52 protein-coding genes, 1 tRNA gene and 1 pseudogene (2 of these 54 cut by a window edge) are annotated in these 57218 nt (G+C 63.2%); 20 read left to right on the top strand and 34 right to left on the bottom strand.

Features of this window, described 5'->3' with window-relative positions:
* From AX729_RS21795 to AX729_RS21785, 3 genes and pseudogenes are all read right to left on the bottom strand, one after another.
* Positions 1–1108, bottom strand: the 5' portion of a protein-coding gene (locus tag AX729_RS21795; protein ID WP_061026420.1) for a GMC family oxidoreductase. 590 nt of this gene lie to the left of the window's left edge; the window shows 1108 of its 1698 coding nt (coding positions 1–1108); it begins with the start codon at positions 1106–1108; the stop codon falls past the left edge of the window.
* A 109-nt stretch (positions 1109–1217) separates the two neighbouring features.
* A pseudogene (locus tag AX729_RS21790) lies at positions 1218–2749 on the bottom strand (acyl-CoA carboxylase subunit beta).
* On the bottom strand, positions 2679–3653 hold the full coding sequence (locus AX729_RS21785) for an IclR family transcriptional regulator (RefSeq protein ID WP_061026419.1): 975 nt from the start codon (positions 3651–3653) through the stop codon (positions 2679–2681). The pseudogene AX729_RS21790 and the gene AX729_RS21785 overlap by 71 nt, the downstream one beginning before the upstream one ends.
* A 94-nt stretch (positions 3654–3747) precedes the next feature.
* On the opposite strand from AX729_RS21785, the gene AX729_RS21780 reads away from it, so the two are divergent.
* The 4 genes from AX729_RS21780 (at position 3748) to glsA (ending at position 9456) form a co-directional block, all read left to right on the top strand.
* Positions 3748–3969 (top strand): acyl-CoA carboxylase biotin carboxyl carrier protein subunit, encoded by a 222-nt coding sequence (locus tag AX729_RS21780; protein WP_061026418.1) that lies wholly within the window; start codon positions 3748–3750, stop codon positions 3967–3969.
* 144 nt (positions 3970–4113) lie between these two features.
* Positions 4114–5280 carry a TAXI family TRAP transporter solute-binding subunit gene (locus AX729_RS21775; RefSeq protein WP_061026506.1) on the top strand — a complete coding sequence of 389 codons (1167 nt, stop codon included), beginning with the start codon at positions 4114–4116 and terminating at the stop codon, positions 5278–5280.
* Positions 5281–5511: 231 nt separating this feature from the next.
* Positions 5512–7587 (top strand): TRAP transporter permease, encoded by a 2076-nt coding sequence (locus AX729_RS21770; RefSeq protein ID WP_156457135.1) that lies wholly within the window; start codon positions 5512–5514, stop codon positions 7585–7587.
* Between the two features lie 21 nt (positions 7588–7608).
* Positions 7609–9456 (top strand): glutaminase A, encoded by a 1848-nt coding sequence (gene glsA, locus AX729_RS21765; RefSeq protein WP_061026417.1) that lies wholly within the window; start codon positions 7609–7611, stop codon positions 9454–9456.
* Between the two features lie 10 nt (positions 9457–9466).
* Here the strand turns inward: glsA and AX729_RS21760 are convergent, their stop codons facing one another.
* The 14 genes from AX729_RS21760 to AX729_RS21695 all read right to left on the bottom strand — a co-directional run bounded on the left by AX729_RS21760 (position 9467) and on the right by AX729_RS21695 (position 22327).
* On the bottom strand, positions 9467–9769 hold the full coding sequence (locus AX729_RS21760) for a nucleoside triphosphate pyrophosphohydrolase family protein (protein ID WP_061026416.1): 303 nt from the start codon (positions 9767–9769) through the stop codon (positions 9467–9469).
* 26 nt (positions 9770–9795) lie between these two features.
* Positions 9796–10323, bottom strand: coding sequence for a carboxymuconolactone decarboxylase family protein (locus tag AX729_RS21755; protein ID WP_061026415.1), 528 nt, complete (start codon positions 10321–10323; stop codon positions 9796–9798).
* Between the two features lie 465 nt (positions 10324–10788).
* Positions 10789–11148, bottom strand: a complete 360-nt coding sequence (locus tag AX729_RS21750) for a Zn-ribbon domain-containing OB-fold protein (RefSeq protein ID WP_061026414.1) — start codon at positions 11146–11148, stop codon at positions 10789–10791.
* On the bottom strand, positions 11145–12281 hold the full coding sequence (locus tag AX729_RS21745; protein WP_061026413.1) for a thiolase family protein: 1137 nt from the start codon (positions 12279–12281) through the stop codon (positions 11145–11147). Before AX729_RS21745 ends, AX729_RS21750 begins: the two co-directional genes overlap by 4 nt.
* Positions 12278–13489 carry a CaiB/BaiF CoA transferase family protein gene (locus tag AX729_RS21740; RefSeq protein WP_061026412.1) on the bottom strand — a complete coding sequence of 404 codons (1212 nt, stop codon included), beginning with the start codon at positions 13487–13489 and terminating at the stop codon, positions 12278–12280. Before AX729_RS21740 ends, AX729_RS21745 begins: the two co-directional genes overlap by 4 nt.
* Positions 13490–13613: 124 nt before the next feature.
* Positions 13614–13820, bottom strand: a complete 207-nt coding sequence (locus tag AX729_RS21735) for a hypothetical protein (protein WP_061026411.1) — start codon at positions 13818–13820, stop codon at positions 13614–13616.
* 179 nt (positions 13821–13999) lie between these two features.
* Positions 14000–15169: an acetyl-CoA acetyltransferase gene (locus AX729_RS21730; protein ID WP_061026410.1), complete on the bottom strand. Its 1170-nt coding sequence runs from the start codon at positions 15167–15169 to the stop codon at positions 14000–14002.
* 60 nt (positions 15170–15229) lie between these two features.
* Complete coding sequence (gene eda, locus AX729_RS21725) at positions 15230–15880, bottom strand: bifunctional 4-hydroxy-2-oxoglutarate aldolase/2-dehydro-3-deoxy-phosphogluconate aldolase (RefSeq protein WP_061026409.1); 651 nt, start codon at positions 15878–15880, stop codon at positions 15230–15232.
* Positions 15881–15890: 10 nt separating this feature from the next.
* Positions 15891–16865, bottom strand: coding sequence for a sugar kinase (locus AX729_RS21720; protein ID WP_061026504.1), 975 nt, complete (start codon positions 16863–16865; stop codon positions 15891–15893).
* Positions 16866–16888: 23 nt separating this feature from the next.
* Complete coding sequence (gene denD / locus AX729_RS21715; protein ID WP_061026408.1) at positions 16889–17875, bottom strand: D-erythronate dehydrogenase; 987 nt, start codon at positions 17873–17875, stop codon at positions 16889–16891.
* A 63-nt stretch (positions 17876–17938) separates the two neighbouring features.
* Complete coding sequence (locus tag AX729_RS21710; RefSeq protein ID WP_061026407.1) at positions 17939–18862, bottom strand: carbohydrate ABC transporter permease; 924 nt, start codon at positions 18860–18862, stop codon at positions 17939–17941.
* The gene (locus AX729_RS21705; protein ID WP_082770499.1) at positions 18855–19772 is read right to left on the bottom strand and encodes a carbohydrate ABC transporter permease; all 918 of its coding nucleotides are present in this window, start codon (positions 19770–19772) and stop codon (positions 18855–18857) included. Before AX729_RS21705 ends, AX729_RS21710 begins: the two co-directional genes overlap by 8 nt.
* A 100-nt stretch (positions 19773–19872) precedes the next feature.
* Positions 19873–21192, bottom strand: coding sequence for an ABC transporter substrate-binding protein (locus tag AX729_RS21700; protein ID WP_061026405.1), 1320 nt, complete (start codon positions 21190–21192; stop codon positions 19873–19875).
* Positions 21193–21259: 67 nt separating this feature from the next.
* Entirely contained in the window at positions 21260–22327 is a 1068-nt protein-coding gene (locus tag AX729_RS21695; RefSeq protein WP_061026404.1) for an ABC transporter ATP-binding protein, read from the bottom strand.
* Positions 22328–22528: 201 nt separating this feature from the next.
* Here AX729_RS21695 and gntR point away from each other — a divergent pair, with 201 nt between their 5' ends.
* The 7 genes from gntR to AX729_RS21660 all read left to right on the top strand — a co-directional run bounded on the left by gntR (position 22529) and on the right by AX729_RS21660 (position 28878).
* On the top strand, positions 22529–23629 hold the full coding sequence (gene gntR / locus AX729_RS21690) for an HTH-type transcriptional regulator GntR (RefSeq protein ID WP_061026403.1): 1101 nt from the start codon (positions 22529–22531) through the stop codon (positions 23627–23629).
* Between the two features lie 122 nt (positions 23630–23751).
* Positions 23752–25581 carry an IlvD/Edd family dehydratase gene (locus AX729_RS21685; RefSeq protein WP_061026402.1) on the top strand — a complete coding sequence of 610 codons (1830 nt, stop codon included), beginning with the start codon at positions 23752–23754 and terminating at the stop codon, positions 25579–25581.
* A gap of 123 nt (positions 25582–25704) precedes the next feature.
* A complete protein-coding gene (locus AX729_RS21680) occupies positions 25705–26436 on the top strand; it encodes an SDR family oxidoreductase (RefSeq protein WP_061026401.1) in 732 nt (243 codons plus the stop codon).
* A gap of 18 nt (positions 26437–26454) precedes the next feature.
* Positions 26455–27201: an SDR family NAD(P)-dependent oxidoreductase gene (locus AX729_RS21675; protein WP_061026400.1), complete on the top strand. Its 747-nt coding sequence runs from the start codon at positions 26455–26457 to the stop codon at positions 27199–27201.
* Positions 27202–27208: 7 nt separating this feature from the next.
* On the top strand, positions 27209–27601 hold the full coding sequence (locus tag AX729_RS21670; RefSeq protein ID WP_061026399.1) for a GFA family protein: 393 nt from the start codon (positions 27209–27211) through the stop codon (positions 27599–27601).
* A 111-nt stretch (positions 27602–27712) separates the two neighbouring features.
* Positions 27713–28393, top strand: coding sequence for a site-2 protease family protein (locus AX729_RS21665; protein WP_061026398.1), 681 nt, complete (start codon positions 27713–27715; stop codon positions 28391–28393).
* A 62-nt stretch (positions 28394–28455) separates the two neighbouring features.
* Positions 28456–28878 (top strand): hypothetical protein, encoded by a 423-nt coding sequence (locus AX729_RS21660; RefSeq protein ID WP_061026397.1) that lies wholly within the window; start codon positions 28456–28458, stop codon positions 28876–28878.
* Here the strand turns inward: AX729_RS21660 and AX729_RS21655 are convergent.
* The 6 genes from AX729_RS21655 to AX729_RS21630 all read right to left on the bottom strand — a co-directional run bounded on the left by AX729_RS21655 (position 28866) and on the right by AX729_RS21630 (position 34628).
* Positions 28866–29678: an energy transducer TonB family protein gene (locus AX729_RS21655; RefSeq protein ID WP_061026396.1), complete on the bottom strand. Its 813-nt coding sequence runs from the start codon at positions 29676–29678 to the stop codon at positions 28866–28868. The two genes, AX729_RS21660 and AX729_RS21655, sit on opposite strands and share 13 nt — an antisense overlap.
* 10 nt (positions 29679–29688) lie before the next feature.
* Complete coding sequence (gene exbD, locus AX729_RS21650; RefSeq protein WP_061026395.1) at positions 29689–30147, bottom strand: TonB system transport protein ExbD; 459 nt, start codon at positions 30145–30147, stop codon at positions 29689–29691.
* Positions 30148–30150: 3 nt separating this feature from the next.
* Positions 30151–31107, bottom strand: a complete 957-nt coding sequence (gene exbB / locus AX729_RS21645) for a tonB-system energizer ExbB (RefSeq protein WP_061026394.1) — start codon at positions 31105–31107, stop codon at positions 30151–30153.
* Positions 31104–31793, bottom strand: a complete 690-nt coding sequence (locus tag AX729_RS21640) for a Fe2+-dependent dioxygenase (protein ID WP_061026393.1) — start codon at positions 31791–31793, stop codon at positions 31104–31106. Before AX729_RS21640 ends, exbB begins: the two co-directional genes overlap by 4 nt.
* Positions 31794–31795: 2 nt before the next feature.
* Positions 31796–34183 carry a TonB-dependent receptor gene (locus tag AX729_RS21635; protein ID WP_061026392.1) on the bottom strand — a complete coding sequence of 796 codons (2388 nt, stop codon included), beginning with the start codon at positions 34181–34183 and terminating at the stop codon, positions 31796–31798.
* A 205-nt stretch (positions 34184–34388) separates the two neighbouring features.
* Positions 34389–34628 (bottom strand): hypothetical protein, encoded by a 240-nt coding sequence (locus AX729_RS21630; RefSeq protein ID WP_061026391.1) that lies wholly within the window; start codon positions 34626–34628, stop codon positions 34389–34391.
* Positions 34629–34992: 364 nt separating this feature from the next.
* Here AX729_RS21630 and AX729_RS21625 point away from each other — a divergent pair, with 364 nt between their 5' ends.
* From AX729_RS21625 to AX729_RS21615, 3 genes are all read left to right on the top strand, one after another.
* Positions 34993–36159: an efflux RND transporter periplasmic adaptor subunit gene (locus AX729_RS21625; RefSeq protein ID WP_061026390.1), complete on the top strand. Its 1167-nt coding sequence runs from the start codon at positions 34993–34995 to the stop codon at positions 36157–36159.
* Complete coding sequence (locus AX729_RS21620; RefSeq protein ID WP_061026389.1) at positions 36156–39302, top strand: multidrug efflux RND transporter permease subunit; 3147 nt, start codon at positions 36156–36158, stop codon at positions 39300–39302. The genes AX729_RS21625 and AX729_RS21620 overlap by 4 nt, the downstream gene beginning before the upstream one ends.
* Positions 39303–39365: 63 nt before the next feature.
* Positions 39366–39938, top strand: coding sequence for an invasion associated locus B family protein (locus AX729_RS21615; RefSeq protein ID WP_061026388.1), 573 nt, complete (start codon positions 39366–39368; stop codon positions 39936–39938).
* Between the two features lie 13 nt (positions 39939–39951).
* Here AX729_RS21615 and AX729_RS21610 read toward each other — a convergent pair whose 3' ends face one another.
* Positions 39952–42240 (bottom strand): arylsulfatase, encoded by a 2289-nt coding sequence (locus AX729_RS21610; protein WP_061026387.1) that lies wholly within the window; start codon positions 42238–42240, stop codon positions 39952–39954.
* A gap of 107 nt (positions 42241–42347) precedes the next feature.
* Here AX729_RS21610 and AX729_RS21605 point away from each other — a divergent pair, with 107 nt between their 5' ends.
* On the top strand, positions 42348–43019 hold the full coding sequence (locus AX729_RS21605; protein WP_061026503.1) for a TetR/AcrR family transcriptional regulator: 672 nt from the start codon (positions 42348–42350) through the stop codon (positions 43017–43019).
* Between the two features lie 15 nt (positions 43020–43034).
* Here AX729_RS21605 and AX729_RS21600 read toward each other — a convergent pair whose 3' ends face one another.
* Together AX729_RS21600 and AX729_RS21595 are read right to left on the bottom strand one after the other, a co-directional pair.
* On the bottom strand, positions 43035–43397 hold the full coding sequence (locus tag AX729_RS21600; RefSeq protein WP_061026386.1) for a DUF1428 domain-containing protein: 363 nt from the start codon (positions 43395–43397) through the stop codon (positions 43035–43037).
* Between the two features lie 164 nt (positions 43398–43561).
* Positions 43562–43635 (bottom strand) — tRNA-Gln (locus tag AX729_RS21595).
* Positions 43636–43823: 188 nt separating this feature from the next.
* Between AX729_RS21595 and AX729_RS21590 the strand changes: the two genes are divergently transcribed.
* Entirely contained in the window at positions 43824–44423 is a 600-nt protein-coding gene (locus AX729_RS21590) for a restriction endonuclease (RefSeq protein WP_061026385.1), read from the top strand.
* A 76-nt stretch (positions 44424–44499) separates the two neighbouring features.
* Here the strand turns inward: AX729_RS21590 and AX729_RS21585 are convergent, their stop codons facing one another.
* Positions 44500–44922: a hypothetical protein gene (locus AX729_RS21585; RefSeq protein ID WP_061026384.1), complete on the bottom strand. Its 423-nt coding sequence runs from the start codon at positions 44920–44922 to the stop codon at positions 44500–44502.
* A gap of 448 nt (positions 44923–45370) precedes the next feature.
* On the opposite strand from AX729_RS21585, the gene AX729_RS39830 reads away from it, so the two are divergent.
* The gene (locus tag AX729_RS39830) at positions 45371–45559 is read left to right on the top strand and encodes a hypothetical protein (protein WP_156457130.1); all 189 of its coding nucleotides are present in this window, start codon (positions 45371–45373) and stop codon (positions 45557–45559) included.
* Positions 45560–45751: 192 nt separating this feature from the next.
* Here the strand turns inward: AX729_RS39830 and AX729_RS21575 are convergent, their stop codons facing one another.
* A complete protein-coding gene (locus AX729_RS21575) occupies positions 45752–47332 on the bottom strand; it encodes a recombinase family protein (RefSeq protein ID WP_061026382.1) in 1581 nt (526 codons plus the stop codon).
* Between the two features lie 64 nt (positions 47333–47396).
* Complete coding sequence (locus AX729_RS21570) at positions 47397–47609, bottom strand: hypothetical protein (protein WP_061026502.1); 213 nt, start codon at positions 47607–47609, stop codon at positions 47397–47399.
* 687 nt (positions 47610–48296) lie between these two features.
* On the opposite strand from AX729_RS21570, the gene AX729_RS21565 reads away from it, so the two are divergent.
* The 3 genes from AX729_RS21565 to AX729_RS21550 all read left to right on the top strand — a co-directional run bounded on the left by AX729_RS21565 (position 48297) and on the right by AX729_RS21550 (position 52981).
* On the top strand, positions 48297–48722 hold the full coding sequence (locus AX729_RS21565; RefSeq protein ID WP_156457129.1) for a hypothetical protein: 426 nt from the start codon (positions 48297–48299) through the stop codon (positions 48720–48722).
* 261 nt (positions 48723–48983) lie between these two features.
* Positions 48984–49445, top strand: a complete 462-nt coding sequence (locus AX729_RS21560; protein WP_061026381.1) for a hypothetical protein — start codon at positions 48984–48986, stop codon at positions 49443–49445.
* A 176-nt stretch (positions 49446–49621) separates the two neighbouring features.
* A complete protein-coding gene (locus tag AX729_RS21550; RefSeq protein WP_156457128.1) occupies positions 49622–52981 on the top strand; it encodes a tetratricopeptide repeat protein in 3360 nt (1119 codons plus the stop codon).
* A gap of 186 nt (positions 52982–53167) precedes the next feature.
* On the opposite strand, the gene AX729_RS39825 is transcribed toward AX729_RS21550, so the two are convergent.
* The 5 genes from AX729_RS39825 to AX729_RS21525 form a co-directional block, all read right to left on the bottom strand.
* Positions 53168–54157 carry a hypothetical protein gene (locus tag AX729_RS39825; RefSeq protein ID WP_156457127.1) on the bottom strand — a complete coding sequence of 330 codons (990 nt, stop codon included), beginning with the start codon at positions 54155–54157 and terminating at the stop codon, positions 53168–53170.
* A gap of 104 nt (positions 54158–54261) precedes the next feature.
* Positions 54262–54462, bottom strand: coding sequence for a hypothetical protein (locus AX729_RS39820; protein WP_156457126.1), 201 nt, complete (start codon positions 54460–54462; stop codon positions 54262–54264).
* Between the two features lie 268 nt (positions 54463–54730).
* The gene (locus AX729_RS21535; RefSeq protein WP_156457125.1) at positions 54731–55342 is read right to left on the bottom strand and encodes a hypothetical protein; all 612 of its coding nucleotides are present in this window, start codon (positions 55340–55342) and stop codon (positions 54731–54733) included.
* Between the two features lie 12 nt (positions 55343–55354).
* Positions 55355–55876, bottom strand: a complete 522-nt coding sequence (locus AX729_RS21530) for a hypothetical protein (protein WP_061026375.1) — start codon at positions 55874–55876, stop codon at positions 55355–55357.
* Positions 55876–57218, bottom strand: partial view of an LPD38 domain-containing protein gene (locus tag AX729_RS21525; protein ID WP_061026374.1) — the end only. Its footprint extends 5740 nt past the window's final position; only the last 1343 of its 7083 coding nucleotides appear in the window; its start codon lies beyond the right edge, outside the window; it ends in the stop codon at positions 55876–55878. The genes AX729_RS21530 and AX729_RS21525 overlap by 1 nt, the downstream gene beginning before the upstream one ends.

Genomic DNA, 57218 nt, shown 5'->3' with positions numbered 1-57218 from the left:
TGACGAAGGTGAGCAACGAGCCGATCTGCTCCCCGACCGCATGCCAGGCCGACTTGGAGAGCAGGACGACGAACATGTCGCCCTTCGGTACGCCCGGCAGCCCGGACGAATAACGCAGGCCGAGTTGCATGTGGCGCCTGGTGTGCTCGTTCATGCGCGCGCCGCGGCGGACAAAGGACGACAGCGAGATCGAGGGATGATCCATCAGGCGCTGGCCGACGCCCGGCAAGCCCATCAGCACGGGAATGCCCAGATCCTTGAGGTGACCGACCGGGCCGATGCCCGCGCGGAGCAGATGCGCCGGCGAATGGATCGCGCCGCTAGAGAGAATGATCTCGCGTCCGCGGAATTCCTGCTCGCGCCCATCGACCACGGCCTTGACGCCGACGCATTGCGTACCTTCGAACAGAAGCTCTCGAACCTGCGTGTTGGTGGAGATCGTGAGGTTGGCGCGCTTGCGGGTGTCGCGGTCGAGATATCCCATGGCGGCCGAGACGCGCTGCTCGGCCTGGTTCGAATGCGTCACCGGGAAAAAGCCGTCGACGAACTCGCCGTTCTGGTCCGGCAGGAACTGATGGCCGGCCTGCTGGAAGGCTTGCGCGAACGCCTCTGAATGCCGCGTCCAGTGCTCCCGCGGGATGCGGCGGACCGGGATCCGGCCGTCCTTGCCGTGATAGGGTCCGTCGAAATCGAGATCGCGCTCGACCTTCTTGAAGAAGGGCAGCACGTCGTTCCAGCTCCACCCGTCGGCGCCCCGCGCCTCCCATTCGTCGTAATCGGTCGGCGCGCCGCGATTGGCCATCTGGCCGTTGATCGACGAGCCGCCGCCGAGCACGCGCGCCTGCTCGTATTTGCGCAAGGGCGGACGGGCTTCGTTGGGATTGTTGTGACTGACGACTTGCGTCGTGACCTTGAGCTCGGTCCAGTGGAAGCGCGGATCGAAATAGGCCGTGCCGGGATAGCTGTCCCTGATTTCAGCCGGCTCGTTGCCGGGCGGCGTGTCCTGCCCGGCCTCACAAAGCAGGACCTTGTTGGCGCTTTTTGCAGAGAGCCGGTGGGCCAGCACGGACCCCGCCGAGCCGCCGCCCACGATGATGAAGTCGTACACGATTGGCGCTTCCTCTTGTTCTTGTTGGGGGACCGTAGCGCGTTCTAGTTTTGAGGTCACGCCATCGCCGCAGCGACAAGATTGTCGCGGCAGCGATGATGACAGAGCATCAAGGCCTGATCGAAAAATTCTCCGGCGGCCCCGGCTTGCGCAGCGGCTCGGCGAGGCGCGCGAACTCGCACAGCAGCGACCGCGTCTTTCGGGGATCGATGATCTCCTCGACCCAGAATTTTTCGGCCGAGCGGAACGGCGAGCGCAGCTTGTTGAGCCGCGCCTCGATCTCCTTCAGCTTCGCCGCTTTGTCCTCCGCCGCATCGATGTCGGCACGGTAGGCTGCTTCGATGCCGCCTTCGAGCGGCAAAGAACCCCAATAAGCTGACGGCCAGGCATAACGGATCGAGAAGCGGTCGGCGGGCTGATGCACCACACCGGCGACACCGAAGGCGTTGCGCAGGATCACGGTGCACCAGGGCACCGTGGTCTGGTTGACCGCGGCCATGGCGCGGACGCCGTGGCGGATGGTCGCCGCCTTCTCGGCATCGAGACCGATCATGAAGCCCGGGCAGTCCATGAGATAGACGATCGGCAGATGGAAGGTCTCGGCGAAGTCGACCCAGCGCACCACTTTCTGGCAGGCGTCGGCCGTCCAGGAGCCGCCATAGTGAAAGCTGTCGCTGGCCAGGAGCAGCACCGCCCTGCCCTCGAGCCGGGCGAGACCGACAATGATCGGCTTGCCGAAATTCCTGGCGACCTCGAAGAACGAGCCCTTGTCGACGACGGATTCGATGATTGGCCGTACCTTGTAGACCTGCTTGCGGTTGCGCGGCACCGCATTCATCAGCGCTTCGTCGCTGCGCTCCGGATGGTCGGTGCAGGGCAATGTCGGCGGCAGCTCGTAGACCGATGACGGCAGATAGGAGAGGAATCGTCGCGCACAGGCGAACGCCTCCTCCTCGGTGTCGACGGCGTGATCGACCGCGCCGGCGCGGGTCTGGATGTCGGCGCCGCCGAGTTCTTCCTTCGTGAGGTCCTGCCCAAGCGCCTTCACCACCGGTGGTCCAGCGACGAACATCGCGGACTTCCGGGTCATGATGGAATAGTGGCTGCCACCGAGCCGAGACCGAGTGCGACCACCGGCACGCGCGAGAGATTTTCGGTTGTGAAGCGATACCAGCGCGTGCCGCCGATGCCTCCAGGCAGGTTCGCAGCGCCCTTGGTCTCGATCGTCTTGACCGAACCGCCGCCGCCGGAGCCCTCGATGATACGGACGATGGGGAGACGGAAGTCGTGCGCCATCTCCTCCGCCATCAGCGGCTTTGCGGAGATCGACGCATCGGCCGAGCCGCCGCGCACCGTGAAATCGTCACCGACCACGACCACGGTGCGGCCGTCGACGCGCGCGCGGCCGAACACGCAGTTCGCCGGCGTCAATTTCTGCAGTTCGCCGCTGGAATCGTACTCACCGATGCCAGAGACGGCACCGATCTCATGAAAGCTGCCTTTATCGATCAGCTTGTCGATGCGCTCCCGAACAGTCAGCCGGCCCTGGTCATGCTGTCGCTTGACCTTGTCAACGCCGCCCATCTCCCGCGCGAAGGCTTCGCGCCGGGCGAGCTCGTCGAGTTCCGGCTTCCAGTTCATTCACTCCCTCCGAATTGATCGGCTTGTTATTGTTGTGCACGGCCATGGCGACCGGCTTGCGCGAGATACGGTTGTTGAAGGCGTCGCCTTCCGCGCCTTCCATCAGGCTGCCGAGCGAGCGACCGAGCGCGAGCATCAGCGGAGCGACTTCATCATGCAGACGCTGCTCGTCGTACATCACAGAGAGAAGGCCGATGGTGATGACCACGAAGGTCTGGTACTGCGGCGACCAGATCGGCACCGCGAGCCCGTTGATGTGCGGGCTCCACAAGCCGCAGGCCACGACATAGCCGCGCTCGCGCAACGACTCCCGATTGGCCTCGATCCGGGGCTTCAGAATCTTCGCAGCCTCGGGCGCTTCGCGTTCCATCTCCGCGATGAAGGCATCGCCGACTTCCGGCGCCAGGGCCGCGGTGTAGGCGGCGCCCGCGGCGGTCGAAGCCATCGAGATGCGGCTGCCGGTGCCCTCGTGCAGGCCGAGCGCGGTCGCCGAGCGCGCGAACTGGAGATAGACCAGATGGAAGCGATCGGGGACGACGAAGCCGACGGTGCCAGGCAGTTGCTCGGCCACTTCCTGGAGCCGCTGCCGAATCATGCTGCGCAGCTGCGCGCCCTTCATCATCGAAGCGCTCATCGCCACGGCGCTCGGACCGATGCGATATTTCTGGTCGCGGGGGAGATACACGAGCTGACCCATGCGGGTCAGCGTGTGCGTTAGCCGCGAAACCGTCGAGCGCGGCAGACCGCAGCGGTTTGAGATCTCGAGATTGCCGAGCCTGCTATCGTGGCCCTCGAAGCATCGCAACACGTCGAACGCGCGCGAAACCACCTGGATGACATCACCCTCGCCGGCATCGCCAGCGAGCATGCCTTGCCTACTCAACCGCTCCGATCGTCGTCCCATGTTTCCTACCGTTTGTTCCGCTCTGCGGAATTAAATTCCACTTGCAGACGACGCTACCTCAGGCATTTTGCGACGACAACAAAAAGGCGATGGCATGCCAGAAATTAAGATCGTCACGGAGATCGCGGGACGCATCTGCGCAACTCCCGTGCAAGTTGGAGGAACCGTTGCAGATGGCGACGACGTTGTAATTGTCGAGGCCATGAAGATGGAAATACCAGTCCCCTCCCCCGCAAGCGGCACGATCACCTCGCTGCTCGTCAAGCTGGACGATGTCGTTGCCGAGGGACAGGCGATCGCGATCGTCGCGAGTTGAGTGGTTCATCCGTCGTTTCCCGCGACAATCTGTCAGCCGCATTCGCACAGGCACGGTACGGCGTTGCCATCGCCGGTCACGGATGACATGATCCGGTTCAAGCAAGAATGTCCTCGCGCTGAAGCGAGGATGATGGAGGGAAACATGCTTCGTGGGCTGCTCGTGCTCGCGCCTGCCTTGGTGGCGGGCATTTCTTTTGCGTCTACACGCTACGCGTCGGCCGAGGACGTCAAGCTTCCGGCGACGTTGACGTTCACCGCCTATGACACCGGCACCGCCGGCTTCAACATCGCGGTCGGCGTCGGCAAGATGATGAAGGACAAGTTCGGTACCGATGTGCGCGTGCTTCCCGCAGGCAACGACGTCGCGCGCCTTGCGCCGCTGCGTGCCAAGCGCGCGGTCTCATCTGCGATGGGATCGGGTACCTATTTCGCGCAGGAAGGCGTGTTCGAGTTCGGCTCGAAAGAATGGGGCCCGCAGCCGCTCCAGATCCTGCTCTCGACCGTCGACTGCAATTGCGGCTCGCTCGGCGTCGCCGCCGACACGGGCGTGAAGGAGCTGAAGGATCTCAAGGGCAAGCGCGTCGGCTTCGTGGTCGGCTCGCCCGCGCTGAATCAGAACTCGCTCGCGGTGCTCGCCTTCGCCGGCCTTACCCAGAAGGACGTCAAGGTCGTCGAATTCGCGAGCTACGGCGCGATGTGGAAAGGGCTGATCAACAATGATGTCGATGCCGCCTTCGGCACCACCATCACCGGTCCCGCCAAGGAGGCCGAGACCTCGCCGCGCGGGCTGATCTGGCCGCCGCTGCCGGCCAAGGACAAGGAAGGCTGGGCGCGGATGCAGAAGGTCGGCTCGTTCTTCTTCCCGCAGCTTGCGACTTGCGGCGCCGGCATCTCCCCCGAAAAACCAGTCGAACTCGGCAACTACCCGTACCCGATCTTCGTCGCCTACGCCTCGCAGCCGGCCGACCAAGTCTATGCGATCACCAAGGCGATGATCGTGAACTACGACGCCTACAAGGATTCCGCGCCCGGTGCGGGCGGGCTTGCAGCGGATCGCCAGACCAAGAACTGGGTGGTGCCGGTACATCCCGGGGCGGTGAAGGCGCTCAAGGAGGCCGGACATTGGAGCGACTCGCAGGAGGCGCACAACAACAAGCTGATCAAGCGCCAGGAAGTGCTCGGCGCAGCTTGGGCCGATTACGGCAAGACCAATCCAGCGTCGGATGACAAGGCGTTTCTCGACGGCTGGATGAAGGCCCGCGCGACAGCGCTCGCCAAGGCCAACATGCCGAACGGGTTCGAGGAATAGCGTGCTGAGACCGAGCTTGATGTCGAGAAGAAGGTGCGCTCCCTCTCCCGCTTGCGGGAGAGGGTTGGGGAGAGGGTGTCTCCACGGTGGGATTCCCCCAGAGGAAAGAGCCCTCACCCGGCGCTGCGCGCCGACCTCTCCCGCAAGCGGGAGAGGTTGAGCGCGCGGCCCGAGCGATTCAAACAACTGCCATTGGCTTAGTCTGCGTTCAGCAGCCCACGCGCGGGATCAATGATGTCTTCCTCCACCTCCACCGCCTCGCAGAACGAGGCCAAGCGGATCGTGTTCGACGATCCGCATGGCGCCGCCGCCAACATGCAGGAGGCGGAGGTCACACGCGTGCGCACCCTGCGCGGCGCCTGGCGCTGGATGCTGGTGGGCGCGACCGCCGCGACGATCCTGCTCTGCATCAACCAGCAATTCTCGCTGCGCTTCTTCATCGGCTACACCCAGCTCAACACGGAGTATTTCTATCTCCTGATCGCCTTGATGCTGCCCTTCACCTTCCTGATCTTTCCCGGCACGGAGCGTGCCCCGCTCGACCGCATTCCCTGGTACGACCTCCTCCTGTTCGTCGCGGCGTTCGCGGCAGCGATCATGTTGATGTCGAACGTGCGCAAGGCGGCGGAGGCCGGCTGGGAATTCGGCGGCGCACCGAACGGCGTCATCGCCGCCGGTCTCGTGATGTGGGCGATGCTGATGGAGGCGCTGCGCCGCACCGGCGGCTGGAGCCTGCTGCTGAGTGTCTTGCCCTTTACGGTCTATCCGCTGTTCGCCGAGGCCGGTTGGCTCGGGCCGTTCCGCGGCACGCAATCGACGCTGGAGCAGGCGACCGCCTATCACGTGCTGTCGGGCGAAAGCCTGCTCGGCATTCCCATCCAGGCCTTTGCCGACACCGTGATCGGCTTCCTGGTGTTCGGCACCGCGCTGATGATGACGGGGGCCGGAAAATTCTTCATCAACCTCGCCTTCGCGCTGTGTGGCACGTTCCGCGGCGGCGCGGCAAAAGTCTGCATCTTCGCCAGCGGCCTGCTCGGCATGATGTCGGGCTCGATCATCTCCAACGTGCTGACCGCCGGCACCATGACCATCCCCGTCATGAAGAAGAGCGGCTTCCGCGCCTCCTATGCCGCCGCGATCGAGGCCTGCGCCTCGACAGGCGCGGTGCTGGCGCCGCCGGTGATGGGCGCCACCGCCTTCGTGATCGCCCAGTTTCTCAACGTCAGCTACGCCGACGTCGCCCTCGCCGCCATCATTCCCGCCGTGCTCTATTACATCGGCCTGTTCATGCAGGTGGACGCCTATGCGGCCCGCCACAAGCTGAAGGGAATCCCGCGCGCCGAGTTGCCGCGGGTCATGGATACGATCAAGGACGGCTGGTACTACGTCTTCGTCATCGCCCTTCTGATCGTCATGCTGCTGTACTTCAAGCGCGAGAGCCACGCGCCGTTCTATGCGACCGCGCTGCTGCTGGTCCTCAACCAGCTCTTCTCCAAGGACACGCGCTGGACGTTGGCGACGATCGGAAAATTCCTCGAGGTGAACGGACGCACCTTCGTGGAGCTTGTTGGCATCCTCGCCGGTTGCGGCCTCCTGATCGGCGCGTTCTCGATGACCGGCGTCGTCTCGAGCCTCGCCAACGATCTCCTGCACATCGCCGGCGACAACCCGTTCCTGCTGCTCGGCATGTGCGCGCTCACCAGCCTCATTCTAGGCCTCGGGCTGACGACGACGGCCTGCTACATCTTCCTCGCCATCCTGGTCGCGCCCGCATTGGAGAAGCTCGGTCTCAACCGCATGGCCGTGCACATGTTCATCTTCTACTGGGGCATGCTGTCCTCGATCACGCCGCCGGTCGCCATCGCCTCGTTCGCGGCCGCAGGCATCGCCGGCTCGCCGGCGATGAAGACGGGCTGGGAATCGATGTGGGTCGGCAGCATCATCTATTTCCTGCCGTTCTTCTTCGTGCTCAATCCGGCGCTGGTGCTGCAGGGACCGAGCCCCTATCTTGCCGGCCTCGGTCTGATGGGCCTCGCCGCCCTCGGAACGCTGTTCATCTGCGGCGGCATCCAGGGCTATCAGCCCTTCGTCGGCGACCTGCGCGGCGCCGGCGCGCTGGAATGGCCCATTCGCGTGCTGCTCGTGATCGGCGGCTTCGTGGTGGCGACCCCCGGCGGCGGAATCATGCCGCTGTCGCAGATGCAGGTCACGATGCTGGGGCTGGCCATTCTGCTGCCGACGCTTCTGCTTGCCCTGCTGTTGCTGCGGCGGCAGACCATCGTTCCGGACGGGTTGCGCGTACCCTGATTGCGTTGCACAAGAGAGGCGATGACGCCGCATTCGCCTCTCGAAACCGCCTGGACCCGCTCCAAACCGCCTTTGCTGCGGTTTCTGAACAATTGCCTGAGCGAGTTCGCCGCCGAGACCTCAGGCAAGGTCGCCGACTACATTCCAGAACTGGGCAAGGCCGACCCTGCCTATTTTGGCATCAGCCTGGCGACGCTGGACGGCCATGTCTATGAAGTCGGCGACAGCCGGGTGCCCTTCACCATCCAGTCGATGTCCAAGCCCTTCGTGTTCGCGTTGGCGCTGGACCTGCTCGGTGCTGGCACGGTCGAGAGCGCGATCGGCGTCGAGCCCTCGGGCGACCCCTTCAACTCGATCCGGCTCAATTCCGAGAACCATCCGTTCAACCCGATGGTCAATGCCGGCGCGATCGCCTGCACCGGGCTGATCTACGACAGCAAGGGCACGGAGGCCTTCGAGCAGATTCGCGCCGCGCTCAGCCGCTTTGCCGGACGCGACCTCGCGCTCGACGAGGCCGTCTATGCATCCGAGAGCCAGACCGGCGACCGCAACCGTGCCATCGGCTATCTCCTCAAGACCAACGCTGTGATCTCCGACAACGTGGCCGCCGTGCTCGACGTCTATTTCCGCCAGTGCGCCGTGCTGGTCACCGCGCGGGACATCGCGGTGATGGCGGCAACGCTGGCCAATCGCGGCGTCAATCCGGTCACGGGCGAGCAGGTGCTCACGCCCTACGCGATCTCGCGCACGCTGTCGGTGATGACGTCGTCGGGCATGTACGACTATGCCGGCGAATGGATCTACCGCATCGGCATTCCCGCCAAGAGTGGGGTCGGCGGCGGCATTTTGGCCGCTCTGCCCGCCCGCCTCGGTCTCGGCAGCTATTCGCCGCGCCTCGACAAGCACGGCAACAGCGTGCGCGGCATCAAGGTCTGCGAGGCGCTGTCCTCGCATTACGATCTGCACATGCTCAACCGCAGCGACGATGCGCGCAACGCCGTCATCGCAGACTACGACATCGGCAAGAGCCCTTCGCGCCGCGTGCGCCGCCCGCAGGAGCGCGAGATTTTGGCGGCACACGAGCAGGAGGTGCGCATCATCGAGCTGGTCGGCACGCTGTCGCTGTCCGCGGTCGACTACGTCTCGCGGCGGCTTGCCGGGCGCCCGCGGCCGCAATTCGTGATCTTCGATCTGCATCGCGTGACCTCGACCACGCGCGCTGGCGCGCGGCTGGTCGCAGAGGCCTTCGAGGAGCTTGCGGCGCTGAACGTGACGGTCGTGTTGTCAGGCGTCAGGCGTGCCTCCAAGGAATGGAACACGTTGCGCGAATGGACCGCGGAGCTGAAGAACGTTCGCGATTTCTACCTGCTCGACACCGCGATCGAATGGGCCGAAGACCAGATCGTGTATCGCTACGGCGGCTCGATCGATTTTCACGAGACCACAGAGCTCGCCGAGCAGCCGCTGCTGACAGGACTGAGCGAGGAAGAGCTGACCGATCTGGCCTCGCTCTGCATCATCAGAACCTATCCGTCCGGCGCGAAGATTCTCACGACCGGCGATCCCGCGGATGCCCTGTATTTCCTTCGCAGCGGCGCGGTGCACGTCACCTTGCCCGACGGAATACGGCTGGCGACGCTCACCGCAGGGATGGCGTTCGGCGAGATGGCACTGCTGGAGGCAACGCGTTCGGCCGACGTGTTCGCCGACATGGCCGCAACCGCATGCGAGGTGCCGCTGAAGGATTTCGAACGCTTCCGCAAGCAGCACCCACGCGCCAGCGAATGCATCATGCGCAACCTCGCGCAGCTTCTGGCCGACCGCCTGATCGTCGCCAACGCCAAGGTCGATATTTTGACGGCGACGTGAGAGGCCTAAATTAGCGGCTCGCGGCCTCGCCAAGCCGTCGCTTGATCTTGGCGGCGCTGGCCTCGAGCAATTCGGATGGCTGCTGGCCGGTCGCGGCGCACAGGCAGGCCCAGTAGTAGATGACATCGCCGAGCTCATCGACGAGGCCCGCCTTGTCGAGCCAATCATCGCGCAGGAGCTTCTTGATGTGGTCGGCGACCTCGCCGGATTCACCGGCAAGGCCAAGGCCTAGATAGGACAACCGCTCGTTGGACGGATGCTCGTCGACTTTGGCAACGCCGGCGGCCCACGCCGCATATTCATCGATCGTCATCGGCTTCCCTCGCCGCTTCTGTCTGATCAGCCCACCACTTCAGTGACCGGCTGGAGGTCGATCTCGAACGTCTCGAGGAACTTCGAGGTCATGATGTAGAATCCGACCGAGAGCTGAAGCTCGACCAGTGCAGCCGGCGTCAGCTTCGATGAAATCGACTTGAAGGTCGCGTCCGTCGGCTTCTTCAGCTTCACGACCTCGTCGGTGAATGCGAGCGCAGCGCGCTGCACCTCGTTGAAGCAAGACGCGGCCTGCCAGTTCTCGAGCGCCTCGTTCTGCTCGTCGGTGACGCCGACATTCTTGCCGATGCGCTTGTGGGCGACGATCTCGTACGGCGCCTCGCACAAGATGCCGGTGCGGGTGATTGCAAGCTCGCGCACAATGGGATCGAGCTCGCCCTTGTGGCGGATGGCGCCCCCCAGGCGGCAGTACTGCTCGAAGTAGCTCGGCGAGTGCGCCATCATGCGGAAGATGTTGGCGTTGCGGTTCTTGTCGAGGATTTCGCGGGTGCGGTCGGATGCCTTGGACGGGTCGCTGTAACCGATGCGGGCCATGATTTTCCTGAGCTTTTGATGCTTTTTGTCTTTGCCGGCGAGAGTACTCCGAAACTCTATTCTTGCGCCGACGCAGGAGCAACATCATCGAGTCAAATTGCCGCCGCATTGCTGATCGACCCTGACACAGTCGATATTCGCAGCGTGGGGACAGATCGCGGCGAATACTCGAGAAGTGGGGTGTTCCGAGTAAAAACTATTGGCCGTCGTGAGCGCTGACCGCGCAACGATGAGTCACGCCCAAGTCTAGGGAGAGAATGGCATGAAGGAAGCCACCAAGGGGGCGGCCTCGGGAGCGCTCGCGCATATGCTGGCGGTGACGGCGATGCTCGTCATCGCCAGCATCTTGTTCTACGGGCGTTAGTTCAAAGCTTTCGTCATTCCGGGGTGGCCCTCGCACAGGCCAGGCCCAGAATACCCGTTCCAGGCTCGGTCCCTTGGACCGCCCCCGAATGACGAATCCCACTACGCCCTTTTCGTGAAGAACGGCACGAGTTTTCCCGCAAAGGGCCTGAAGCTCGCGACGACCGAATCGCCGATGGCGAGATCGTTCGCGCCGTGCGCCATCATGCGAAAACCCTCGGCGCAGTCGACCAGCAGGATGTTGTAGGGCACGTGCGCGCGCGTCTCGGGTGTGGCGGCGCGGCAGACCAGCGAGGTCGCGTAAACCTTGCCCGTGCCGCTGGCACGCTGCTCGCGCGGATCGGGCGCGCCGCAGGCCGCGCAGAAGGCGCGGTGGAAATACTGGACATTCCCGCAGACGGCGCAGGTCTGAAAGGTGATGGCCTGCTCGCCCCTGCTCCAGTCTACGATTCGATCACTCATCGCACCCGCTCCAGGAACATGCTCACGTGGGACGACAACACGCCGCCGTCGCCGTGCAGCAGCGCGATCGAGGCATCGCGCACCTGCCGATTCGCCGCCCGATCCGTCATCTGCAAATGCGCTTCGACCAGATGCGCCATGGCGCCGCCGACGCCGCAATGGCCGTAGCTGAGCAGGCCGCCATGGGTGTTCAGCGGCATGGCGCCGTCACGGCCGAAATGGCCGGCGCGGACGCGCGCGGCCGCTTCGCCGCGGCCGGCAAGGCCAAGGTCTTCCAGCAGCATCGCAAGCGTAATCGTAAAGCTGTCGTAGATTGCGGCGTAGCGCACGTCGGAGATCGCAAGGCCCGTCGCCTCCTTGGCACGCGCGATGGAAATCTCGGCGCCGAGCTCACTGAGGCCAGGCGCGGCCGTGACATGCTGATGGGTATGCGCCTGGGCGCAGCCGCGGATGCGCACGCCCGCCTGCCCGGTCCGCTCGCGGCTGATGACGAAGGCGGCGCCGCCATCCGACACCGGACAGCAGTCGAGCAGCTTGAGCGGCATCGCGACCGGCTTGGATGCCATGACGTCGGCGACCGTGATGGGATCGTGGAACTGCGCGCCGGGATGGGTGCACGCGTGGGCACGCATCAGCACCGCGAACTCGGCGAGGTCCTCTTCGGTCACGCCATATTCGTGCATGTAGCGGCTTGCGACGAGGCCGTAATAGGCTGGAATGGTCGGGCCGAGCGGCACCTCGTAATCGGGATGGCCGACCTGCGCCAGCGCCTGGATCGAGGCATCGCGGCTCTGTCCCGTGAGCCGGTTCTCGCCGGCGACGACGAGCACGTGGCGCGCGACGCCCGCGTCGACGAGATGATGCGCCAGCATCGTCATTGCGAGCCCCGTGGCGCCACCGACCTGCACGGCGTGGGCGTAACTCGGCCTGATCCCGAAATGCTCGGCGAAGACGGTGGCGAGCATGATGTGCGGGGAGACGGTGGAATAGCCGCAGAGGATGCCGTCGATGTCCGAGCGTTTCAGACCGGCATCGTCGAGCGCGGCTTGCGCGGCGCTGCTCATCAGGTCGAGCGAGGACGAGCCTTCGTGCTTTCCGAACGACGTGAGGCCGACGCCGGTGATGAAGCTCATGCTCTCTCCTCCTCCGGCACCGAGCGCGTGACGCCGTCACGCACCATGGCCGCGATCTCGTCAGCGGAATAGCCGAGCTCGCGAAGGATCTCCGCGCCGTGCTCGTTGAGCCTGGGCGCCAGCCGCGCCGGCTCAGCCTCGGTCTCGGACCACGTGGCGGTCACCTTCATGCTGCGGATCGGTCCTTCGGTCGGATGCTCGACGACAGGGAAGAAAGCGGTCGCCTCCAGATGCTCGTCGTGCAGCATCGACGCGAGGTCATGCATCGGCATGACCGGCACGTCAGCCTTGGTCAGGAGGTCGATCCACTCGGCCGTGGTCCGCGTCTCGAAAATGCGCGCGAGCTCGGCATAGACGACGTCGATATTGGCGGCGCGGCCCGCGAAGGTCGCGAATTTGGGATCGGCGCGCAGATCGTCGCGTCCGGTGGCCTTGAAGAAGTTCTCCCACTGCTTGTCGTTGTAGACAATGACGCTGAGATAGCCGTCGGACGTCTTGTAGGGCCTGCGGTCGCGCGAGAGGTGGCGGGCATAACCGCCCTTGTCGAGCGGTGGTTCGAAGGTGAGCCCGCCCATGTGGTCGCCCATGACGAATCCCGCCATGGTCTCGAACATCGGGATGTCGACGCGCTGGCCGCGGCCGGTGCGGTCACGGTGCACGAGGCTGGCGCAGATCGCCCCGACGGCGGTGAGGCCGACGATGCGGTCGACCAGCGCATTCGGCACGTAGCGCGGCACGCCGTCGCCGGTCTGAGCCATCAACGCGGGAAGCGCGGTGGCCCCCTGGATCAGATCGTCATAGGCCGGTTTTGCGGCATAGGGCCCGTCCTGGCCGAAGCCGAACACACCGGCATAGACCAGGCGCGGATTGATCTTCGAGACGACGTCATAGCCGAGCTGAAGCCGCGCCATCGCCTGCGGACGAACGTTATAGACGAGAACGTCGGCGTCCTTCAGCAGCCGCAGGACGGCCTCGCGCCCCGCAGGCTTTTTCAGGTCGAGGCAGATCGAGCGCTTGCTGCGGTTGGTGTTGAGGAACACCGGGCCCATGCCGGCGTGTCGCATCGGACCGATCAGCCGGGTGACGTCGCCGTCCAGCGACTCCACCTTGATGACGTCGGCGCCGTAATCCCCGAGCATCTGGGTCGCATACGGCCCCATCAGCACGGTGGTCATGTCGATGACCTTGACGCCCTTCAGCGGCCCCATCGTCTGCTCCCGATTGCGCGGAGCTCAAGCGCCCTGCGATTTCGGTCCAGCTAACGGCAGTGCCGCCGCTCGCGCAAGGGCGGGCGGCGTATGGCGGCATGCATCGCGCGGCGATATCGGTCCGCTATTTCTTCTGGCGGGATTCGCGAATCTTCAGGAGTCGCTCGAGCTCATCGTTCTGCTGATTGATGCGGTCGGCGATGCGCGACTCGTTCTGCTCGCCCGAGGCGGCAGCGGCCTGCTCGATGAGCTGGCGGATATTGTCCTCGAGGATCGCGATGCGATCGTTCAACGCGTCCATCGACAGTGAATCTTCGTAGTCATTGCTCATGATGCATTCCCTGCAAATCAGTGAGGAGCATTAAGACGAGCCGAAGCCGGTCCACCATGATTTAACGCAAAGGTCGTAGGGTGGATTAGCCGCAGGCGTAATCCACCAACCCTGTCTCCGCAGAGACAAAAAAGGTGGGTTACGCCTGCGGCTAACCCACCCTACAAGGCTACGAGAGCTTACTTCAATGGCTCCAGCACGGAGACGTAGTTGGCGACGGCAGCGCCGCCCATGTTGAAGATGCCGCCAAGCTTGGCGTTCTTCAGCTGCATGCCCTCGGGCGCCTGCCCTGCGAGCTGCATCGCCGTCATCACATGCATGGAGACGCCGGTGGCCCCGATGGGGTGACCCTTGGCCTTGAGGCCGCCGGACGGATTGACCGGCAGCTTGCCGTCCTTCAGCGTCCAGCCCTCCTTGATGGCGCGGGCGCCCTGCCCCTTCGGCGTCAGGCCCATGGCTTCGTATTCGATCAGCTCGGCGACCGTGAAGCAGTCATGTGTCTCGACGAAGGAGAGATCTGACAGCGTCACGCCGGCCTTTTCCAGGGCGCGCTGCCAGGCGACCGTGCAGCCCTCGAACTGGAGGATGTCGCGCTTGCTCATCGGCAGGAAGTCCTGGGCGTGCGCGGTGGCGCGGAAGCCGATCGACTTGCTCATGCCCTTCGCGGTCTCGGCATCGGCCAGCACCAGCGCGGCGGCGCCATCGGAGACCAGCGAGCAGTCGGTGCGCTTCAAGGGACCCGCGACGTAAGGGTTCTTCTCGCTCTCGGCGCGGCAGAAGTCGAAGCCGAAGTCCTTGCGCATCTGAGCAAAGGGATTGGCGACGCCGTTCTTGTGGTTCTTGGCCGCGATCAGCGCCAGCGCGTCGGACTGGTCGCCGTATTTCTGGAAATAGGAGCTGGCGATCTTGCCGAACACGCCGGCGAAGCCGCCGACGGTGTCGCCGTCCTCAGGCAGATAGGAGGCCTTGAGCAGGTTCTTGCCGATCTCCGGGCCCGGCGTGCGCGTCATCTGCTCGACGCCGACGACCAGGACGATCTTGGCGGCGCCCGCGGCGATCGCGCGCAGGCCCTGGTGCACGGCGGCGGAGCCGGTGGCACAGGCGTTCTCGACCCGGGTCGCCGGCTTGAAGCGCAGCTTCGGGTCGGCCTGGAGCACCAGCGAGGCGGTAAAATCCTGCGCCGAGAAGCCGGCGTTGAAATGGCCGAGCACGATCTCGTCGACGTCGGAGGCCGAGATGCCGGCATCGGCCAGCGCCTCGTTGACGACCCGCACGACGAGGCTTTCCACGGTTTCGGTATCGAACTTGCCGAACGGCGTATGCGCCCATCCGACGATGCTGGCGGTCATGGTCATCTCTCCCTGGGGGTCTCTTCCTGAGCTAAGTCTTAGCCCAATGAAGGCAAGACTTCACGCGGCTTTCAGGGCCTGGACGGTGCGCTGGCAGATGGCAGTTATGCCGGCCCAGTTCCCAGCCCGGATCTCCGCCGTCGGGCAAAGCCAGGAGCCGCCGACCGCAACCACGTTGGGCTCGGCGAGCCAGGTCGCCGCATTGCCCTCACTGATGCCGCCGGTCGGGCAGAACCGCACGTTCGGGAACGGCCCGCCGAGGGCGCGCAGGCCCTTGATGCCCCCGGCCTGCTCGGCCGGGAAGAATTTTGCGACGTCGAACCCGTAGGACAGCGCCATCATCAGCTCGGAGGCCGTGGCAATGCCCGGCGCGAACGGCAGGGAGCTGTCGGTTGCGGCCTTGAGCAGATCGGGTGTCAGGCCCGGGCTGATGCCGAACGCGACGCCGAGCTTCTCGACACGGGTGAAGTCGGCCGGATTGAGAATCGTGCCAATGCCGACGATCGCCTCGGGTACTTCGGCCATCATTGCCCTGGCGGCCTCGATCGCGACGGGGGTCCGCAGGGTCACCTCCAGCGTGCGGACGCCGCCGGCAACCAGCGCACGCGCCAACGGCACCGCATCCTGGATGCGCTCGATGGTGAGGACGGGAATGACGGTCGCCGCCTTGAACAGCGAGACGAGGTGATTTTGTTGCGCAGTCGTGGTCATAGGTCTCGATTCATTTGGTCGCCTGGCGAGAGGCCGCCGGCCGGTGCCGCTTTTTCGGCGGCATGGCATAGCCCGGAATGATGGCGCCGGGATAGCAGATCACAAGGCTGGCGAGGCGGTGGCCGGCGTGGGCGGCCTCCACCGGGTCCGAGCCGGCCAGCCGGGCGGCGATATAGGCCGCGGCAAAGCTGTCGCCTGCCGCGGTGGTGTCAACGACCGGCTTGGTCACCGGCTCGGCGCGCACCTCGCTGGTGCCGCCGGGAAAGCGCAAGAGGCTCACCGGCTCGGCCAGGCGGAACACCAGCTCCGGGCTCGGAATCCGCGCCATCAACTGCTCATGGCTCTCGCCGGGATAGAGCGCAAGCAGATCCTCGGTCGAGGTCAGCACGATGTCGGCGGTCGCAAGCGCCGTGGCAAACACCTCCCGAGCGATCTCGCGATCCGGCCACCCCCGCGCGCGAAAATTGGTGTCGAACACGAAGCGGGTGCCGAGCAGCCGCGCGCGCCTGATCGCCGCGAACAGGCGCTCGCGTCCGGGCCCATCGTAGATCGAGAGCGTGATCGCGGAGAGATAGACGATGTCGTAGCTCATCAGCGAGTTGAGCAGTTCATCCGTCTCTGGCAGGCTCATCAGTTGACGCGCTGCCGCGCTGTCGCGCCAGTGGAAGAACTGGCGCTCACCCTTCGCATCCGTCTGGATCATGTAGAGGCCGGGCAGCTTGCCCGCCAGACGCACGACGCGCCTGGTGCCGACACCCTCCGCATTCCAGGCCGCGATCATCTCATCGCTCAAGGCATCGTCGCCGAGCGCGGTGAGATAGTCGACCTTGATCTCAAGCCGCGCCAGATAGACGGCAGTGTTGAGGGTGTCGCCGCCGAAGCCACGCGAGTAAAGCCCGCCGCCCTGCCCCTGCCCGGCCGAGGCGCCCCCCTGGGCCTGCCGAAGCTCGACCATGCATTCGCCGATGCAAGCTACGCTCGCCATCATGTGACCCGGTCAGTCAGCGATCAGGCGACGAAATTGCCGCCGAGTTCATCTTCGATGTGAATGCGGATGATGTCGTCGAAATTCCTCTCGGCCGTGGTGAAGCCGAGTTCGAGCGACCGCTTGGCGTTGAAATTGCGCGGCCAACCGCCGACGATGCCGACGATGAAAGGATCCGGCTCGCGCTTGATGCGCGCTGCGACCTTCTCGCCGGCGACACGCTTCAGCGCGGCGATCTGCTCGCCGACCGTGGCCGACAGGCCCGGCATGGTCAGATTGCGGCGCGGGCCAACGGCGGCGAGGTCCATCGTGCCGGCGTGGAGCAGGAAGCCGACGGCCGAGCGCGGCGTCGCGTGCCAGTGGCGGACGTCCTCGGAGACCGGCAGGATCGCTTCCTTGCCGGCGAGCGGCTCGCGCAGGATGTTGGAGAAGAAGCCCGATGCCGCCTTGTTGGGCAGCCCCGGGCGGATGCAGATGGTCGGCAGGCGGATGCCGATGCCGTCGAGGAAGCCGCGGCGGGAATAGTCGGCGAGCAGGAGTTCGCCGATCGCCTTCTGGGTGCCGTAGCTGAGCAGCGGCGTATGGAAGAACTCGTCGCCAATCGCGTCCGGGAACGGCGCGCCGAACACCGCGATCGAGGACGTGAACACCACGCGCGGCTTGTAGCCACCGCCGGCGAGACGGATGGCGTCGAGCAGCATCCGCGTGCCGTCGAGGTTGATGCGGTAGCCCTTGTCGAAATCGAGCTCGGCCTCGCCCGAGACGATCGCGGCAAGGTGGAAGATCACGTCGGGGCGGCCGGCGATCAGCTTTTCGGCAGCGCCCGGCACGGCGAAATCGCCCGACACGGTCTCGACGGGGAAGCCGGCACTTTCCGGCTTCTTCGGCTCGACCACGTCATGCATGGTCAATTTTGTGATGTCGCTGTTGCCGAGCCGACCGTCGCGCAACAGCCGTTCACAGAGTTTGCGGCCGACCATGCCGGCGGCGCCCAGAACCAGAATGTGCAAGAGCCTACTCCTTCTTGTCGGCCGGAGCGCGCCGCTCCTGACGCGCCCTCGGCAAGCCCGTGATCATTCCTTCACGGCGCCGGTCATCGCCGACACATAATGCTCCACGAAGAAGGCGTAAAGGATGACGAGCGGCAGCGAACCGGCCAGTGCTCCGGCCATCAGCGACCCCCACCGATAGATGTCACCATCCACGAACTCGTTGACGATCGCGACCGGCACCGTCTTGTTGCTGGTCGACTGCAGGAACGTCAGGGCGTAGATGAACTCGTTCCAGCACAGCGTGAAGCAGAAAATGAAGGCCGAGATGAGGCCGGGGATTGCGAGCGGCACGACGATCTTGGTCAGGATCTGCCACCGGCTCGCCCCGTCGATCAGCGCGCATTCCTCGAGCTCGAATGGGATGGTCTTGAAATAGCCCATCAACAGCCAGGTCGAGAATGGGATCAGGATCGTTGGATAGGTCAGGATCAGCGCCAGCGGCGAGTCGAAAAGGCCGTACTGGAACACCACGGTGGCGAGCGGAATGAACAGGATCGAAGGCGGCACGAGATAGGCGAGGAAGATCAGTCCACCGACGAGGTTGGCCCCCTTGTAGCGCAACCGCACGATCGCGTAGGCCGCAAACACTGATGCGACGATCGAGAGAATGGTGGCGCAGATCGCCACGTACATCGTGTTCCAGAGCCAATACGGATAATAGCTCTCGAACAGCAGCTTGTGGAAGTGCTTGAACGTCGGATTCCAGGTCCAGAACGGATTGTACTTGTCGAGATCGAGCAGCTGCTCGTCTGGCTTCACCGACGTCAACGCCATCCAGTAGAACGGGAACAGCAGGACGACGACGATGATCGTGAGCGGCAGATAGAGCGTCACGAGCCTGCGTGGCACCGATTGCAGGTAGCTCATGCCCTCGCTGTTGTCGACGCGCGACGGCGCCGATATGACGGCCTTGAGATCCAGTTTCGAGGCAGGAAGATCAGTCATTGCTTTCTCCCTGTTGCCATTTGCGACGCTGCAGGCCGAACCATGACACCATGATCGCGGCGAGCAGGAAGGGAATCATGGCGCTGGAGATTGCGGCCCCCTCACCCAGCTGCCCGGCGATGATCGCGCGCTGGTAGGACAGGGTTGCCATCAGATGCGTGGCGTTGACCGGGCCGCCACGGGTCATCGCCCAGATCAGCTGGAAGTCGGTGAAGGTGAAGAGCACGGAGAAGGTCATCACGACGGCGATGATCGGCGTCAGCAGCGGATAGGTGATGTAGCGGAAGTTCTGCCACCGCGTGGCGCCGTCGAGCGTTGCCGCTTCATACAGCGAGGGCGAGACGGTCTGCAGGCCCGCGAGCAGCGTGATCGCGACGAACGGCACACCGCGCCAGACATTGGCGAAGATCACGCAAATCCGCGCCCAGGTCGTGTCGCCGAGGAAGTTGATGTTCTGGTCGATCAGGCCGAGCTGTTTCAGCGACCAGGAAATGATCGAGAATTGCGAGTCGAAGATCCACCAGAAGGCGAGCGCCGAGAGCACCGTCGGAACGATGAAGGGAATGAGCACCATCGCGCGCAGCATCGCCTTGAAGGGCATGTGCTCATTGAGCAGCAGCGCGAGATAGAGTCCGATCGCGAATTTGAAGGCGCTGGCGACGAAGGTGTAGAGCAGCGTATTGAATACGGACAGCCAGAAAATGGAGTCGTCCCAGAGCCACTCGTAGTTCTCGGTGGCGATGAAGTGCCCGACCCTGCCGATGCGCGTGTCCGTGAACGACAGCCAGATGCCGAGCCCGAGCGGATAGGCCAGGAAGAAGATCAGGAATGCCATGGCCGGCACCATGAACCAGAAGCCGAGCCAGTTGCGATTGTATTTGAGCTGGGTCCAGGCGTTCGCCTCGCTCATCTGAGGCTTGGCCCGGGGTATTGCGACATCAGCCATGCCCGATATCCCTGATCGAAATGTTGACGAGCGGGCGGCCGAACGGCCGCCCGCTCCGTGACCGTCAGCGATAGATGCGCTTCAGCTGGCGCTCGGCGTCCGCCATCGCGCCCTTCGTATCCTTGGCGCCGGTGCAGTAATTGGCGAACATGTCGACGACGATGAAATCGGCGATCGCGGTTGCCGCCTTCTCGCCGACCGTGCCGATGCCGGACGCCGGCAGCGTGCGCTTGGAGGCCTGCGAAAACACGGCATTCTTGGGATCGGCCGTCCAGATCGGCGCCGACTCGTACGCGTTCAAGGTCTGCGTGAGATAGCCCTGCGCGCCATCCAGCCACTTCTCGTAATTCTCCTTCTCCAGCATGAAAGCGACGAAGGCCTTCGCCGCGTTCGGATATTTGGTGAAGTTGAAGGCGAGGATCGGCAGCGCGAGCTGCAGCTCGGTCGGCTTGCCGACCGGACCAACCGGCCAGAGCGCGTGATAGGTGTCCGCGGTGAGCTCCTTCTTGGTCGCATCGGTTTTGGCGGCGACGTAGATGGAGATGCCGTTCGCCGTGCAATAGAGCTCGCCGGCAAGGAACGCCTTGTTGTTGGAAGAGTCGTTCCAGGACGCCGTGCCCGGGATGAAGCTCTCGTACAGCGCCTTGCAGTACTCCAGCGCCTTCGCCGTCTCCGGCGAATTGATGATGATCTTGTCGTTCTGGTCGACCGTGTAGGCCCCGTGCCCCCACAGAACCCAGTGCAGCCACGAATTGCCGTCGCCCGAAGCATGCCCGAGCGCGAAGCCGGCCGGCGTGTTGTTGGCCTTCAGCGCCTTGCACATTTCGAGGAAGCCGGGGAAATCCTTCGGGAATTCCTTAAAGCCAGCCTTCTCGAGCGCCGACTTGCGATAGGTCATGTAACCGCCGTTGGTCGCGACGGGAATGCCGAGCCAGTCGTTGCCGAGCTTGCAGGTCTTCTCGGCAGCATCGGTCCAGCCGCCATATTTCTTGCCGAGATAGTCGGCAACGTCGTTCATCTTCAGGACTTTGGTGGGGAAGAGCTGCGGCAGCGTGTGCAGGCCCCAGGCGAGATCGAGTCCGGAGCCGGTATTGGCCGCGACCGAGGCCTTCGGCTGCACGTCCTCGAATGATTCGCTGAACACGTTCATCTCTGTGCCGGTGGCGGCCTTGAACGCCGCTACCATCGCGTTGAATGCATCGTCCTCCTGCGGCACGAAGCGCTTCCATCGCATCACGGTCAACTTGGCGCCAGGCTCGGCCTTCCAGGGCGCGCTCTGCGCCCAAGCCTTGGCGAAGTCGAACAGTGCCGGCCCGGTCAGCATGCCGGTCGCAGCCAGTGCCGTTCCGCCTTGAAGCAGACTCCGGCGGGTAAAGTCTTGCATGTCGTCCTCCCTGTGATGCTTTTTTGTCGTCTTATGCTTTGTCGTCTTATGGATTTCGTCTTGTGAACTACGCGTTCATGCGCTTGCCCGTTGCATCGTCGAACAAATGAACCAGGGACGGGTCGGGCTTCAGCCGCACCTTGTCGCCCGGGTTGAACTGGTGACGCTCGCGGAAGACCGCGACGACCTGCTCGCCGCCGACCTTGGCGAACACTTGCGTCTCCGAGCCGGTCGGCTCGACTACGATGATCTCGGCCTCGGCGCCGTCATCGGCGATGGTGAAGTGCTCCGGCCGCACGCCGTAGACTGCGGGGCGGCCGTCCGAGCCCGCCGGCGCGGTCTTGAGCGGCAGCTTGACGCCGTTCGGTCCCTCGAAGGTGGCAACCCCGTTGACGCGAACATGACCTTTGAGAAAGTTCATCGCGGGCGAGCCGATGAAGCCGGCGACGAACTGGTTGTCGGGCTTGTCGTAGAGCTCGAGCGGCGTGCCCATCTGCTCGACGATGCCGTCATGCATGACGACGATCTTGTCGGCCATGGTCATGGCCTCGATCTGGTCGTGGGTGACGTAGACGGTCGTCGTCTTCAGCCGCTGGTGCAGCTCCTTGATCTCGGTGCGCATGGCGACGCGCAGCTTGGCATCCAGGTTCGACAAGGGTTCGTCGAACAGGAAGACCTGCGGATCGCGCACGATGGCGCGGCCCATGGCAACGCGTTGGCGCTGGCCGCCGGAGAGCTGGCGCGGATAGCGGTCGAGCAGCGGCGACAGCGCCAGGATCTCGGCGGCGCGCTTGACGCGCTTGTTGATCTCGTCCGAGCTGGCGTTGCGCAGCTTCAGCGAGAAGCCCATGTTCTCGCCCACCGTCATGTGCGGATAGAGCGCGTAGTTCTGAAACACCATCGCAATGTCCCGCTCCTTGGGCTGGACATTGTTGACGACGCGGTCGCCGATCGAGATCGTACCGGAGGTGATGTTCTCGAGACCGGCGAGCATGCGCAGAAGCGTCGACTTGCCGCATCCGGAAGGGCCGACCAAAACGACGAACTGGCCGTCCTCGATCGGGATCGTCACGCCGTGCAGGACTTCAAAATTGCCGAACGATTTCCGCACGTCGCGGATTTGCACAGACGACATCTAGCTCCCTCCTCGAAAGTCCACGACGCCTCTCGCGCCGCGACCGTCTTGTTTTTCAGACTTCACCGAACGAAGCCCGATCTTAGCGGGCGACATTGTCGGCAGTTTGTGCGGTTTTGGCAATTTGTCTTTGGTTAGTCGTTGCTGGTAGCGCTGTCAACGTTCCTTTGTTTGCAGGACTGACTGTGTTAAGAGCAGCAAATGGGTCGAAAACGCACCAAGTCAGGCAAAATCCGGCTGGCCGAAGTGGCCGAGCTCGCCGGCGTCAGCCCGATTACCGCGTCCCGCTTTTTCCGCAATCCGGAGGCGCTGTCGGTCGCCAAGCGGACGCGGGTCGAGAGCGCCGCCAAGGAGCTCGGCTATGTGCCCAACCTTGCCGCACGCGCGCTGGCCTCGCAACGCACCGAAGTCATCGGTGTATTGATCCCCTCCCTCACCAACAACGTGTTCTCGGACGTGCTGCGGGGCATCTATGACGCGTCGGAGGGCAGCCGTTACTCGATCCAGCTGTCCAACACGCGCTACAGCATTCTCCAGGAAGAGAGATTGCTGCGCCTGTTCCTGGCGCAGAAGCCGGCCGGGCTGATCGTCACCGGCATCGACCAGACCGCGGAATCCCGCGCGATGCTGGAAGCCGCGGACTGCCCGATCGTGCAGATCATGGAGATCGGGCCGGATCCGGTCGACATGATGATCGGCTTTTCGCACTATGATGCAGCCCGCGCGGCGATCGCGCACCTGTTCGAGCAGGGCCACCGCAAGATCGGCTTCGTCGGTGCGCGCATGGACCCGCGGGTGCAGCGACGGCTGGACGGATATGTCTCGGCCATGAAGGACGCCGGCCTGTTCGACCAGCGCCTCGTCGTCACGACCGCTACACCGACCTCGGTGACGCTCGGCGGGACGCTGTTCACCGATCTCCTGGCACGGGAGCCTGACATCGATGCGGTGTTCTGCGCCAATGACGACCTCGCGCTCGGCGTGCTGTTCGAATGCCGGCGCCGGGAGATCGAGGTGCCCGGGCAGATCGCGATCGTCGGCTTCAACGACCTCGAGTTCATGGCCTCCGCCGTCCCCACCCTCACCAGCGTCCGAACCAACCGCTACGAGATGGGGCGGACGGCTGCCACCATGCTGATCGAGGCGATCGAAGGGCGGCGCCCGGAGCAGCCGGTGCTCGATCTCGGCTTCAAGGTGATCGAGCGGCAAAGCTCGTCGGCACGGCGTTCGGACAGCAGGCCAGCCGTTGCCGCCGCGGGCGCGACGAACAAAATGATAGCGTTACCAAGTAGCCACGACTAGTATCGGACTCGTGAGGAAACGACCCGCCAGCGGGAAGGCAGATCATCGCTCGCGCCGTTGGGCATTGCACATGCCGACACGATGAGACGGACGCCAGAGCGTTTGCATTGCAGGAGAAACCAATGACAAAGAAACCAACCAATGGGCATGCCACCGGCAGCAACGGGGCTCGCCGTCATCTTCGCTCGCAGGAATGGTTCAACAACCCGCACAATCCGGGCATGACCGCGCTCTATATGGAGCGCTACCTCAATTATGGCCTCACCCGCGCCGAGTTGCAGTCCGGCAAGCCGATCATCGGCATCGCCCAGACCGGCAACGATCTCTCTCCCTGCAACCGCCACCACATCGAGCTCGCCCACCGCGTCCGCGAAGGCATCCGCGAAGCCGGCGGCATCGCGATGGAATTCCCGACCCATCCGATCCAGGAGACCGGCAAGCGCCCGACCGCGGCGCTCGACCGCAACCTCGCTTATCTCGGCCTCGTCGAAATCCTCTACGGCTATCCGCTCGACGGCGTGGTGCTCACCACCGGCTGCGACAAGACCACGCCGGCCTGCATGATGGCGGCGGCGACCGTCAACCTGCCCGCAATCGTGCTGTCGGGCGGCCCGATGCTGAACGGCTGGCACGCTGGCGAGCGCACCGGCTCCGGCACCATCGTCTGGAAGTCGCGCGAGCGGCTCGCGGCCGGCGAGATCGACTATGAAGAGTTCATGGAGATCGTGGCCTCCTCGGCGCCCTCGGTCGGCCATTGCAATACCATGGGCACGGCATCGACCATGAACGGCCTTGCCGAGGCGCTCGGCTTCTCGCTGCCGGGCTGCGCGGCGATTCCCGCGCCCTATCGCGAGCGCGGCCAGATCGCTTACGAGACGGGCAAGCGCATCGTCGAGATGGTCTGGGAGGACCTCAAGCCCTCGGACATCCTGACCCGCAAGGCGTTCGAGAACTGCATCGTGATCAACTCGGCGATCGGCGGCTCGACCAACGCGCCGATCCACATCAACGCGCTGGCCCGCCACATCGGCGTCGAGCTTTCGATCGAGGACTGGCAGAAAGTCGGCCACGACGTGCCGCTGCTGGTCAACATGCAGCCGGCCGGCTTCTATCTCGGCGAGGAATTCCACCGCGCCGGCGGCGTGCCGGCCGTGGTGCGCGAGCTGATGAAGCACAAGCGCATCCATGAGGATGCGGTCACGGTCAACGGCCGCGGCATCGGCGAGAACTGCAAGAATGCGCCGGAGCCCGACAACGACGTGATCCGGGCTTACGACAAGCCGCTAGTGAAGGACGCCGGCTTCCTGGTGCTGAAGGGCAATCTGTTCGATTCCGCGATCATGAAGACCAGCGTGATCTCCAAGGAATTCCGCGACCGCTATCTCAGCAACCCCAAGGACCTCAACGCCTTCGAAGGCCGCGCCATCGTGTTCGAAGGCCCCGAGGACTATCACGAGCGGATCGACGATCCCTCCCTCGACATCGACGAGCGCTGCGTGCTGTTCATCCGCGGCACCGGGCCGATCGGCTACCCCGGCGGCGCCGAGGTCGTGAACATGCAGCCGCCGGCAGCATTGATCAAACGCGGCATCCTGTCCCTGCCCTGCATCGGCGACGGCCGGCAGTCCGGCACCTCGGGCTCGCCCTCCATCCTCAATGCTTCGCCGGAAGCCGCCGCCAATGGCGGTCTTGCGATCCTCAAGACCGGCGACAAGGTGCGCATCGACCTCAACAAGGGCAGCGCCAACATCCTGATCTCGGACGAGGAGCTGAAGAAGCGCCATGCCGAGCTCAAGGCCAATGGCGGCTTCAAGCATCCGCCGAACCAGACGCCGTGGCAGGAGATTTACCGCAACACCGTCGGCCAGCAATCGACCGGTGCCTGCATGGAGCTCGCCACGCGGTATCAGAACGTCGCCGGCACGTTTGGCGTGGCGCGGGATAATCACTAAGCGAAGTGCGCGTAGCCCGGGTGAGCGAAGCGACACCCGGGGCACCGCTCCCGGATATCGCGCTCGCGCTCTCATCCGGGCTACGGCACTGACAACCAAATTCAAGGTGAGGAGAACAACAACATGGCAGACCGCCTCAAGGGAAAGCGCGCCGTCGTCACGGCGGCTGCGGCAGGCATCGGGCGCGCATGCGCCATCGCCTTCGCGCGTGAAGGCGCGACCGTCATCGCCACCGACATCAACGAAAGCGGCATCGCGAGCCTGACCAAGGAAGGCATCGCCGAGGTCGCAAAGCTCGACGTCCGCAACACTGCCGAAGTCAACGCCTTTGCCAAGCGCGTCGGCAAGATCGACATCCTGCTCAACGCCGCCGGCTTCGTGCATCACGGCACCATCCTGGAGTGCTCGGAAGAGGATTTCGATTTCTCGTTCGACCTCAACGTCAAGTCGATGCACCGGACCATCAAGGCGTTCCTGCCCGACATGATTGCGGGCGGCGGCGGCAGCATCGTCAACATCTCGTCCTGCGCGGCGCTGCGGCCGCCGGCGAACCGCTATGTCTACAGCGCGTCGAAGGCGGCGGTGTCGCTGCTGTCGCGCGCAGTCGCGCTCGACTTCATCACCAAGGGCATCCGCTGCAACTCGATCTGTCCCGGCACCGTCGAGACCCCTTCGATGCTCGACCGCGCCGCCGCGCAAGGGCCGCAGGGCAAGGAGATGTTCATCTCCCGCCAGAAGATGGGCCGCCTCGGCACCGCCGAGGAGATCGCATCCATGGCGGTCTATCTCGGCAGCGACGAGAGCGCATTCACCACCGGCGTCGACCTCGTGGTCGACGGCGGCTACATGCTCTGACGCTCAGGGGCCGCCAGCATGAACAAGATTGATCTCAACGGGCGCGTTGCCGTCGTCACCGGCGGCGCGCAGGGCTTTGGCCGCGCCATCACCGAACGCTTCGTCGCCTCGGGTGCGATGGTCGCGATCTGGGACTTTGACTCGGCGCTGGCCGAGAAGACCGCAAAGGAGATCGGCGACAGCGCCCGCGTGCTCAAGGTCGACGTCACCGACACCGCGGCCGTCGAGCAGGCTCGCGATGCCACGCTGGCCGCCTTCGGCAAGATCGATATCCTCGTCAACAATGCCGGCATTGCCGGCGTCAACAAGCCGGTCTGGGAGACCGACCTCAAGGAATGGCGCAAGGTGCTGCGCATCAACCTCGACGGCCCCTTCATCTGCTGCAAGGCGATCGTGCCTGTCATGCTCAAGCAGAAATACGGGCGGATCGTGAACATCGCCTCGATTGCCGGCAAGGAAGGCAATCCGAACGCGTCGCATTACTCGGCGTCCAAGGCCGGCCTGATCGCGCTGACGAAATCGCTCGGCAAGGAACTGGCGGCACACGACATCCTCGTCAACGCGGTGACGCCGGCAGCAGCCAAGACCGCGATCTTCGACCAGATGACGCAGCAGCACATCGACTTCATGCTGTCGAAGATCCCGAAGGGGCGCTTCGTGCTGGTGGAGGAGCTCGCCGCGATGGTGGCCTGGCTCGCATCGGAGGACTGCGCATTCTCGACCGGCGCGGTGTTCGACATTTCGGGCGGGCGCGCAACCTATTGAGGACATCATGATCCGGGAAGGCGGCTGCCTGTGCGGCGCGGTGCGGTTCAAGGCGGAGGGCGATCCGCTCAACGTCCGCATCTGCCACTGCCGCATCTGCCAGAAGGCGATGGGCTCGCCCTTCTTCGCCCGCGCGCAATTCGACCAGCGCGCACTGACGGTCGAGGGCGACACCGCCCGCTATGCCTCCTCCGAGAACATCGACCGCGTGTTCTGCAAACGCTGCGGCACGCGCCTGTTCGCCTGGCGTCGCAACGGCACGCTGGCGGGCGTGGCGCTTGCGACCTTCGACGACCGCAACGCCTTTGCACCGACCGAGCACATCTGGGTGTCGGAAAAGCTCGCCTGGCTGAAGCTCGACGACGGCTTGATCCAGTATCAGACGACGATCCCCGCATGAGTTGCGAGATGGCACGGCGGCGTGCTCCCTATGTTGGACTGAAGCGTTGCTGCACCGCCGGGTTGGCTGGGTCCGCTGCAAGGCCGCGAGGCAAACCGGGACAGACGAACCGTGAACATCTCTTTCTATGATCTTTCCGTCTGGGCGCTGCCACTGGTGCTCGCCATCACCTTCCATGAGGCCGCGCACGCCTTCGTCGCGGACAGGCTCGGCGACAACACGGCTTCGCAGCTCGGCCGCGTCAGCTTCAACCCGCTCCGGCATATCGATCCGTTCGGCACCGTGATCCTGCCGGCGATGCTGCTGTTCGCACATTCACCGTTCTTGTTCGGCTATGCCAAGCCGGTGCCGGTGAACTTCCGCAAGCTGAACAACCCCAGGCTCGATATGGTCTGGGTGGCACTGGCCGGGCCCGTCACGAACATCCTGCTGGCGCTCGCCGCAGCCTTCGCCTTCCACGCCCTGCCGCTGGTGCCCGCAAGCGCGGCGAAATGGGTTGCCGACAATCTCAAGAATGCCCTCATCATCAACGCGGTGCTGGCGGTCTTCAACATGATGCCGATCCCGCCGCTCGACGGGGGCCGCGTCGCGGTCGGATTGTTGCCGCGGCAGCTCGCTTGGCCACTCGCCCGTCTCGAGCCGTTCGGTATGCTGATCCTGATCGGCCTCTTGATCCTGCTGCCGCTCGCGGGCTCGCAGTTCGGTCTAAATCTTGATGTTATTTCAGTAATACTGCGAACGTTGACCGGTCATGTGATTCAGGCTGTTCTCTTCCTGACCGGCAACGCGTAGTTGAACAGAACACCCGAACACGAGCCGAAGGGCCAGAGGCCGACTTGGTCAAAGCTGCCGATATGCTGATCGCGCGACGCGCCGACACCCGCGCCCGTGCGGATTTCGCCACCTGGAAGATGATGGCCAAGCTCAACGGCGCGTCGGCGCTGCCGCCTGAGGCCCAGGAGTTCCTTAGCAGCTACAAGAACCTGCTGACGCAGATGAGCGAGGACGAGGCCACCGAAGTCACCATCGGCGCGATCTACAAGGCCTACTATGTCGAGATGGGCGGAGCTGGAACGCCGCCCGACGTCCGCACCCGTCCGCCAGAAGCGACGGCGGACAATGTTACCGCCTTCCGGCGTCCGGCGCCGAAACCGAAGACGACCAGCTTTTTCGGGGCAAGCGCAGCCAGCGGAGCTCAGAAACGGCCCCTCCCGGTAGCGCTGATCTTTGTCTGCCTGGTCGTGGTCTATGTCGGCATCCGGCTCTACTGGCGCTGAGCCGTCTTTTTCTTCTTCGCGTCCGGAGGTGTGAAGATGATATCGACGGTACGCTCGAACCGGTCCTCGGTCAGCCCTGCAGGCGGCTGCGGGATCGGATCCGACTTGCGGACGATCGATAACGCCGCAGCATCGTAGGCGGCATCCCCCGACGACTCCACGACGTCCACCGACAGCACGTTACCCTTCCGGTTGATCGCGAAGCTCACCTTGACCTTCTGGTTATTGGGCACTTTGCCTTCCGGATTGACCTTGTGCAGCGTGAGATGCGCGCTGATCTTGCGGTTCCAATCGGCCGTCAGCTTCAGGATGTCCTTGCCGATACCGATGACCGGCGCCAGCGCTTTTTCGGCCTCGCGGGCATCCTCCTCCAGCGTCTGCCGCGCGGTCGCAACCGATTTCGGCGACGCTTCGGCGGCCGGAGTCTCGACCGCCTGAATCTTCGGATCGTCTTCTGCCGGCTTCTTCGCGTTGTTCTCGGTCACGACCCGGTCGGGATCCTCGACCTCCTGCGATTGATCCTTTGGAAGCTCGGTCTCCTTGGTCTCGGCCTTCTGCTCGGGGAGCGCCTGCTGCTCCTGCATGGCTTCGCTGTCAGGCCCCGGCGGCAGATCGGTTTCGGGCGCCTTGGGCGAGGCCATCTCCACGGCGAATTCTGCACCGTTGGCGCCAAGGCCGTCGCCGTCGTCGTCGGTGCGCAAATGAGCCAGCGCCAGCGCTGCACCACCCAGATGGAGCGCGAGCGCCGCCACTGCCGCCAGGATCCAGAGCCTCCGGGATGGTCTGAGTTCGTCCGACATGAACCGGCCTCTAAGGCTGAGCGGCGCCTGGCGCAGGCGCCCCCGGCGCGCCTTCCAGCGCGACCAGTTTCACCCGCGTATAGCCGCCTGAGCGCAGGAGCTCCATGACACCCATCAATTCGCCATACGGCACCGACTTGTCGGCGCGCAGGAAGACATACTTATCCTTGCTCATATCGGACAGGCCGTCGAGGGTCCCGATCAACTCGGCCCGGTGAACCGGGTTCTCTCCGATCGCGAGCGTCAGATCGGGCTTGATGCTGAGATAGGTCGGCTTGTCCGGCTTCTTCTGCGGCGTCGCGCTCGAGGTCGGCAGATCGATCGGCAGGTCGACCGTGGAAAGCGGCGCCGCGACCATGAAGATGATCAGCAGCACCAGGATGACGTCGATGAACGGCGTGACGTTGATGTCATGCGTTTCCGAGAAATCGTCGTCTTCGCCGTCGTTGTCTGCGAGCGAAACGCCCATGGTTCACTCCGCTGCGCGCGAATGCACGCTGCCGTGGCTGCGGTCGAGATCGCGCGAGAGCAGCCGCCCCGCCGCGCCCGACGCGCGGCTGACGAGTTCGAGATAGCCTTTCGTCACGCGCGAAAAGTGGTTGTAGATGATGACGGCGGGAATGGCGGCGACGAGGCCGATCGCGGTGGCGAGCAGCGCTTCTGCGATGCCGGGCGCGACGACCGCGAGGTTCGTGGTCTGCGACTTCGAAATACCGATGAAGCTGTTCATGATGCCCCAGACCGTGCCGAACAGGCCGACGAACGGCGAGGTCGAACCGATGGTGGCGAGTACGCCCATGCCGATGCGGATGCGTCGCTGTTCGGCCCGCACGATCTCGGAAAAGCTGGAGGCCGCGCGCTCCTTGATGCCGGCATCGCTGGACAGGCCGGCCGACATCCGCGCCTCACGCAGCGCTGCCGCCAGGAAGGACGGAAGGATGCCCTGCTTGGTGCCAAGAGCCATCTGCGCTTCGGCGAGCGAGCGCGCCTCCGCAATCTTCTTCAGTGCCGAACGAAGCCTGGTGGAGGCGACCGACAGTTCGATCGACTTGGCGATGAAGACGGTCCAGGTCATCACCGATGCGAAGGCGAGCCCGACCATCACCGCTTTCACGACGATGTCCGCCGACATGAACATCACCCACGGCGACAATTCCTTCATGGCCGGCGCGACGGCGGCCGCATCGGCTTTCGCACTCGCGGAATTGGTTGCCACCGGCGCCGCGCCTGCAACGGCAGGAGCGATCGAAGCCGAAGGGGCCGCAGGCGCAGTTGCCGACGGAACCGTGTCGGCCGCGGACGGCTGAGCTGTCGATTGGACCGGTGCCGCCGGCGGGCTTTGTGTCTGGGCAGAAACAGGAGACGCGAGCCAGGCGGCCGCCAGCATGGCGGCGGCGGCAAGGCGTGCTTGGAAGGTCATGGTCTTCATACTTCGGCCCAGTAGCGAATGAGATTGTGATAGATACCCGTCAATTTGACCGTTTCGGGATCGTCACGCCCGAGCCGTTCCACCAGCGACTGAATCGCGGTGTCGAGGTCGAAGATCATGCTCCGGGCTTGATCGTCCCGTATCATGCTCTGGAGCCAGAAGAAAGACGCAACCCGCATTCCCCGGGTCACCGGGGTGACGAGGTGGAGGCTGGTCGAGGGATAGAGCACGCAGTCGCCAGCTGGCAACTTTACCTCGTGTGAACCGTAAGTGTCCTCGATCACGAGTTCGCCACCGTCATAATCTTCCGGCTCGGCGAGGAACAGCGTGACCGAAAGGTCCGTGCGGATGCGAAGGCCGGTCAGGCGGTCGCCGCGGATCGCATTGTCGACGTGCAGGCCGAAATGGTGGCCGCTGCTCGCCGCATAGCGGTTGAACAGCGGCGGGAAGATCTGCAGCGGAATCGCCGCCGCGATGAAACGCGGGTTCGATGTCAGCGCCGAGATGATGCGGTTGCCGAGCTTGCGCGCGATCTCGCTGTCCGGCGGCAATTGCTCGTTGCGTTTGACCATGGCCGACTGCGCACCGGCGGTGGAGCGACCGTCCTCCCATTCGCTGGCGTCCATGATGCGGCGGAAATCCGCCACATCATCCTTGCTGAGAACGCCAGGCAAACACGTCAACATGATCAGAACTTCGCTGTCGTCACGACGTAGAACGCCCGTCCCGGCGCCACCGCCACGAAAGGCACTGCGCTGCGATAGAGCGTATCGTAGTACAGCTTGTTGGTAAGGTTCTGGGCGTAGAGCTTCATGGTCCAGTTCTGATCGATCTTCTTCTCGACGAACGCATCGAACCGCCAGTAGCTCGGCAATTCGTTGCCGGTGTTGGCCGCGAACGTGCCGCCATAGACCTTGGAACGGTACACCGCCTGGCCGCCAAGCTCCCAACCGTCATCGAACTTGTACTTCGTGAGCATGCTGAACGACTGGTGGGCAACATTGGCAAGCTGCAGCCCGAGATTCGAGGCGACGCCACTCTGCGTAACCTTCGATTGCATCAGCACCAAGCCGCCGAAGATGCTCCAGCGGTCGGTGATCTTGCCCTCCGCCTCGATGTCGATGCCCTGGATTCTGTAGGCTGCGCCGGAGGTGAGCAAGCCATTGACGGTCTCGCGTGCGTTGTCCTTCGTCGTCTGGAACAGCGCGGCGCTGACCAGCAGGTGCCGATCGGCCAGCTCCCATTTGGTGCCGAGTTCAGCAGCCTTGTTGCGCTCAGGCCCGAGTAGAATGGTCGAGTTGGCGGGAACGCCGCCGTAGTCGGTGCCCGTTGCGTCCAGCTCCGAACCAAACGGATTGGCCGAGGTGGCGTAGGCTGCATAGATGCTGCCGATCGACATCGGCTTGTAGACCACGCCGACGTTGTAATTGACGAGATCGGCGGTTTGCTTGAGGTAGGCCGAGTTTGTGGACGAACTCTGGCTATAGCCGTCGTAGCGGACGCCGCCGTTCACGATGACCGTGTCCTGCCAGTTTGCGGTGTCCATGACATAGACGCTGCTGGTGTTGACGCCATAACGCGTCGGGTTTCCAACCAGCGAGGGCGTGTTGCTGAAGGGAATGTTGGTGTACTGCGGGGAGTACAGATTGACTCCCGTCGAGCCGCCGCCGAACAGTTCCGAAGAAAGGCCGGTGTAGCGGTCGATCGAGATATTCTCGTTCGAATATTCGACCCCGAGCACGGCGGTGTGCTTGACGCCGCCGGTGTCGAGCTTGAACGTGGCCTCGTTCTGGTTGGCCCACACGTCAACATTCTGGTAGCGGCTCTGCGCGCTCGCCGTCGTGGTCCAGAGCAGCGGATTGGGACTGGTCGTGTTCGGGTTCTGCGGCAGCGTGCCGATGTAGTTGAGCAGCGAGTGCTCGCCCCGCACCTTGCTGGTCAGGGTAATGGCCTCGTTGACCTTGTACTCGATCGTGCCGGTACCGAAATCCTGCCGCGCGGTCTGGAAGTCGCGGTTGAGGAAGCCGTACCAATTTCCACGCGGAATGCCCGCCGAGGTCACCGGCACGTTGCCCTGCTTGTAATAGGGCACGCCGAAATCAGGATAGCCGCTGAGATCGGTATGGACGTAGTTCGTCGTGATCTTGATGTCGTTGGTCGGGGTATACTTGGTCGAGATGAAGCTGCCCCAGCGATTGTCCGTGACGTAGTTGCGTCCGGCGACGTTGGCGTCCTGGAACAGACCACCGGTGCGCACCGAGAAGGTCGGGTCGATGACCTGGTTGACGTCGAGCGTGACGCGCTTGGTCATGTCGGTACCGAACTCGGTGCCGATGCGCTTGAAGTTGACGTCGCCCGCCTGCTTGGTGACGATGTTGATGGCGCCGCCGGCGGTGCCGCGGCCGGCATAGGAGGATGCAGGGCCACGCAGAATCTCGATCTGCTCGGTGAAGAAGTTCTCGCGGATGGAAACGGCGGGATCGCGGATGCCGTCGATGAAGACGTCGTTGCGTGCGTCGAAGCCGCGGATGAAGAAGCGGTCGCCGAACGCGTTGCCGCCCTCGCCCGAGCCGAGCGTCACGCCCGCGGTCGAACGTCCGATCTCCTTCAGCGTCGTGGCGTTCTTGTCCTCGAGCACTTCCTTGCTGAGCACCGTGATGGTCTTCGGCGTGTTCAGCATCTTCTCGGGAAACTTGCCCGAGGCCTGGACATGATCGACCTTGTAGGGCGCCGCCGGATCGGCATAGGGATTGCCATCGGGCGCGCCGGATGGCGTCGTGGGAGCCGACTGCTGCGCCGTCTGCTGGCGCTGCGCGGCGCGGCGGAGTGCGTTGCGGGCACGCACCTGCTCGGGCGAAGGCTTCGAGGTCGTCGGGCGCGGACGCTCGACGGGGGCATCGACCGTCACCGGCGGCAGGCTCGACTGCTGCGCTTGCGCGCCGCCCGACACCGACGCCACCGCGATCAAGCTCGCAACCGCCGAAACCTTCTTGCCGGAAACGCCCGCGAACCTCTCATCCACCGGATCGAATGCTGCGACCGAACGCAACGACTTCGGTGCGACCACCTGCCCCATTACCAAACGCCCCATATTCCTGTTCGCTCGTTCACTTCGACGAACGATGGCTTTTGGTATCGGCCACAAAATAGCGGGTCAATGCGAGCCGTTCGCGAGAACCCTTAAATCAATCCAGATCAAAGCGATTCTAAACTGCAGTTTGAAATCGTTCTAAACGCGATTGGATTCGTTCTAAGGATAACGCAGATAGACCCGCTCACTCTCAGTCGCTGCTCGGCGGCTTCATCAGCGAGAACAATTCGTCGACCGTCTTCTGCGCGACGGCGCGCACGCGTTCGGTGCTGTCCATGCCGGCGATGTTGACGCCGTTCACGACAGCTTTGATCTCGTCGCGAAAGTCGGTGAGGAAGTGCAAGGGATCGCGCTGCTCGTTGGCGACACGCGCGATCAATCCCGTGATCAGAATCTGACACGCGATCAGCTTGCCGTTCAGCTCGTCCATCCTGTTGCCCCCTATGGCTGCCGATATGGACGATGCTGAAATGCCTGACAACCGAAACGGCCGCCACGCGACTTAGAACCGTTCTTGCAACCGATCCGAACTACGGTTCGGTCGAACACTATTGGCCTGAGCACTCCGCTGCAGGTGGTGCGCAAGAGCGCCGGGGGATCGGTCACGCCGGGAAGATGCAATGCATCGCCGCGCCAGACCACTGCCGAGGGGACGCAAAGCTTTCCAATTGTTTAGGATTCTCAACTGATAGTGCTGTTTACACCAGAACTTGGCGTGTAATATACGTCACGATGGAACTCTATGACTGCCCCATTCTTCATAGCTGAGGGCATGCGAGCCGACACGAGACCATATGAAAAAGTCCCGGCCGATCCTCTGGCTTCTGATCATCGCGGCCGTGGCCTCCGCGGGCTATTATGGTTGGGAGAAATTCGGCTCGGCCGGAACGATCCAGACAGCACAGAAGGCGCCGCCTCGCCCACCCGCCGTTCCCGTCAGCGTTGCCCCGGTCCAGAAAACCGACTTTCCGGTCTACCTGACTGGTCTCGGCACGGTTCAGGGCTTCAACACCGTCCAGGTCCGTAGCCGGGTCGACGGCCAGATCATCAGGCTCGAATTCAAAGAGGGCCAGATCGTCCAGCAGGGCGACCTTCTGGTCTCAATCGATCCACGGCCCTATCAAGCCGCGCTTGACCAAGCCAAGGCCAAGAAGGCGCAGGACGAGGCAAACCTAGCCAACGCCAATCTAGAGCTCCAGCGCGCCGTGAAGCTCGGCGAATTCGCAACGACACAGCGGGTCGATACCCAGCGCTCCACCGTCGCCCAGCTCACCGCCCAGATCGCCGCCGACGAAGCCGCGATCGCCAACGCCCAAACCCAGCTCGACTACACCCAGATCAAGGCACCGATCACCGGTGTTGCAGGGCTCCGCCAGGTCGACATCGGTAACATCGTCAACGCATCGACGCAGACCGGCATCGTCACGATATCGCAGGTCGAACCGATCACCGTGATCTTTACGGCACCGGAAGACCAGCTTCCCTACATCAGCGAGGGTCAGAAGGCCGGCGCCCTGAAGGTGATCGCCTTCACCACCGACGGCAAGAAAACGCTGGCCGAGGGCAAGCTCGCGGTCATCAACAACCAGGTCGACACCACCAGCGGAACGATCCGGCTCAAAGCGGTGTTCGACAACAAGGACCACGCGCTGTGGCCGGGCCAATCCGTCTCGACGCGTCTCCTGGTGCGGACGCTGAAGGATGCGACCGTGGTCCCGGATGACGCGGTCCAGCATTCGACTAACGGCCTCTACGCCTATACGGTCAATCAGGACAACAAGGCCGAGCTGCACAAGGTCAAGGTCCGTTATGCCATCGACGGACGTTCGGTCATTGAGGAAGGGCTGAGCCCCGGCCAGCAGGTCATCGTCGGCGGTCAGTTCAAGGTGCAACCCGGAAGCCTCGTCTCGACGGCGGTAGCAAGCTCGGATCCAGCCCAGAACAAGGTGCGACAGGAATGATCGGAGGCGGGATTTCGGCACCTTTTATCCGTTATCCCATCGGCACCTCGCTGCTGATGGCCGGCATTCTCTTCGTCGGCCTCGTGGCCTATCCCCTTCTGCCTGTCGCGCCGCTGCCGCAGGTGGATTTCCCGACCATCCAGATCACCGCCAACCTGCCGGGCGGCAGCCCCGAGACGATGGCCTCGTCAGTGGCGCAGCCGCTCGAGCGGCAGTTCGCCCAAATTCCGGGCATCGCGCAGATGACCTCGACGAGTTATCTGGGCACGGCATCGATCACCATCCAGTTCGACCTCAACCGCAACATCGACGGCGCAGCCAACGACGTGCAGGGGGCGATCAACGCTGCCAGCGGCCAGTTGCCGAAGAACCTGCCCTCGCCGCCGACCTACCGCAAGGTCAATCCGGCCGATGCGCCGATCCTGTTGCTGTCGGCGACGTCAGAGACGCTGCCGCTGACCAGCGTCAGCGACGCGGTCGATGCCCAGCTCGCGCAGCAGATCAGCCAGCTTTCGGGCGTCGCGCAGGTCTTCATCGGCGGGCAGCAGAAACCTTCCATCCGCATTCAGGTCGATCCCGGCAAGCTTGTGGCAAAGGGCCTGTCGCTGGAAGACGTGCGCAGTGCGATCGCGATCACCACGGTCGACAGCCCCAAGGGCAACATCGACGGCGACAAGCGCGCCTATACGATCTACGCCAACGACCAGCTCACGCAGTCGAAGGACTGGAACGACGTCATCATCGCCTATCGCAACGGCGGTCCGTTGCGAATCCGCGACATCGGCCAGGCGGTCAGCGCCGCCGAAGACGCCAAGCAGGCGGCCTGGGCAAACGGCAAGCGCGGCGTGTTCCTGGTGATATTCAAGCAGCCCGGTGCCAACGTCATCGAGACGGTCGACCGCATCAAGGCGACCCTGCCCCGCCTCGTGGCCGCAATTCCGCCCGCCATCAAGATCGAGCTGATCAGCGACCGCACGACGACCATCCGTGCCGCGGTCGAAGACGTCCAGTTCACGCTGCTGCTGACCATCGCCCTCGTGGTCATGGTCATTTTCATCTTCCTGCGCAATTTCTGGGCAACCGTCATTCCCACGGTGACGGTGCCATTGGCATTGTTGGGCGCCTGCGCCTTGATGTGGGTGGTCGGCTATTCGCTCGACAATTTGTCGCTGATGGCGCTCACCATTGCGGTCGGATTCGTGGTCGACGACGCCATCGTGATGCTCGAGAACATCACCCGCTACATCGAGGAAGGCGACTCGCCGATGGAGGCCGCCTTCAAGGGCTCCAAGGAAATCGGCTTCACCATTGTGTCGATCAGCATCTCGCTGGTCGCGGTGCTGATCCCCCTGTTGCTGATGGGCGGCATCATCGGGCGCCTGTTCCGCGAGTTCGCGGTGGTGCTCGCGATGACCATCTTCGTCTCGATGTTCGTGTCGCTGACGCTGACGCCAATGATGGCTTCGCGCTTTCTGCGCGCGCATGGCGAGGTGACCCACGGCCGGTTCTACCAATGGAGCGAGCGCGCCTTCGACGGATTGCTGCGCGGCTACGAATATGTGCTCGACCACGCCCTGGCCTGGCGCCGCACCACGCTGGCGATCTTCTTCGTCACGCTCGGATTGTCGATCTACCTGTTCGTCCTGATCCCGAAGGGCTTCTTCCCGCAACAGGACGTCGGCCTCATCACGGCGACATCCGAAGCCTCCCAGGACATTTCGTTCAAGGAAATGGTCAGACGTCAGGAGCAGCTCGGCAAGATCATCCTGGCAGATCCCGACGTCGCCAGCGTCGCCATGTCGATCGGCGGAAGCGGCCGCGCCGGCAACAACGGCAACCTGTTCATCACGCTGAAGCCGCGCGAAATGCGCGAGGCCTCGGCGCAGCAGATCATCGCGCGGCTGCGTCCGCAGTTCGACAAGGTCGAGGGCGCCCGCCTTTACATGCAGGCCGCCCAGGACGTCCGGCTTGGCGGCCGGCCGACGCGTACGCAGTTCGAGTTCACGCTCCAGGACGCCAATCTGGACGAGCTCAACGAATGGGCGCCGAAAATCCTGGCCAAGATGCAGACGCTGCCGGAGCTGCGCGACGTCGCGACCGACCAGCAGACGCAGGGCACCACGGTGCAGCTCAAGATCAACCGCGACACCGCCGCCCGTTACGGCATCCAGCCGCAGCTGATCGACGACACGCTCTATGATGCATTCGGACAGCGGCAGGTTACGCAGTATTTCACCCAGCTCAACACCTACAAGGTGATCCTCGAAGTACTGCCCGAGATGCAGGGCAATCTCGACACCTTGAACAAGCTCTATTTGAAATCGCCGCTAACCGGCGAACAGGTGCCGCTCTCGACCTTTGCGACCTGGAGCACCGATCCGGTCCGCCCGCTCTCGATCAGCCATCAGGGCCAGTTCCCGTCGATCACGATCAGCTTCAACCTCGCTCAAGGCGTGGCGCTCGGTCAGGCGACTGAGGCCGTGCAGCGGGCGATGGCCGAGCTTGGCACGCCGCCGACACTCAATTCCAGCTTCCAGGGCACCGCGCAGGCGTTCCAGCAATCGCTCGGCACCGTGCCACTGTTGATCCTCGCCGCCCTCGTCGTGGTTTATCTGATCCTCGGCATCCTCTACGAGAGCTACATCCATCCGATCACAATTCTTTCCACCCTGCCCTCGGCCGGCGTCGGCGCGCTCGCGATCCTGATGGCCGCCGGCTTCGATTTCAGCCTGATCGCGCTGATCGGCATCATCCTGCTGATCGGCATCGTGAAGAAGAACGGCATCATGATGGTGGACTTTGCGATCGCCGCGGAACGCGACGAGCACAAGACGCCGGAGGAATCGATCCGCCAGGCCGCGTTGCTGCGCTTCCGTCCGATCATGATGACGACGATGGCCGCGCTCCTGGGCGGCGTGCCGCTGATGCTCGGTCACGGGACCGGCGCCGAGATCCGTCAGCCGCTCGGCTACGCCATGGTCGGCGGCCTGATCGTCAGCCAGGCGCTGACCCTGTTCACCACGCCGGTGGTCTATCTCTATCTCGACGAGCTCAACAACTGGTTCTCCACCTGGGGCCGGTCGGCTGACGGCGAAAGCGACGAGGCGCCCGCGCACGGGAACGTCAAGGAAGCCGCCGAGTAACCTTGCGCCGTGCCTCCCGCAACGCTACAGCGGGACCTCGGTACACGCCAATGCAGTTTCGTCATGCTCATGCAATCCAGACTTGTCGCCCTCACCGCCGCTGCCCTTTTGTCGACCGGCGCTGCGTATGCCCAGCAGGGCGCCAAGAAGAACGCCGCTGCTCCTGCCCCGGCCGCACAGCCGGCGCCCGCTCCGACGCAAGCGCAGGCGGACGGCACTCCTCCGGGGCAACCCGGCTGGATCGTGCGCTGCACCAGCCCGAGCCGCAATGCGCCGCTCGAATGCGCGATGGAGCAGAACGCAGTTCTGACCAAGACCGGTCAAACCGTCGTCCTCATCAACATCCGTATCGCGCCCGACACACGTACGCCGATCGCGCTGCTTCAGTTGCCACTCGGCATCAATCTGCCCCTCGGCGCCAAGCTCCAGGTCGACGACGGCAAGACGGTCGATCTCCAGATCCAGACCTGTGAGAACCGTGGCTGCTACACCTCGACACCGGTCGCACCGGATCTGCTCGCCGCCCTGCGATCAGGCAAGCAGTTGAAGGTCTCCTTCCAGAACATGGCCAAGGAGACGATAGCGATCCCGATGCCGCTGAACGATTTCGCGGCGGCCTACGACAAAATCAAATAGCGGGCTTCTTCCGTTATTGCCGTGCCATCTGCGCGTTGCCGACGGCATCGCCATCGAGCTTCTGGTCGTCGTGCATGGTGACCGTAACACGCAGCAGACGTCCCTCGTACTCGAACGGCGCCTCGTAATGCGACACCGGGCTGCCACGATCGCGCCCGATGTCGAGCCCGGACCACGAGATCAAGGTGTGGAATCCGAGCTGGGTCTGGAGCGAACCCGCCGGCTCGCCGTCGATCAGCAGCGTGTATTCCGAGACACCCGTGCGCGCGCCCTTCGCCGGCGGCTCCTTGCGCACGAGCCGTTCGACGTGAACGCCGAGACGCCGCGCGCCCGGCAGCACCTTGCGGTCCGACCGCACGATCTGGTGGCTGCCGCCGATATTGAGATCGTGCACGAGGTGGCCGTCCTTGACGTAAAGGCTGTAGCCCGACGTCGCATCGCCGTGTGAGATCAGCACGCCGTCTGCGCCTGCCTCGCCCAGTTCGACATGCGCCTCGATCGTGTAGCTGCGGCTGCGTACATCGGGCGCCACGTCCGTCGGCACATGCCCCATTCCGGCGTGGAAGACGAAACGCCGGCGCGCGCCGTGAAAGCGCGCGGCATTCTCCGCAAAGCGCGGCCCGAAGCGGTCGTCGAGCGGCAGCACCTTGTGCTTCTCGGCTTCTTCCCACCATGCGGCGATCATCCGGGCAAGGCGCTCCGGCTCCTCGGCCGCGAGGTCGTTGGTCTCGGAGAAATCCTCGTCGAGACGAAACAGCTCCCATTTGTCGTTCTCGAACGGCGTGCCCGACGGATGAAAGGCGACGGCCTTCCATCCGCCGTGCCAAAGCCCGCGATGGCCGAACATCTCGAAATATTGCGGTGAGCTCTTCGAGGGTGCAGATGCTTCCGCGATCGAACGCGCAAAGCTCTCGCCTTCCAGCGGCATTTGCTGGCAGCCCGCGATGGTCGCTGGAGCCTCGATGCCGATCAGCTCCAGCAGCGTCGGCGTAAGATCGCAGGCATGGACGAACTGGTGCCGCAACTCGCCTCGGCCAACGATCTTCTTCGGCCAGTTGATCACGAAGGGATCGCGGATACCGCCGCCATGGGTGTTCTGCTTGTAGCGGCGCAGCGGCGTGTTCGAGGCCATCGCCCAGCCATGCGGGAAATTGCTGTGCGTATCGGGCCCGCCGATGTCGTCGATGCGGCTGAGCTTTTCAGCGATCGGCTCCGGCTTGAAGTTGAACGGTCCCATTGCGTTGACGAAGCCGAGCGGCCCGCCCTCCTGGCTGGCGCCGTTGTCGGACATCACGATGATCATGGTGTTGTCGCGGATACCGGCCGTCTCCAGGAACGAGACGAGGCGGGCGAGATGCCGATCGGAATGATCGAGCATGCCTGCGAAGGCAGCTTGCAGCCGCGTGAAGACCCTCCGCTCGTCGGCCGAATGCTCCTCCCAGGCCTTGACGCCGTCATTGCGCGCCGGCATCCGCGTTGCCTCCGGCACCAACCCCATGGCTTTCTGGCGCGCCAGCCGCTGTTCGCGCTCGGCGTCCCAGCCGTGCGCGAAGGCGGCGTCGTAGCTGCGGATGATATCCATCGGCGCCTGATGTGGCGCATGGCAGGCGCCGAGTGCGACCCAGGTCAGCCAGGGAACATCAGGGCGATCTGCGACGTGATCACCGATGAAGCGGATGGACTGGTCGATCAGATCTTCGGTCAGATGATAGCCCTCGGCATAGGTGCCCGGCGGATCGATATGCGTGTTGTCGGAGACGAGCTCCGGCGCATACTGGTCGGTCTCGGCATCGAGGAAGCCGTAGAAACGATCGAAGCCGCGCCCGAGCGGCCAGCCGTCGAACGGACCGGTGGCGCCGCTCTCGGTCAGCGGCGTGACATGCCATTTGCCAACCATATAGTTGCGGTAGCCGTGCACGCGCAGCATCTCGGCGAGCGTCCCCGCCTCGCGCGCGATCTTGCCGCGATAGCCGGGATAACCGGAATCGAAATTGGCAAGACAGCCGACGCCGACCGAATGGTGGTTGCGCCCGGTGAGCAGCGCCGCGCGCGTCGTCGAGCACATCGCCGTCGTGTGGAAGCCGCTGTAGCGCAGGCCTTCCGCGGCGAGCCTGTCGATGGTCGGCGTCCTGATCGCCGAGCCGTAGCAACCGAAATCCGAGAAGCCGACATCGTCGAACAGCACGACCAGGATGTTCGGCGCGCCTTCGGGCGGCCTCGCCGCCTCCGGCCACCAGGGTTTTGACTCCGCAACCGTCTTGCCGACGGTGCCGCCAAACGGCGTGCCGCTACCTGCGCTCATCTGCTCCTCCCTGGTCGGCCGACGAAGGACCGCGTTGACCCAGGCTCCGTCCCCGTCTAAATTATAATCCGAATTATGATTATTATTCTAGGCGGATGCAAGCACTGATGAGACCACGCTCAGAGCCCGAGCTTCGCGACTTCGACCTGCCCGGCGTCGCCCCGTCGCGCCAGAAGCGCAGCCGCGAGACGACGTTGGCGCTGCTGCGCGCCGGCGCCGACATGCTGCGGACGCGCAGTCTTGCCGAGCTCTCGATCGAGACGCTCTGCACCGAGGTCGGCGCCACCGTGGGCGCCTTCTACAGCCGGTTCGAGAGCAAGGAGGCCTATTTCAACGCCCTGATGGCCCTGGCCGCACGCGACGGCGAGCAGCGACTGGGCGAGATCAGGAGCCCCTCACCGGATTCAAGCCTCGACCAGCTCTGCCAGATCATCGTCAGCGGCATCGTGGCCTGGATGCGCAGCCACGAGGGCGTGCTGCGCGCCGCGCTCCAGCATGACGACACCCGCCCGGACAAATGGACGCCGTTCAAGGCGCTCGCCCAAGCGACCACGATGCGCGCCGCCCCTCTCCTTCTGCCGGCCATGGGCAGGGGCCGCAAAGCGGCAAAAACCCGCGCCATCGCCTTCGGCTTCCAGGTCGTGCTGGGCACGCTGGTGAACGCGATTCTCAACGATCCCGGGCCGCTCTCGCTGTCGTCGAAAGAGATGGAGACGCGGCTCGCAGGCTGCCTGTCGCTGCTGCTCCGGGCGGAGATCGGTCGACCTGCCGCGAGATAGGCCTCCCGCCCACCGTCAGCCAACGATGTCGTTCGCCCGGAGCAGCGTCGTGAAGCCACCATAGATCATGCGCTTGCCGTCGAATGGCATGCCCTCGAGCTTCAGCCGCGGGTCCGCCATCACCTTCTTGTTGACGGCATCGCGACTCTCCCGGTCTCGGTAGACGATCCAGGCGAACACCACGACCTCATCCTCTTTCGCCATCACCGCGCGCGGAAACGAGGTGAGCTCTCCATAGGGAACGTCGTCACCGATGCATTCCACATAATCGAGGGCGCCGTGCTCCATCCAAATCGCGCAGGCGGTCGTCGCCAGCGCCTTGTAGGACTCGATGTTGTCCTTGGGCACGGCGAGAACGAAACCATCGACATAGGGCATTACGGATCTCCTTGGGTTGTCTGGCCCAAGGACGATAGAGCGCGCGGCGATCCGACTTGGAAATGCAATGTTGGATGAGACAAACCGTCGCGAGCGGCGAAGCGGTAACGAACCATGTCATCCGGTCCGGCGCTGAACCAGACTTTGGGAATGATACCCGGAACTGGCTGGGGAACCTGGATTCGAACCAAGACAAACAGAGTCAGAGTCTGTTGTGCTACCGTTACACCATTCCCCACCGAAGTCGCTGAAATCGCTTAGCTTTCTTCGGAAGTTTTGCAAGGTTGGCTAAAAGTTTTGCAAATCAGCGCCTCGCAGGCCGGTCATATAGCCGCGTCGCCGTTCGCGGTCCAGTCCTTATGTGCACAAGCCGCCGGGTTGTTGGCGCTGCGTCCTAGGCCTATTCCTGCAACATCAGGAGGAGACATGGTTTTGCTCGGATTCGGCGCGCTCGGCTCGGGACCTCTCGGCGGCTTTCCTCTAGAAGATATCCGCGTTGGTTCGAAGGTCATTTCCCTCGTCATGCAAGGGATCATCGTCCCCGACGGCCAAAAGGTCAGCGAGGGTGTCCTGCTCAAGTCGACATCGGCGGTCTGGTCGGAGATCGCGCGCGTGCTGGCAAACGATTGGTCGCAGGCGTGGCACCTCACACCGGAGCAGTGGGAAGAAATGGTCGCTGGCGCATACGAGAAGGCCGGCTACCGAACCATCCTCACGCCGCGGAGCGGTGATTTCGGCCGCGACGTCATAGCCAGCCGCGAGGGTGTCGGAGCGATCAAAGTCCTGGGCTCCGTCAAGCGCTATGCTCCCGACCATCTCGTCGATGCTGAAGCCTGCCGGTCGCTGCTTGGCGTCCTCGGCATGGATCGCAGCGCCTCTAAAGGGATCATTTCAACAACGTCCGACTTTGCCCCTAAAATCGAAGCCGATCCATTCATCGCTCCCGCGCTGCCATATCGCCTTGAGCTGATGAACGGCGAGAAGCTTCAAAGCTGGCTAAAGGCCCTTGCAGAAGAGGAGCGCTGACTACCCTCAGCTGACGCCACGCGGAGCGGTGCGAATCCCGCTAGGGAGCGCCAGCCGCCAATTTCTCCCCATGAAACTACTGAACAATTTGCCTCTCAGTGACCCACTTTTTGGAACGGCCGTTCCGGTGGGTCACAATTTGTTCTGAGTTGACCCGAGACCGTTTACAAACGAGCTCCGACCGATGGGCGTCCCTTCCCGGCTTTTTCCTTGTAAACCGCTGAGCGGTCTGCGTTTCGGGCCAGAAATCACTGCCCTTAACGGCTCTGTCTGGCGCGAACAAAAGTGGCCGGTGAGTTTCGGAATTCTTAGGGGGACTTTGATCGAGGGGTACGGAGAGCGCAGTAATCGCAGCCTCACGATCTTCGCCGCCGGTGCGGTAGCCGATGCGGAAAGAGAGGAAGAGTGCTGCGCCGCATGCGGCCGCCAGCACCATGCGGCCCAATTCGCCGACGAGCACCAAACCAAAGACCGTGAGAATGAGAAGGATGGTTCGCATTATGGCGCGAATCGAATCACGGCCGAGTCACCGAAGCAAGCAGCATTTCATGTGCGAAGGCAGGAGGGCTCGTTCAATCGTGCTCCCACAGCTTCGATAATTGGGGATTATCGGTAGAAACCAACGGGATGATCGGATGCTGGAAATGTGCTTCTGATGACCTCTTGCGGTGGTGTTCTTCGCGAAGGATCAGACGATCCCTTTGTGCTTGGGTAGGCCTAGCCGGAACATGAAATCGATGAGCCGAAAACTGGTCTGCCTTTCTGTCGTCTCAATGCTCGTCCTCTCGCCAGCCATAGCCGCCCTCGCTCCCGTGTCGGGTCGGAGGTTCGCGGACCAGACCGCAAGCGATCAAGATTCGTGGCAACGGGTCGACCTTCGGCCCGCGCGGCGTGCCCTCCAAAGGGCGCCGCAGATTAAGGTCGCAATAGAGACAAAGGGCCCCAGCATGCAAGGGCTCATCCGCATTCCCGGAGGGCTGGCCTCCAACTTCAATACCGGCCGAGGTCTGACTGTGGTGGACCTTATAAACTCGGGCGACGAGACGCGAGGCTATGCCGAGATCGTCGCGATTGAGATCGCCTTCACGCAAGCGACCCGAGGGCAGGTTTTCCGGATATCTGCCGCCGAGGACTGAAATTAGGTGTTTTGGGGCTTCATCTTAAGCCGCTCGCCGCACCTGCCGCCTGTGGCACCCACTATGCTCAGGATGCCGTCCCCAGCCCGATTGTCTCCGGTATCAAGATGCTGAATGACACCCGTCGGCGATGCGATGACGTTAATCCGGCGAGCATAGGTTTTCGCCGTACCTGAGGCGCAAGCAGCGTACTCAGGCGAGCTGAGCCGCAACTTTCGCCATCATGGCCCGCAGCACATCATTCATTGTGGGGCAGCGATAGACCGTAAAACGAGACCGGGACGTCGCGGTGAGGCCGATCACGTGCTTGGCCATTTCGCTCAAGGGCAGGAGGAAGTAGTCAATGACTTCCCTATTTGTATCCTTGTCCAGCCGCAGCGCAAGAATGAGTTCGGCCGGCTCGAACTTGCGGCGATGGACCAACCAACAGGGCGCGTGGCATCTCCCGACGTAGTAACGCGCCATACGCACCGAGATGACGAGCTTGCCGGCAACCGTCATCACCGCAGCTTGCGCATCGAAGACTGCAGTAACGCCGCACGCCCTGATTTGAGTGACCAGAGTATCCACCTGTCTCGATAGCTCGGCCTCAGACTGCTTCCGCGCGTCGGCGTAATCGTAGCTCCGCTCGGGATCAACGTAGCCGACACGGCGAAAGGCCTCCCTCAGGCTGCCGAATCGGTACGCGTATAACGCGGCACTCGGCATATTCTCCGTAGCGGCCAGAATCGAGGCACTCAGCTTCCCATGTACCGCAAGCGCATCTCGCAGCTTCTTCAGGAGCAGCTCGTTCGACCATCTGCCCTGCTTCTCCTTCAACATTTTCTGGGCTTTGAGGAAGATGCTCTCGTCAACGACCGGCTCGAAAAGACCTGTGGTTCTAATCCATAGCTCTGGCGGATTCGGTTTCCTCGATTGCTTCAGCCGGCACGAGGACCGATTGTAGACGCTATTGCCAATGTAGGCCTCGTTGCTCAAAATTTGCCGTACCATGGCATGCGACCACGGCGCCGATCTATGGTTGGGGACTTCCTCATTGTTCAGCCAACGAACGATGGATCCTCGGGATCGCCGGTGAACGACGAACTCCCGAAAGATCCGGGCGACGATCCGCTGCTCGTTCTCCGCGCCAGGCCGGATCACGACCCGGTCCGTCTGCAGATGCTTGCGTTGGCCTTGCAGCAAGAGTCCCTTTGAACGCCCGCTTTCATCAACCAGTTCGCGCCGGAGCCCATAACTCGCGGGGCCGCCCTGCTTGAATCCGAGACTGGCGACGCGGCAGGCGCCAGCATGGACCTTTACCGAGAGCTCTCTTGAATATTCGGCCGCCATCACCCGTTTGAGATTCTTGACGATGCTCGATATGACGCTGCCGTCGTTGTCGAACTCCTCGGCGCAATAACAGACCTTGATACCGGCTTGCCGGCAGATGAACTCGTAGTAGGCGCTCTCGTCGATGTCTTGGAATCGACCCCAGCGGCTCACGTCATAAACAAGGATGTGATCGAAGTCCGCCCGCCCGCTGCGAACATCGTCGATCAGTTCAATCAATCCCTCGCGCCGGTCGATACGAAGTCCACTGCGCCCTTCGTCGGCGTAGGTGCGAACAATCATGAGGTCGCGCTGCGCAGCATAGACCGCTATTGCGGCAGCTTGGTTCTGTGTTGAGTAGTGCTGGTGGTCGGTTGACATGCGCACATATTGCGCGGCCCGCCCGCTACTCGCCGATGAGAGCAAATCAGTCCCAGGGCGAACAATCAACGCGTTGGCCATATCACGCCTCCGCTGCCCGTTGCTCGATGGGGCGCATCGTGGCTGAGACGCTCTGGCCCGAGCGTCACCAGAGCGAAGCAAGGCCCTTACTCAGCCATCCTAGCGCAGCCGAACCAAGAAGCGAAGCCAGCCGAGCCCAAACCCATGAACGGCCGCGCGCGGCACTGATCGACCGCAGATATAGGAATGCGCCCAGCAGCGTGCCGTAGTTTCTCCGGAAGTCTCCGTTGAGCTTTGCGATCTTGGAAAGATCGGAAGTCTCGACTTCGTCGGCCATGGCACTGGTCCTCTCTTGGTGGAGCCAGCCCCCTATAAACCCCTGTTTTGCCCGACGGAGCAAGGGAAATTCGGTATATCAAAAAGTTCGATTCGACCAGGTTAGCATTGGCCCCGACCAAGGGCGGCCGAACACGATGATCCTGCTCAGCAAAATGGCCCCCGCGACGTACAGCGCTGTCCGGGGACTGTCGAGGGCATAGGTGTCGGCAGATCAGAGGACTGCACAACTACGTTCGTTTGAGCCGGGGTCGCACTGTTAATGGCCGTTGCGGTCGTACGCGCGCTGTCCAATTGAGCGCGACAGTTTACATAGGCATCAGTGCCCGGCCGAGCCCCGTAGCCCTGACACTTTTGATCGTCTTTGGCGTTGCGTTCCGCAATACGTTGCTCGTTAGTGAGGCATCCGCCCAACAACAAGCTAAGCGCCAAAATCGCCACAACGCGCATTATTGTTCCCCAGCAAGAATATTGCTCGCATAAAACCGCAACCGCAAGGCGAAATCAACATGCCGCATCGATCAAATGGCCCGCCAGCCCGAACCAGCCGACATCCGCTGAGTGTCTATACGATAGTTGGCGCGGATAGGCTCAGTGTCGCGCTTGACCGGGTTGAGGTGTGCGGTCCCGGCTCCGCCGCAAAATCTAGCGGCTTGCCTCTCCGGCTACCCCGCGGAATCTATCTCGCATGAGCACGAAGTCGCGCGAAGTTCTCTGGGGCGGCCGGATCATGGGCGCAAAGATCCATGCCGAGGGAGCCCGCGAGCGCGCCGAGCAGGCCGTTCGCGAGGCGGACCGGGCTGTGGCCGAAGCCTGGTCCGGCCGCATGGAAGGCTATGGTGGCCCTGCCCAGCAGTCTCCGACGACTGGCCAATGTCTCAATGGCGGGCTTCCTTGGCTGGAGGTCGAGTGCGCCCGATGCAAGACACGCGCGAGCCCGCCGCTCGATGCCATTCGCCGGCCCAAAGATGCGCCGCTGTGGATACTCGAATCTTCGATGAAGTGCAGGTCGTGCCGCACACGGCGATATGCGCTGCCCGCTCGCATGACCAAGCTCGCCGAAACGCGACAGATCACGCCTTACAAGCGGGTACATCCGACTGAAGAGCGATAGGCGGTGCTGGACCTAAAGCGCAAGCTCGCGGAGGTTCGCCGCGATGCCCATTGAAGTCTAGCAGCGGAGCTTCATCCGGACGACGGCTGCTTTCGATAATTAGGCATTATCGAGCCTGTGAGATCATCACTATAGGAAGGCTCAGTGCCGACGCCTCTATTCGCGCCAAAGAGTTCGATCTAGGTGGTGTTGACGAGAACGCAAAGGTCCTTCCATTTGCCCTCGATTGCGATTATTTCCCTCTCAACCTAGGGAGGATTAATGCCGGAACCGTTCACACTTACCACCCTGCTCCTCGCCGGCGCGGCCGCGGCTGGGACCGAGGCCGTCAAGGAAGGCACGAAGGACGCTTATCGCAAACTCAAGGACAAGGTCGGCGAGCTGTTTGGTCCCAAGGCGGCCAAGGCCCTTGTGAAACTCGAGGATGCCGGCACCCAGACCGAAGGCGGCAAAGAACTCGAACGCTATGTCGGGGACAACCTCGATCCGGAAGAGGCGGTCCAGATCCAACCGTTAGTCGACGCGCTCGTCCAGGCGTTGAGGGACGACGCTGTAGCCAAGTCCGCCGCGCACGCCCGAGTCGGGCTCGACATTGAGGCCGGCGGCAACGCGCTGGTCCGCAACATCGAAGGCGCGCGTGAAGTCGTTGCCAAGGTAAAGGCGGCGCAGGACGTCACCATCGAAGGTTTCCGCATGGATACCGGGCGAGATCCGGGAAAATAGCCGGCACGCTCTCAGGTCCAAACAGCGCGCCGGTCACCAACACGGATCGATATGCCCCTGGCGTCGTTGTCACGGCGAACGCAGGGCGGGACAACCATTTTGTCAACAATTACGGGCCTGACGAGGCTCAGATCGCGTTTATTGTCGGTCAGGTTCTGAGCTCTCGTCCCCAGCTCTTGATCGGGCCGGAGACCGCCAGCGCCTCACCGCACGAACAATATCTTTCCGACCAGCTCGATCGCCTGCGGGACGACGCTAAGGATATCGACCCCGACACTAGTCTCAAGCTTTTCCGCAGCTTTCTTGACAGGCTTCCCGCGGACGCGAGCGCCACGATCCGCTACCGGGCTAAGGCCAATATCGGCCTGCAGCACCTCGCTCGCGGCGAGGGGGCGGAAGCGGTCCGCTGGCTGATTGAGGCCTTTAACGAGGCGCCAGATGATCCCCGCGCCGTGGCCAATCGTGCCTTGGCCCTGCACCTCAGCGGCAATGCCGAGGAGGCCTACCGCTTCGGACGGGAGCAGCTTGCGGCGGATCCGACCAATGAGATGCTGGCGTCCTATTTGCCCCAGATCGCCGTCGGGGTCGCCTGGGTCACCGACGGGCTTGAGGGCATTCCAGAGGCGCTTCGTGACAATGAAGCCGTCATCGTCGGCCAGGCCGTGTTCTTGCGCGGCCGCAATTTGGGCCCGCAATGGTGGAACTTTGTCAAATCGGCGCTAACGCGATTCCCGGAGTCCGAAAACCTCAAGCTGCTCGCGGCGGTCGCGGAGGTCGACGCGATCACGCAAGACGAAGAGGCCCAGCGCAGCCAGATCTTCGACGCGGAGCAGCGCGAACGACTTGTCGCCGCGGCCGCGGTCCTCGACGCCAACTGGCAGGCTCGGCCATGGCTGTTGAAGAGTAGCTTCGACGATGCCGCCCAGACGCTCGCCAACGCGATGATCGCCTATCGGATGCTGCACGACCGCGAGACCGCGCTCGCTCGTGCGGCGCGCATCGCCGACGCAGCGATCACCGATCCGGCTATCCTACTTAATGCCGTGATGGTCGCCCTCAGCTTCAACCAGGATGACCTAGCGCGGCGTTTGATCGCGCTTTCGCCCGATGACCCTGACCTTGCCTTTCACGCCGGCGTCATCGCGCTCCAAGACGGCGACTGGGCCGAAGCGGCAACCGCATTCGGCAAGGCCAACGTCCCAGACAGCGAAAAGCGTGTCGCCGAGACGGCGATTGCGCTCGCGCCAATCAAGGCGGCGGGCAGACCTGCCGACGGCAGCGCCACGGATCCGGCGCCGCTCGAAGCGCTCCTCGCAGCCACTTGCGACAGTCCGCGGGGGCTGATCCTAATCGCGCAAGTCGCGCTCATGCTCGGACTAGAAGAATTGTCTGAACAGGCCCTTGCGGCGGCGGTTGCCGCGGTGCCAGACGACTGCCACCTTGCTACCCGGCTGATGGTGGCACATCATGCAGCGCGTGCTGGCTCGCCGGCGACGGTGATCCGTCTCCTTGACGGCCACCTGCCGTTCGACGGTTTCGATGCCGAGCATGAGCGGCTGGCCGTCGCCCACGCTAACGAGCATCCTCATCGTCCGAGAAATCTTGCTTACTTCGACGGTCTGCCGGGTCGATTGCGGGACCTCCACGGGATTGCACGCGCCTACGCCAGTCTTCTGCTCGATCTCGATAGGCGGCCTGAGGCCGTCCGCCTGCTGCATCGCCTCCATGCCGAAGACCCGACCGATACCTTTGTGGCGTTGCGCCTTGTGGAGGCGCTTCGACGTTCCAACGATGCCGCAGGTGCCGGCGCCGTGCTGCGCGCACTCGATCTTGAGCGCTCAAGCGGACCGCCAGAGCTCATCATGGCGCTTGCTCAACTTGTCATGCGGGAGGGACATCCCGAGCGAGCCTATCCAGTTGCCTACGACCTTGTCCGGCGTCATGCGGATAACCCGCGTGTCGTGCTCGGCTATGCGGGCCTCAGCCTGTTGCTCCAAGATACCAATCCAATGTTCGCGATGTCGGCGGCGGGCGTCGGCGCATACGTCTTGATCGAGGGGCCGGACGGCTCGCAACAAAGCTTCATCATTGACGAGGGCGGCGACTTTTTCGGACTGCGTGTCCTAGCCCCCGGCTCCGGAATCGCGGCGCGTGTAAACGGGCTTCGCCGTGGTGAGACCTTCGAGCTGCCCAAGCTCGGCATGGAGGACGAGCTCTGGACCGTCACCGAGGTCGCCAGCAAGTATTTGCAGCTGTACCACCGCGTGCTCGAGGAGTTCGAGACCCGCTTCCCGGATACACCGGGGATGGCGCGCTTCACAGTCGGACAGGACAACCTGGACAAGGTGCTCGAAATCGTTCGCCGCGGCGCCGACCAGAATGCGAGCATCGCGCGGCTCTATATGGAGGAGGCGCTGCCGCTCGCTGCCGTCGCGCGCGTGGGCGGCGCGGACGCCGTTAGCTTTGCCCAATTCATCCGGAGCTTGGGTGGTCGGATCATCACCTGCGCAGGATCCGCGGGTGAACGCGATCGTGCCGCCCTCTTGGCACGACGACATCGTGATCGTGCCGCCGTCCTAGATCCCTATACCGCATGGGTCGCCGTCGAGATCGACACACTGCCGGTACTGAAGGCTTATTTCGGCACCTTGCGCACACCAGCCTCGACGATCGCGATGATCGACCGCATGATCGCGCGCGAGAATGAAGGGCGCGGGCGCGAACAGATGACCATTGGCTTTCACGATGGCCGGTTCTACCGCAACGAGGTCACTGATGAGGGCCGCGACCGTCAAATCGCAGGTCTCACCCGCGTGCGTGAGACCATTCTCGCGAACTGCGAGATCGTCCCAGTCCTCGTCCCTGACACCATATCCGAGTCGGCTGAGACAGTCCTTGGTGTTGGCGGAAGCCGTTTCCTCGATGCCGCCTTTCTCACGAGCGAAACCGGCGCCTTGCTGCTGTCCGACGACAAGCGTTACCGTGATATATCGGCTGCGGCGGTCGGGTGTAACGGCGCTTGGTTGCAGGTCGCATTGTTCGAGGCAGTTCGAGCCCGTCATCTGTCCTTTGAGCGCTACGCGATGGCAATCGCAGGACTTTCCGAACGTGCACACGCGCATATTGCGCTGAGCGCTCCACTCCTTTACGCCATCGCGTGTCAGGACGGCGACGGGTTTCCCGGATTGCGCGCCGCGCTAAAGTTCCTGGCCGGTCCGACAGCGGAGATGCGATCGCACCGCGCGGTGCTTCACGAGTTCCTTATGCGGTTGTGGTCCTCAGACGCGGTCTGGCGATCGCAGGCTCTCCTCTCCCATCAAAAGACCCTAGCTGTCACTGGTCTCGCGCTCGAAGCATACCTGGCCAACAGAAGCCAGGATTGGCGCCAACTGCTTTACGACATCATCGGCCGGAGCAGCGGCGAGTTGTCCGCGTATCTTGCCTCCTGGCTGCAAGGCCATTTCGTTTTGGATGAACTCTTAGCCGCTGCAAAAGGGGCGGATGCGCGAAAGCCCCGCAAGAATAAGGCAAACTAAACTCGTCCTTCGTCGAGAGGTCTAGCACCCTGAATTTTGATAATCGGACGTTATCGGGTTTAGCGCGATGATGCAGCACCCCGGTCCCGCACACGCTGATCGACCGAAGCCGCCGACAAAAGCTGCGCGTTGCTGACATCAGCGACTCCGATTGTCGTCGATTCTATGGTTTTTGTCCGTCGTCCATCATTGGCGCTCAAAAACACCAGAGACAACAAATCGAGAAGTTGCGGCAAGCGAGGCCGAGCTCCGACAGGTGAGCGTGGTGCTAGATGCCAGAATCCAGCAGGGGATGACGGTCCCCTGAGTTACGAACTCAAACCCTGTGCCACTTCCTCCCGACTGAGACGTGAACGGCATTGTGAACGGAATATTGCCGGCGGCGCATGTCCCGCTTGCGACCGAAATATCCAGCTCCCAAAAAACGACTTTGCCCCAATTTTTGTATCGCGCACTATTAGTCGTGAATGTTGCGCCTGAGCACGTTGGCGACGCCGAAAATGCCGTCCAGGCTGTCTGATCAATCGTAAGTGTGCAGGTGCCGCTCGAGGTGATCGTACAGGTGCCGCTCGTCGCGACTCCATTGCCGGACGAAATCTGTACCGTAGTCACCGTCCCGGTACCTGGAGCGGTTGTCCAGGATGGATTGGCTGCCGGTCCTCCGCTCGTAAGCGTTTGTCCAATCGAGCCGGGACTGAGCGCGGCCCAAGACGAGGCGTCGCGATAGATCATGCTTCCTTGGACCGTACCGAAGAGCTTATCGAGCACTGCTGAAATTGCGTTGTCAGATGGCGAGGCAGGGCCACCCGAAATGTTCGATTTGATCGTTCCATCGGGCATCGTCGCCATCTTGACGTTGCTGACAACATTAGGCTGGATAGTGACCACCCCAGTTGAGGCGTTCACTTGCACATCTCCGGATGCAGTGAAGCCACCTAGTCCACCATTGTTGTTGAACTGGATTTGGCCGTTGGTCCCTCCAGCCAATTGATTCAGCGCTTGTTGCACAAATGCGGTGGAGGCGGCCTGATTGTTGCTCGTACCGTGCGCAGGCGTCGGCACGACACAGTTTGGGTTCTGCGGGCCGCAACCTTGGGCATTCACCTCAGGTGATAGAAAGGGCAGAAGCGCCACGAGCCAAAAGAGGATTGAGACAGCTTTCTTTCGTGCCAGCATTTCCTATAACTCCGATTGTGGAGTCGCACAGGACCAGCGTAGCCGCGCCGGTTAAAACTCATCAGTCGGAGTTGCGGCTGAGTTCCGATAATCACGCCTTACCGTCACTTTGAACTCGCAACGGTCATTCCGCCCGTCTCCGAACCCGAAAGGTGGATCTCCAAGAAGCGCCGCTTGACCGAGCTCGAGCTGCTTGCCCACGCATCCTCTAGGCATTTCAGCTGGGCTTGCTCTCGTTCGGCTTTTGCCAAAATGCCCGCCTTCGTTCGGTCGCTGATCAGCTGGCGGACGGCAGCGTCGGACATAGCAGCCTTCGTACCCTCGCTCACCCGTCGTCGCCAGGCCGGATCTGAGCTGCGGTTGTCGACCCTCTCCCTCACGTCTGGGCGCACCATGGCCGCACGCGTGCGCTCGCTAACGATTGCGCGAACCTGAGGATCGGCCATGCGCTCCTTCGTCTTCTCCGCGTGCGCAGCGCGCGCGGCAGGGTCCGCCCAATGGGCATTGGCCCTGGCCCGGGATATCTCTTTCGACGCCTCGCTCCGTGCAGGTCGTTTCACGTGCAACTCCCCCCTACCCGGGCCTGCGGCCAAGACGCCGGACACCGCCGCCATCCACGGAAGGCGCGGCCGCGAACGAGGCTGAAACGCCGCCGAGGCCTGGAGCACCGCCATACGGCACAAGTAGCGGCGCCGAGGCTTTTGACGCAGGGACTGGCGATCCTTCTTGAGTGGGGGACTGGCCTTCGAGGATCGAGAGCCGCACCATCACGGCGCGCACCAGCCCCTTCAGTTCATCCACTTCGATGCGAAGCCTCTGCGCCTCCGGCAGATCAGCGACCCGTTCTCGTTCGAGCTCCTCGGCCCGCGCCTCTAAGCCGAGCACCAGCTGATCGTTCGCCTGAAATGCAGTATCGAGCGAGATCACGTCAGCATCCACGTCCGGCGCTCGGCCGAAGACCGGAATGGCTTCCCTCGGTTTCAACGCCAGGATCGCGTCGCGAGCGGCCTCATATCGGGGCTTCAGATCTCGGATCTGATCAACGACCACCTGCCATCGAGCAAGCTGGTTCTCCGCAACAATGCGGGCACCCCCCGCATCGCCCCCGGCGCCTTCCGGGCGAATATTGATTGAGCCGAAGTTGGGGTTGCTCAGGCGCGGCACGTCTCGGTTCGTGTTTCTCATCGCTTTGCTCCTTCAGGGCAGTTCACGGTTGCTCAGGAGTTCGCGAAGCGCGCGCTCCAGGAATGCAAAATCAGGAGGGATCGAGGGGTTAAAGATGCTGCTCGAAGCACAATCGGTACCGGTATCGTAGCGAAGGAGCGCGCTGATGACGCCCCTGTCGTCGAGCAGCCGCATCTCGATATGCTTGGCCAACACGCCTTCCAGACGAATATCGACGTGGATCACGGAGTGTTCGGGGCGAAGTGCCTCGGCGCCTCGCGCCGTTACCGCCGACCGCAGCGGAGGCTCCGCACACGCGATGCGGGCCAGTTCTATCAGAATACGCCCGCGGTCAAGCTTGCGGATATCCACGATATGGTCGCTGACCTTTCGCAGTTCCTCCACTCGAGCGACGATATCTCGTGATTGCGCCAACCGGTTCTGATTGCCGCGATGCCAGTTGTATCCGGCGGCAACCATAGCATCGCCCCGCGATTTGCCGTCGGCAAGTGCTTGGGCGAAGAGTTCGTGACGGTAGTTGCGAAGGCGTGCCATCAACGTGCCCCCGTCTTCGGCACAATCTGCAATCGACGCTTCTGCGGCCGCTTTGCGCGGTCCCCGCCAAATTCGTACCCGTCCGCCTTGGCGTCAAACGCCAACGTGCCTAGGTCGGCATCGGAGCCATCTCTGACTAGTGCCTGCTGCAGCCGTGGGTAGGCCTCGGCAACGGCATCCGTGGTGTAGATTTTGGCAGTAGCATATCGGGCCGCGATCTCATCCGCGACAACAGGGGACAAGGAGCGGATCTTCTCCATCGTGCTCTCCGTGCTGATCATCGGCCTCCCGACGTAGCCCGGCTCTTTCATGATCACGAAAGCGTTGCGCATCTCGAGCTGCGCAAGCTCTCGGACGTTGTCGACCAGGTCCCGGCGCGTCGTCGGATCAATCCGGAGCTGCTGGCCAGACTCGAAGGTGTTGAAGGTGTTGGCGACCAGATCCCGGCGAAGGCCATTGAGTAGAGTAACTGCATCTGCCGCACGGATAAGCGGATGAAGTCGCTTTTGGTCAGCCTTGAACGCAGGCTTTCCGTCCTCCCTTGCAGCCGACTTCAGCGTCACAAACGCCTTTTCGCTTGACGGGAGCTTGGACAAGAATTGCTCCGCATCCGCATCGCGGAAAGATTTCACCAGATTGTCGTAGCTGGCGACGTCCTGGTTATATTTTCCGTTGCTCTGGCCCATCAGGTCCCAAAACTTCGTGGTTACGTCTGACGTCCTGGTGGGATCCTTGATGAAGCGCCGGAAGAACACCGCGTCGTCCCAGTTGGCCGCCGGCGCGTCCTGGTCAACGCCTTGCGACAAGGCCATGGCGTCGCGGCCCCATGTGCCGAAAGCAGCCCCGACGGCATAGTCGACCTTGATGGGCGACACCCCAATCGTGCGCCCGATATATTTGGCCAGCCCGCTCGTGCGGTCCGTGTACTGCTCTGCGGGCGTCCGGCGCGCGATCGTATCTGGGACAATATCGCGGCCCGTGAAGAGGCTTTTGCCCGTCGCCAGCTCGATCGGCGTCCGGATAATCGGGATGTCGGTAAGGGGATTCGGGGGCGCGAGGACGTCCCAAGCGGCCTGCGCAAACTGCCCCGCCGCGCGCGGATCATCCTGCGCGAACCGCTGGTAGGCGTATTCGCCAGATGTGAAACCAAGACCGAGTTCGAAAGGTTTGGGCACGAGCAGGATTTTGCCGCCGACGGGAATCACGAAGTGCGTGCCTTTGATCCGAGGGCTAGCATCGCGATATGCTTCGCTGGTCGCGTTGAGAGCCGCCCAGCCGGCACCCAGAACGGCGCCTACTCCAAAGACCTTGCCCCAGGAAGCCAGGGCATTGCGGAAATCTG

The organism is Bradyrhizobium sp. CCH5-F6 (assembly GCF_001556045.1).
Taxonomy (GTDB): Bacteria; Pseudomonadota; Alphaproteobacteria; order Rhizobiales; family Xanthobacteraceae; genus Bradyrhizobium.
Note: the sequence above shows the minus strand (reverse complement) of the source record. Positions and strands in the feature narration are given on the sequence as shown.

Bases quoted from the DNA above. Each gene is read 5' to 3' on its own strand.
- AX729_RS21785 (WP_061026419.1), bottom strand. From the start codon at position 3,653: ATGGGACGACGATCGGAGCGGTTGAGTAGGCAAGGCATGCTCGCTGGC.
- AX729_RS21780 (WP_061026418.1), top strand. From the start codon at position 3,748: ATGCCAGAAATTAAGATCGTCACGGAGATCGCGGGACGCATCTGCGCA.
- AX729_RS21775 (WP_061026506.1), top strand. From the start codon at position 4,114: ATGCTTCGTGGGCTGCTCGTGCTCGCGCCTGCCTTGGTGGCGGGCATT.
- AX729_RS21770 (WP_156457135.1), top strand. From the start codon at position 5,512: ATGATGTCTTCCTCCACCTCCACCGCCTCGCAGAACGAGGCCAAGCGG.
- glsA (WP_061026417.1), top strand. From the start codon at position 7,609: ATGACGCCGCATTCGCCTCTCGAAACCGCCTGGACCCGCTCCAAACCG.
- AX729_RS21760 (WP_061026416.1), bottom strand. From the start codon at position 9,769: ATGACGATCGATGAATATGCGGCGTGGGCCGCCGGCGTTGCCAAAGTC.
- AX729_RS21755 (WP_061026415.1), bottom strand. From the start codon at position 10,323: ATGGCCCGCATCGGTTACAGCGACCCGTCCAAGGCATCCGACCGCACC.
- AX729_RS21750 (WP_061026414.1), bottom strand. From the start codon at position 11,148: ATGAGTGATCGAATCGTAGACTGGAGCAGGGGCGAGCAGGCCATCACC.
- AX729_RS21745 (WP_061026413.1), bottom strand. From the start codon at position 12,281: ATGAGCTTCATCACCGGCGTCGGCCTCACGTCGTTCGGAAAGCACGAA.
- AX729_RS21740 (WP_061026412.1), bottom strand. From the start codon at position 13,489: ATGGGGCCGCTGAAGGGCGTCAAGGTCATCGACATGACCACCGTGCTG.
- AX729_RS21735 (WP_061026411.1), bottom strand. From the start codon at position 13,820: ATGAGCAATGACTACGAAGATTCACTGTCGATGGACGCGTTGAACGAT.
- AX729_RS21730 (WP_061026410.1), bottom strand. From the start codon at position 15,169: ATGACCGCCAGCATCGTCGGATGGGCGCATACGCCGTTCGGCAAGTTC.
- eda (WP_061026409.1), bottom strand. From the start codon at position 15,880: ATGACCACGACTGCGCAACAAAATCACCTCGTCTCGCTGTTCAAGGCG.
- AX729_RS21720 (WP_061026504.1), bottom strand. From the start codon at position 16,865: ATGGCGAGCGTAGCTTGCATCGGCGAATGCATGGTCGAGCTTCGGCAG.
- AX729_RS21710 (WP_061026407.1), bottom strand. From the start codon at position 18,862: ATGACTGATCTTCCTGCCTCGAAACTGGATCTCAAGGCCGTCATATCG.
- AX729_RS21705 (WP_082770499.1), bottom strand. From the start codon at position 19,772: ATGAGCGAGGCGAACGCCTGGACCCAGCTCAAATACAATCGCAACTGG.
- AX729_RS21700 (WP_061026405.1), bottom strand. From the start codon at position 21,192: ATGCAAGACTTTACCCGCCGGAGTCTGCTTCAAGGCGGAACGGCACTG.
- AX729_RS21695 (WP_061026404.1), bottom strand. From the start codon at position 22,327: ATGTCGTCTGTGCAAATCCGCGACGTGCGGAAATCGTTCGGCAATTTT.
- gntR (WP_061026403.1), top strand. From the start codon at position 22,529: ATGGGTCGAAAACGCACCAAGTCAGGCAAAATCCGGCTGGCCGAAGTG.
- AX729_RS21685 (WP_061026402.1), top strand. From the start codon at position 23,752: ATGACAAAGAAACCAACCAATGGGCATGCCACCGGCAGCAACGGGGCT.
- AX729_RS21680 (WP_061026401.1), top strand. From the start codon at position 25,705: ATGGCAGACCGCCTCAAGGGAAAGCGCGCCGTCGTCACGGCGGCTGCG.
- AX729_RS21675 (WP_061026400.1), top strand. From the start codon at position 26,455: ATGAACAAGATTGATCTCAACGGGCGCGTTGCCGTCGTCACCGGCGGC.
- AX729_RS21670 (WP_061026399.1), top strand. From the start codon at position 27,209: ATGATCCGGGAAGGCGGCTGCCTGTGCGGCGCGGTGCGGTTCAAGGCG.
- AX729_RS21660 (WP_061026397.1), top strand. From the start codon at position 28,456: ATGCTGATCGCGCGACGCGCCGACACCCGCGCCCGTGCGGATTTCGCC.
- AX729_RS21655 (WP_061026396.1), bottom strand. From the start codon at position 29,678: ATGTCGGACGAACTCAGACCATCCCGGAGGCTCTGGATCCTGGCGGCA.
- exbD (WP_061026395.1), bottom strand. From the start codon at position 30,147: ATGGGCGTTTCGCTCGCAGACAACGACGGCGAAGACGACGATTTCTCG.
- exbB (WP_061026394.1), bottom strand. From the start codon at position 31,107: ATGAAGACCATGACCTTCCAAGCACGCCTTGCCGCCGCCGCCATGCTG.
- AX729_RS21640 (WP_061026393.1), bottom strand. From the start codon at position 31,793: ATGTTGACGTGTTTGCCTGGCGTTCTCAGCAAGGATGATGTGGCGGAT.
- AX729_RS21635 (WP_061026392.1), bottom strand. From the start codon at position 34,183: ATGGGGCAGGTGGTCGCACCGAAGTCGTTGCGTTCGGTCGCAGCATTC.
- AX729_RS21630 (WP_061026391.1), bottom strand. From the start codon at position 34,628: ATGGACGAGCTGAACGGCAAGCTGATCGCGTGTCAGATTCTGATCACG.
- AX729_RS21625 (WP_061026390.1), top strand. From the start codon at position 34,993: ATGAAAAAGTCCCGGCCGATCCTCTGGCTTCTGATCATCGCGGCCGTG.
- AX729_RS21620 (WP_061026389.1), top strand. From the start codon at position 36,156: ATGATCGGAGGCGGGATTTCGGCACCTTTTATCCGTTATCCCATCGGC.
- AX729_RS21615 (WP_061026388.1), top strand. From the start codon at position 39,366: ATGCTCATGCAATCCAGACTTGTCGCCCTCACCGCCGCTGCCCTTTTG.
- AX729_RS21610 (WP_061026387.1), bottom strand. From the start codon at position 42,240: ATGAGCGCAGGTAGCGGCACGCCGTTTGGCGGCACCGTCGGCAAGACG.
- AX729_RS21605 (WP_061026503.1), top strand. From the start codon at position 42,348: ATGAGACCACGCTCAGAGCCCGAGCTTCGCGACTTCGACCTGCCCGGC.
- AX729_RS21600 (WP_061026386.1), bottom strand. From the start codon at position 43,397: ATGCCCTATGTCGATGGTTTCGTTCTCGCCGTGCCCAAGGACAACATC.
- AX729_RS21590 (WP_061026385.1), top strand. From the start codon at position 43,824: ATGGTTTTGCTCGGATTCGGCGCGCTCGGCTCGGGACCTCTCGGCGGC.
- AX729_RS21585 (WP_061026384.1), bottom strand. From the start codon at position 44,922: ATGCGAACCATCCTTCTCATTCTCACGGTCTTTGGTTTGGTGCTCGTC.
- AX729_RS39830 (WP_156457130.1), top strand. From the start codon at position 45,371: ATGCAAGGGCTCATCCGCATTCCCGGAGGGCTGGCCTCCAACTTCAAT.
- AX729_RS21575 (WP_061026382.1), bottom strand. From the start codon at position 47,332: ATGGCCAACGCGTTGATTGTTCGCCCTGGGACTGATTTGCTCTCATCG.
- AX729_RS21570 (WP_061026502.1), bottom strand. From the start codon at position 47,609: ATGGCCGACGAAGTCGAGACTTCCGATCTTTCCAAGATCGCAAAGCTC.
- AX729_RS21565 (WP_156457129.1), top strand. From the start codon at position 48,297: ATGAGCACGAAGTCGCGCGAAGTTCTCTGGGGCGGCCGGATCATGGGC.
- AX729_RS21560 (WP_061026381.1), top strand. From the start codon at position 48,984: ATGCCGGAACCGTTCACACTTACCACCCTGCTCCTCGCCGGCGCGGCC.
- AX729_RS39825 (WP_156457127.1), bottom strand. From the start codon at position 54,157: ATGCTGGCACGAAAGAAAGCTGTCTCAATCCTCTTTTGGCTCGTGGCG.
- AX729_RS39820 (WP_156457126.1), bottom strand. From the start codon at position 54,462: ATGTCCGACGCTGCCGTCCGCCAGCTGATCAGCGACCGAACGAAGGCG.
- AX729_RS21535 (WP_156457125.1), bottom strand. From the start codon at position 55,342: ATGAGAAACACGAACCGAGACGTGCCGCGCCTGAGCAACCCCAACTTC.
- AX729_RS21530 (WP_061026375.1), bottom strand. From the start codon at position 55,876: ATGGCACGCCTTCGCAACTACCGTCACGAACTCTTCGCCCAAGCACTT.